A 57671-nucleotide genomic window follows, 5' to 3' on the forward strand; every position below is an offset into this window, starting at 1 on the left:
GGCTGTCGCGCGCGGTGCCGTCGGTACGCGTCGAGTCCGTGAGCGCGGCGGGCCATCTGACGAGCGACCCCGCGCTGCATGCGCGTGTCGCGCAGGTGCTCGCCGAGATGTTCATTCCCACCATCGACGAGGAGCGCAGCAGCATGCGTCACGCGGCATGAAGATCAAGGTACTCGGCTCGTCGGCGGGCGGCGGTTTTCCGCAGTGGAACTGCAATTGCCGCAATTGCGACGGCGTGCGTCGCGGCACGGTGAAGGCGACGCGCCGCACGCAGTCGTCGATCGCGGTCAGCGCGAACGGCGAGGACTGGCTGCTCGTCAATGCGTCGCCCGATCTGCTCGCGCAGATCGCCGCGCATCCCGAGCTTCAGCCAGCGCGGCGCGCGCGCGACAGCGGCATTGCCGCGGTGCTCGTGATCGACGCGCAGATCGACCACGTGACCGGCCTGCTGACGCTGCGCGAACGCGACACGCCGCTGCCGCTGTACGCGACCGATGCGGTCTGGCAAGACCTGCGCTCAGGCTTTCCGGTCGCGCCGATCCTGTCGCACTACTGCGGTGTCGAGCATCGCCGGATCGCGCTAGACGGCGCGCCGCTCGCCGTCGACGCATTGCCCGGCATCCGCATCGACGCGCTGCCGCTATCGAGCAAGGCGCCGCCGTACTCGCCGCATCGCGAGGCGCCCGAGCGCGGCGACAACATCGGGCTCGTGCTGACGAACCTGCAATCGGGCCAGCGCGTGTTCTACGCGCCGGGGCTCGGCGCGATCGAGCCGCACGTGCTCGCGGCGATGCGCGAGGCCGATCTGCTGCTCGTCGACGGCACGCTGTGGACCGGCGACGAAATGATCCGCCTCGGCCTGTCGAAGAAGACCTCGGCGGATATGGGCCATCTGCCGCAAAGCGGCGCGGGCGGCATGATCGAAACACTCGATTCGCTCGGTGCGAAGCGCAAAGTGCTGATCCATATCAACAACACGAATCCGATCCTGATCGAAGACGGCCCCGAGCGGCGCATGCTAGGCGAGCATGGAATCGAGGTCGCGTACGACGGAATGAGCTTCGAGCTTTGAAGTGCGCAGTAAAGAGTGCGGAGAGATGAGGTAGCCAGGCGCGGCTGTGAACGACGATAAAACGGAGACGGACGGCATGAACGCGAAAGACATTCAGGACACGACACCGACACGCGACGCAAGCGCAGCGGGAACCCAGGTCGTCGACCGACCCGCCTGGAGCCGTGAGGAATTCGAAGCGCAATTGCGCGCGAAGGGCACCGCCTATCACATCCACCATCCGTTCAACGTGAAGATGAATAGCGGCGGCTGCTCGCGCGAGCAGATTCGCGGCTGGGTCGCGAACCGCTTCTACTATCAGATCAACATTCCGCTCAAGGATGCGGCCGTGCTGTCGAACTGTCCGGACCGCGCGACGCGCCGCCGCTGGGTGCTGCGTATTCTCGATCACGACGGCTACGAAGGCGCGGAAGGCGGCATCGAAACCTGGGCGCGTCTCGCCGATGCGGTCGGTCTCACGCGCGACGAATTGTGGTCGCTCGAACACGTGACGCCGGGCGTGCGCTTCGCCGTCGATGCCTATGTGAATTTCGCGCGCCGTGCGCCGTGGCAGGAAGCGGTGTGCTCGTCGCTGACCGAGATGTTCGCGCCGCAGGTGCATCGCGACCGGCTCGCAAGCTGGCCCGAGCACTATCCGTGGATCGAGCCCGAGGGCCTCGCGTACTTCCGCTCGCGCATTTCGCTAGCGCAGCGTGACGTGCAGCACGGACTCGAAGTCACGCTCGCCCATTTCACGCGACGTGATCAGCAGGAACGCGCGCTCGAAATCCTGCAGTTCAAGCTCGACATTCTGTGGACCATGCTCGACTCGATCGAGAAGGCGTTTCCGCAATGAACGACACCACACGCGCCGACCCCGCCACGCCGCTCGCGATCGCGAAGCCATTCCGCCTGCAATGGGAGCCCGCGCAGAACGCGCACGTGCTGCTGTATCCGGAGGGCATGGTGAAACTCAACCAAAGCGCCGGAGAAATCCTCAAGCGCTGCGACGGCACACGCGACATCGATACGCTGATCGCCGAGCTCGAACAGGCGTTCAACGCGACCGGCATCGGCAACGAGGTGCGGGCTTTCATCGCCGACGCGCATGGGCGCGGCTGGCTGGAGTAGCGCGATGACCGATCTTTCTCAACCCGGTTCTCAACCCGGTTCTCAACCCGGCGCGCAACCGCAAAGCAGCGCGGCCGCCGCGGTACCGCCGCCGCTGTGGCTGCTCGCGGAGCTGACCTATCGCTGTCCGCTGCATTGCGCGTTCTGCTACAACCCGCTCGACTACACCGATCACAACCGCGAACTGACCACCGGCCAATGGCTCGACGTGCTGCGCGAGGCGCGCGCGCTCGGCGCGGTGCAGCTCGGCTTTTCCGGTGGCGAGCCGCTGGTGCGCGACGACGTCGAAGTGCTGGTCGAAGAAGCGCACAGGCTCGGCTTCTACACGAACCTGATCACGTCGGGCGTCGGTCTCACCGATCAGCGCCTCGGCGATCTGAAGGCGGCCGGGCTCGATCACATCCAGTTATCGTTCCAGGACTCGACGCAGCAGCTGAATGACTTCCTCAGCAGCACGCGCACGTTCGAGCTGAAGCAGCGTGTCGCCGCCGCGCTCAAACGGCACGGCTTTCCGATGGTGATGAACTGCGTGCTGCATCGCTACAACCTGCCGCACGTCGACAAGATCATCGAGATGGCGTTGGCTCTCGGCGCCGAATATCTGGAGCTGGCGAACACGCAGTACTACGGCTGGGCGCGCGAGAACCAGGCGCAACTGATGCCGACGCGCGAGCAGCTCGAAGAAGCCGAAGCGGTGGTCGCGCGCTATCGCCAGACTCATGGCGAGCGCTGCAAGATCTTCTTCGTCGTGCCCGACTACTTCGAGCGGCGCCCGAAGCGCTGCATGAACGGCTGGGGCGCGGTGTTCCTCGGCGTCGCGCCCGACGGCGCCGCGCTACCGTGTCACGCGGCGCGCGGCCTGCCCGGCCTGACGCTGCCGAACGTGAAGGACATGCCGTTGCGCGAGATCTGGTACGACAGCGACGCATTCAATCGCTTTCGCGGTTTGCAGTGGATGAAGGAGCCGTGCCGCAGCTGCGACGAAAAGGAACACGACCTCGGCGGCTGCCGCTGCCAGGCCTACCTGCTGACCGGCGATGCGGCCAACGCCGACCCTGTCTGCGACAAATCGCCGTTTCACGAGAACGTGGTCAAGATCGTGCGGCAGGCGGCGTCGGAATCCGCGGCGACAGCAGCCGCCCGCGAACAGCCGATCCTGTTTCGCAACGACGCCAACTCGCGCAAGCTCGCGGCGGCTGCCCGCGACCTCGACGCCGCCGGCGACAACCGAGCATCACCCGGAGCCCAATCATGAGTGCCGACACCATCTCCGTTCTGCTCGTCGACGATCATGCGGTCGTGCGCGAAGGCTACCGGCGTCTGCTCGAACTGAACGACGACGTCGAGGTGTGCGGCGAAGCGGCCGACGCCGCGCAGGCCTACCAGCGTTTTTGCGCGCTGCGGCCCGATGTGGTCGTGATGGACGTGTCGCTGCCGGGCGCGAGCGGCATCGAAGCGATGCGGCGCATGCTCGCGCGCGAGCCGGATGCGCGCGTGCTGATCTTCAGCGTGCACGAGGAATCGATTTTCGTGCGGCGCGCGCTCGACGCAGGCGCGCTCGGCTACGTGACCAAGGCGAGCGCGCCCGACGTGCTGGTCGAAGCGGTGCGCTCGATCGCCCGGCGCGCCGGCTATCTGAGCCCGGACATCTCGCAGGCGCTCGCGCTGCGCACCGCATTCAACGAAGGGCCGCCGGGGCGTCAGTTGTCCGCGCGCGAGTTCGAGGTGCTGCGGCTGCTCGTGCAGGGCTATACGCTGCCGAGCATCGCCGAAAAGCTCGGCTTGAGTCAGAAGACGGTGGCCAACCATCAATCGGTGATCCGGCAGAAGTTCGGCGCCGACAACGGCGTGCAGCTCGCGCAGATGGCAAGCCGCCTCGGGCTTCAGTTCACGGGCTCGGCCAGCCCCGCTTGAGCGGATACGCGCGCGCAGAACAGAAAACCGCGCTGCGGCTCGCTGGCGACGTGAAACTCGCCGCCGAGCGCCTCGACGCGCTCGCGCATGCCGATCAACCCGAGCCCGCTGCGCGGCTTCGTCAGATCGGTGCCGGGGCCGTCGTCGGCCATCGTGACGACGATCTCGTCGATCTGCGTGCCGTTGTCTTCGCGCGGCGCACGCACCAGGAACAGTTCGACGCGCGAGCGGCGCGCGAACTTCGACACGTTCGTGAGTCCTTCCTGCACGAGCCGGTACAGCGTGATCGTCAACGCATCGCTGAGGCCGCTGAAGTCCCCTTCGATCGTCACCGAGAACGACGCCTCGGGCAAACGCTCGCGCCAGCCGTCGACGCAATGTTCGAGCGCGGTCGGCAAGCCGAATTCGTCGAGGCCGATCGGCCGCAGGCGGCGAATCATGCCGCCGATCTCGCGGTACACATGCGTCGCGCTCTGTATCAGCCCGAGCGCGATGCGATGAATCTCCGGCTCGCGCTCGCCCGATAGATCGCGGATGCGCGCCGCGTCGAGCGACATCGCGTTCAGGTATTGACCCAGCTCGTCGTGCAGCTCGCGCGCCATATGGCGGCGCTCGCGTTCCTGCGCCTGCAGCGCCTGACTGGCGAGGCGCCGGTTGTCGGCGAGCAGTTGTTCGGCCTGTTCCTCGAGCATGCGGCGATGGCGCGCTTCGCGGCGCGCATCGCTATAGCGGCGCCACGCGAACCACGCGAGCGCGATCGACAGCACGAACAGCGTGCCCGGCAACTCGTCGAGCTGGAAGCGCTCCATGCCGCGCGTGAAGCGGTAGATCTTCTCGCTCAGATCGAAGGCGGCGCCGAGCGCCGCAGCTAGCGCGGTCACGGCGACGACCCAGCCGAGGTCGCGCCATATCGGTGACGATGGCGGCGGGCGGCCAGCAGAGGAGGAATGGATCGGTTCGCCTGACATGACGCTTGCATTCTACTCAGCGACGGCACGCGCAGCGGGTTTCGCGCGAGTTTGGGAACGCTTCCCCGGCAGATCGGGAAAAGCTCCCGCGCGGCTTACAGACGCGTATGCGAAGCTTTACACCAACGTCGAACAACGCGCGACACGCGCGCATAACAAGCCGGCAGGAGACAACAACGATGAGCATGCGATCTCAAGCACGCCGCAAACGCCGGCTTCAGCGGCGCGCCGGCATCACGTTCTGCATCGGCGGAGCGCTCGCCGGTTTGTCCACGAGTGTATGGGCGCAAGCGCAAGCCGAGCCGCCGGTCGCGGCGTCGGCGCCGGCTTCGGCGTCTTCCGCTGCCCCTTCCAAGGTGCCCGACGACAACGCCAACAACAACACGACGCCCACCACGACCCTCGCGCCGATCGTCGTCGTGGGCACCACGCCATTGCTCGGCATCGGCACGCCGCTTACGCAGGTGCCGGCCAACGTGCAGACCGTACACGCGGCCGATATTCAACGGCAGGGACGCCAGACGCTCACCGATTTCCTCGCGGCGAATCTGCCTAGCGTCACGATCTCCGACGCGCAGGGCAATCCGTATCAGATGAACCTGTTCTATCGCGGCTTCACCGCATCGCCGCTGCTGGGCACGCCGCAGGGCTTGTCGGTATTCGTCGACGGCGTGCGGGTGAACGAGCCGTTCGGCGACGTCGTGAACTGGGACCTGATACCGCAACAGGCGATCGACACGATGCAGCTGATCCCCGGCTCCAATCCGACCTTCGGCTTCAACACGCTCGGCGGCGCGCTAGCGATCACGACGAAAAACGGCAAGGACAATCCGGTCGGCGAAGCCGAAATCCAGGGCGGCTCGTGGGGACGCAAGGCCGCGCAGATCGAACAGGGCGGCACGATCGGCCAGAACCTCGACTACTACTTCACCGCCAACGCCGCGAACGATAACGGCTGGGCCGAGCAGAACGAAAGCCGCATCCGTCAGGCGTTCGGCAAGCTGCGCTATACCGACGCTGACACCACGCTGTCGTTGTCGGCCGGTGGCGCGGACAACGATCTGCACGGCGTGCAAACCCTTCCGCGCTCGTTCCTCAACAACCCGAAGCAACCGTATACGTATCCCGACCGGAATCAGAATAGCGTCGGCTACCTGACGCTGTCGGGCGATCATTACTTCAACGACAACGTCGAGCTGAGCGGCAACGCGTACTACCGGCACTTTCGCAATGCCAACACCAGCAGTAACGTCAACGAGAACTTCGGCGAGATCGGGGACGACGGCGCTGTCGATACGTTGCAGGCGACCAACCTGCAATCGACCGTGACGACCGACAGCTACGGTGCGAGCTTGCAACTGACGCTGCTCGGCAAACTCGGCGGCATGAAGAACCAGTTCATCGCGGGCATGGCCGTCGATGCCGCCAATTCGCACTTCACGCAGGCGTCGCAAGACGCGATGTTCACCGATTCGCGCGCGACGGTCGGCATCGGCAATTTCGAACCGCAGACCAACGCGAACACGCACAACACGAACTACGGCATCTACCTGACGGACACGCTGTCGCTGACGCCGCAGTGGTCGCTGACGCTGTCGGGCCGCTACAACTGGGCCGATGCGACGATCGGCGACGAATCCGGCACGCAGCCGCAGCTCAACGGCCACCATACGTTCTCGCGCTTCAATCCGGCGGTCGGCATCAATTGGAATCCGACGCCGGCCTTCACCGCCTATGCGACCTACAACGAGGGCATGCGCTCGCCGACCGCGATCGAGCTGGCCTGCGCCGATCCGAACGCGCCATGTTCTCTGCCGAACGACTTCGTCTCCGATCCGCCGTTGCAGCCGGTCATTTCGAAGACCTATGAAGTCGGGGCGCGCGGCAGGATCGGCGGCAACACGACATGGAGCGCCGCCGCTTACAGCACGACGCTCGACAACGACATCCAGTTCATCAGCAGCAACGGCGCGGGCAGTTCGCAGGGCTTCTTTCAGAACGTCGGGCGCACGCGCCGGCAAGGGGTCGAACTGGCCGGGCAGACGAAATACGGACCGCTCACCGTGACCGGCAGCTATAGCTACGTCAACGCGACCTATCAGTCGACATGGGTCGAAAGCAGCCGCAGCAATTCGAGCGCCGACGCGAACGGCAACATCACCGTGCATCCGGGCGACCACATCCCGAGCATTCCGGCGACGACCGTCAAACTGCGGCTCGATTACGCGGCCACCTCGAAATGGCGAATCGGCACGAACCTGACGTGGCGCGGCAGTATCTACGCGCATGGCGACGAAAACAACCAGGATGTGAACGGCAAGATCTCGGGCTATCTGCTGATCGATATGGACACCTCGTATCAGGTGACGAAACAGTTGCAGGTGTTCGCATCGGTGTCGAACCTGCTCGATAAGCGCTATGCGAGCTTCGGCGCGCTGGGGGCGAACTTCTTTACTGGGCCGGGGAATACGTTTAACGGCGCTAATCCGGTCAACGAGCAGTTCGTCGGGCCGGGGGCGCCGAGGGGGTTTTGGGTGGGGATGAGATATGGGTGGAAGTAGTGGTGACTGGCGTGGTGCGAAGGGGTGGCTTCGGTCTTGCGGTCGCCTGACGGTTCTGCACGAGCGCAATGCCGGCAAAGCGGCGCGGACCAGTCGTCTTCGCTATAAAGCAACCAGGTCGCCTGCGACATAATGAAAAGCAGAAAAAGCATACTAGTGTCGCGCATCATCAATTCCATTTCAAATAGCTTCGCCGAAACGGGACTGCTTTTTTAGTGAACACTCCAATCCTTCAGCAATTTAGCTAACTCGTTTGCGCGCGTTTGCGTAATGTCAGTCATACATCCCCAAAAATATATATCGCGCTCTGCCGCCTCGCCCATCATATATGTTTCTGCATAACATTGACTGTCACGAAACTTCGCCCACGAAACTTGCGCCGAAATGAAATATGGCATCGCCAATGGTTTCTCATCATAGGTTTTTAAAAAATTATCGCCCTGCTCAAATCGCGCCGTAACAACTTTAAGCTTCTCATCCAGCCGCACCTTTGCACGCTCAAATTCCCGGTGTTGGCATTGAGCTAGATCATCATTCGTCGCGTGCTCTCCGCTCTTGCACAAACGATCAATTTCCTTTTCCGAGTGGCCGGAGAAATAGGTCGCCGATGATTGGATCTGCCTGTAGTCGAACTCCCCCGAATAAACGGTGGCCGCTATCGAGAAGATCGGCCAGAATGCAATCGCCGCGATAAGTTTAGTGTGATGAGTCATAGATCCCTGCCTCGAACATTTCTGCCTCACGGTGACGACGCCTGAGCAAGCCCTTAACTAAGCGACCCTGATGGTCATGGCTGTAAGTTCTCATCTTGTCGCCAACCTTGTCATAATCACCAGTGTTCACGAAATCGAGGAGGTTGGCGCCATGACCTTGTAAATTGTATATAAAACACACTAGGGCGTCGTACTCGTACTGGTGCAAAGGGACCTTGATCGCGCTATTGACAATGCGTTCAGCCTTTTCGACATCAGCGCGGAGCATTTTATCGGCATCGGCCTCCGCAATTCCATGCAAAAATGGCTTCTCAGATATTGCTCCTGATATCGGCCCCATATGAACAAGGTGTCCATAACCGATAGTCGCATTGCCTTTTCCGCTTCCATCCTTGTCATATATGACCGCACTGAATTTCTCCCAGCCCTTCAGAAATTCAATACCCCCGGCCGATAACTTCCATGGCTTGCAGTAGCGTGTCACATAGACATTCACGTTTGAATTAGCGTTTGTATTGGTCACGCATTCGTGCAGCGGATAAGTCATTTTTACCCCGTTTTATGAGTTACCTTGATAGACAAATTGTTACGCTGACTGGCGATGTCCAAGATAGATTCGCACCGCTTGCGCGCCGTCTGTCTTGTGCCGCTGTGTACGTCCCGCGTGATCGGTAACCCCATGCTTCAACTCGCCCGAGGGAAATCGGACCGTATAGAGAGTATCGGAAAGCGCGCGCCCGTTCGGGTCCCGAAGCGTGAACTGTTCATCGAAACGCTTCTTTGATCGTTCGCGACAATTGCACGCCCATGCAACGCCCAGTGCTTCGGCCATGGCATAACCGGTTTTCAGCTTACGAACTCTCTCAAACGGAAAGAACTCCCCGGTTTCCATGTTCAAGGCCTGGGCGGACGGCATCGGCGGGAACTTGGAATAAATAGAAAAGATAATGCTGCAAACTCCGCATTCTTCCTCGGCATTCGTCCCACTGCTTTGCTGCATCTGTTGATCCACTGTACTCCTCATGAGTTCTCTAGCGTTGCTACGAGAATTAACCATCGAAACGGACCGCGGTCAACGGTTTTAATTCGGGATAAGCCCGCTTTTACAAGAATTGACGCTATTGGTTTCGGATAACTCATTTCTGTTGCATATTTCTGCTGGTGCGAAATCGGGATTAGGCTAGACGGAGACTTGCATCCCCGAGCTATTGAGCATGCTCGAACACACATAAAAAAGGCCGCCCTTGTCAGGCGGCCTTTTTGTGCTTCTTCTCGTACAGCGGTACAAGACGGGAAAAAGCTAACACCAACTCAGCAAAGCCAGCATGTCACTCAATGCGATTCGATCGACCCATCGCTATGCGGATACGTGACGATGCCCCACGCGAGCGGCAGTTCACCGATCTGCTTGAGCGGCTGATAGCTCTTCGCGTCGAGCACGTACACCGCGTCGGAGCGCCCACACGCGACCATCAGCTTCGAGCCGTCCGGCGTGAAGCTGAAATGCCAGCAGCGCTGGCCGACCGGCACATCGGCGACATGTTCGAAGGTGTGGCCGTCGAACACCTGCACGACCTTGTCGCGCGCGGCGGCCACGAAAAGCCGCTCACCGTTCGGTCCGAACGCGACCCCATAGGGACCAAGCTTCGTATCGACCGTCTTGACTACCTCGAATGTGTGCGCGTCGATCACGACGAGCTTGCTGAGCGACTCCAGCGTGACCACATAGTGCTTGCCATCGGGCGACAACCGGATGCCGCGCGGCCGGCCGCCCGCCGCGAGCTTCACGGTTCTGATCGGCGCGCCGGTTCGTGCGTGATAGATCGACACGGTATCGTCGCCTTCGTTGGTGACCAGCATCATCTGACCATCGCGCGAGAATTCGATGCCTTCAGTTTCGTGGCCGCTCGTGACCGAGCGGATCACCTGCCAGTTCTTCATATCGATGATCGCGATTTCAGCGGGCGGCTTGTTCGCGTCGTCGTCGTCCGCGCCGGGTTTGCCGCCCGCGTTCGCTTCGGGCTTGTTGTCCCCTTTCGCGTCGGGTTTGCCTTCCGGTTTGGCTCCCGGCGGCCCGCCGTCCTCGCCGGGCTCGTAGGTCACGTACGCGTAGCCGTTGCGCACCCGCACATATTCAGGGTTTTTGCCGATCTTCACGCGCTTGACGACCTTGCCGGTAGCGGTGTCGATCACCGCGAGATCGTTGGTGTTCTTGTTGGCGACCAACAGACGCGTGCCGTCGGCGTTCAGGCTCAGCCCGCGCGGGCCGTCCGCGCCGACCGGAAAGGTCTGCGCAAGCGTCATCTGGTCGAGATCGATCACGCCGACGCCGGCCTTCTCGCTCGTCACGTAGGCGAGCGGCGCGGCCGCGGCATGCGCGGCGCTCGCGGCCAGCACGAGCGCGCAAGCCAGCGCGAGGCAACGGCGTGGCGGTCGGGGGGAAATCCGTGTCTCCAGCATCGTTGTACTCCAGGTTGATATGGCAGCACCGCGATGGTTCGCGTCATCGTTTCAAGGTAGCCCACCGGGTGATTGTTTGACAACGCGGATCGGCGGGAGATTTTCCCGAATTGCTTCGCGCCGGCCGTCGCGGGTTTGAAAAGCGGGGCCCGCGGAGGACAATGACCGCGGAGGTGACGATGATGCTGCAAGTTGCCGTGGTGCACCCAGCAAGCTCTGCGAATCCCGCGGCCGGCTACCGTCGCGCGGCGATCGTGCTGGGCGCCGTGATCGTCGCGCATCTGCTGCTGCTCGTCATCGCGTTGAGCGCACGCAAGCCGATCGTCGAGCGTCCGGTCGAGCCACGCACGATCACCGCGTTGCTGCTGAGCCCCGAGCCTCCCGCTCCGGTTGTTTCACAACCCGCGCCGCCCCCGCCCGCCGCTGTCGTCCCCCCGGCGCCCACGCCGCCCGTCATGCATCCCGCCGTGCACGCCAAACCAGCGCCGCAGCCGCGCGCGCAGGTGCCGCACAGTGTGGAAAAGCCTGTGCCGGCACCGTCTCCGACACGCGAAAGCACCACGCAGCCCGTCACGCAAACCGCCGCGCCATCGGCGGCACCGCAGGCCGCCGTGCCCACCACGCCAACGGCCGCCGCGCCGTCGACCGCATCCGCTCCCGCCGCTCATCCGGCGGCGCCCGCGTCGACCGAGCCGCGCAACGTGTCGCATGTCGACTGCTCGATTCCGAAGCCCGACTATCCCGATGTCGCGAAGCGACGCGGCGAGCATGGCACGGCGATCGTGCGCTTCGTCGTCGGGCTGACTGGGCATATCGAAACGGCGCAGCTGCAAACCAGCAGCGGCTCCACCCGGCTCGACGACGCGGCGCTCGCGGCCGTGCATGCGGGCGCCTGCCAGCCGTACACCGAAAACGGCACGCCGATGCGCGCCGCGTACTCGCAGTCGTTCGTATTCGGACTGACCGAGTGACCGACCCGACGTAACCGAACCGCCAGACAGACCACCGACACCAACCGAAGGAACTCGCCATGCAACATTACGGACTCGCAAACGTATGGGATTCGGGTGATTTCGTCACGCGCGGCATTCTGTGCGTGCTCGTGATCATGTCGGTGCTGTCGTGGACGGTGATCATCGTGAAGCTGTGGCAGGTGGTCCGCCTCAGGCGCGTGACCAGCCAGAGCGACGCGCGCTTCTGGAGCGCGGACCGCTTCGACGACGGGCTGCACGCGCTCGGCTATCCGGATTCGCACGCGCACGACAACCCGCTGCTCGCGCTCGCGCTGGCGGGCCATGAAGCGGCGACGCATCATCGGCAGACGCAGCAGCAGTTGCACGACCGCATAGACGTGTCGGACTGGATCACACGGCGTCTGCAGGACACGATGGACGAAACGATCGCACGTCTGCAAAGCGGCCTCGCGATCCTTGCTTCGATCGGCAGCACCGCGCCTTTCGTCGGGCTGTTCGGCACCGTATGGGGCATCTACCATGCGCTGATCGTGATCGGCGAGACCGGTCAGACGTCGATCGATCATGTTGCCGGCCCGGTCGGCGAGTCGCTGATCATGACCGCGTTCGGACTCTTCGTCGCGATACCGGCCGTGCTCGGCTACAACGGCCTGACGCGCGCGAACCGCTCGATCGTCGCGCGCCTGAAGCGTTTCGCGCACGGCTTGCATGCGTACTTCGTGACCGGTGCGCAATTGCCGTCGAGCGCCGGGCCGCAGATGCGCGTGGTGCCGCGCGGCACCAACGCGACGAACGCAACCCGCGACGGAGACCTCGAATGGCAATGAGCCCCTTCTCCGACGACGACGATCAAGCTCTGATGAACGAGATCAACATGACGCCGCTCGTCGATGTAATGCTGGTCCTGCTGATCATTTTTCTCGTCACCATTCCGGCGCTGCAGCACGCGGTCAGGATCGATCTGCCGCATGCGAGCAGCCAGCCGGAAGCGGTCAAGCCCGCGCATGTGGATGTCGCGGTACAAGCGGACGGCACGGTTCTGTGGGACGGTCAGCCCGTGACCGACGACGGCCTGCGCGCGCGCATCGCGCAGGCCGCCGTCGCGACGCCGCAGCCGGAGCTGCATTTGCGCGCGGATCGCAAGGTGCCGTACGAGCGGGTCGCGATCGTGATGTCGGCGGCGCAAAGCGGCGGGTTGACGAAGCTCGGCTTCGTGACCGATCCGCAGTTGGGCAAATGACCTGTTGCTGCGCGCATGTTGCGGCGTGCTTGCCAGCACATAATGCAACGCTTATCGACGGCGAAAGAATCTCTGAATTTGAATCGGCGGATGGCTCGGCTATCGTGGTGCGTGTCTGAACGGCACCCCACCCTCGCGAGGACCGCACGATGCAAGCCCTTATCTTCGACGTCGACGGCACGCTCGCCGACACCGAGACCGCTCATCTGCAAGCGTTCAACGCCGCGTTTGCGGAAGCGGGCCTCGACTGGTTCTGGGACGAAGCGCTCTATTCTGGCCTGCTGAAAGTGGCGGGCGGCAAGGAGCGTCTGCTGCATTACTGGCGCACGGTCGAGTGCGAGGAAGCCGCAGGCCCGCGAGCGCGAGAGGCCGTCGACGCGCTGCACGCACTGAAGACGCGCCACTACACCGAGCGCATGCGCGAGCGCGGCCTGCCGCTGCGCCCCGGCATCGCGCGTCTGATCGACGAGGCGAACGAGGCCGGCCTGCGCGTGGCGATCGCGACGACCACGACGCCCGCCAACCTCGACGCGCTATTGCACGCGCATTTCGGCGCCACCTGGCGCCATCGCTTCGCGGCCATTGGCGACGCCGGCACCACGCCGGCGAAAAAGCCCGCCCCCGACGTCTATCGACACGTGCTCGACCAGCTCGGCTTGCAGCCCGCGGCCTGCCTCGCCTTCGAGGACTCGCGCAATGGTCTGCTGGCGGCGCGCGCCGCGCGCGTGCCGGTCGTTGTCACGCCGAGCACTTTTACCGCGCACGAGGACTTCGATGGCGCGCTGGCCGTGCTGCCTCATCTCGGCGATCCGCATGCGCCGATCGTTCCGATGGTGCGCGGCGAATGGCATCGCTGGGTGGATCTGGCGACACTGCGCCGCTGGCATGAAGACGCCACGCGGCGTCCCGATTCGGCCGCGCGCGGCGCACTGAACGCGGACCAGGCGACCGCGAGCGCGAGCGCGTCATGGCGATGAACCGCGGCTACCACGCCGTCCTGATCGATCTGGACGGCACGATGGTCGACACCGCGCCGGACATCGTCGCGGCCGCCGGACGAATGCTGAAGGACTTCGGCGCCACGCCGCTGCCGTACGACATGGTGACCGGCTTCATCGGCAACGGCGTGCGCAAGCTCGTGCAACGCTCGCTGAACGCGGCGGGCCTCGGTCAGCAAGTCGAACTGGAGCATGCGCAGCACATATTCGAGCGGCACTACGCGGTGACCAACGCGGAGCTGGGCCGGGTTTATCCCGGCGTGATGGCCGGGCTGCACGCGTTGCGGCAGCACGGGTACCGCTGTGCGTGCGTGACCAACAAGCCGCAGGCGCTGGCGGCGGCGCTGCTCGACAAAACGGGGCTCGCCGCTCATCTGGACGGGCTGGTCGCGGGCGACACGGTGCCGAGCATGAAGCCGTCGCCCGAACCGCTTTGGCACGCGTGCCGGCTGCTCGACGTCGAGCCCGAACGTTGCGTGCTGGTCGGCGATTCATCGGTCGATGTCGCGGCGGCGCGCGCGGCCGGTCTGCCGGTCTTTATCGTCAGCTACGGCTATGGCAGCGCGAGCGGCGCCGACATGCCGCGCTGCGACGCGCTGATCGATTCGTTCGAGGCATTGCCGGCGATCCTGGCGCAAACGCGGCCGGCATTGCGCGCGTGATTCCAGCCGCTAACTCGCCGACAACAACCCCGCGACCCGCGCCGACTTCGTCTGCACCGCGATATCTTTCGCCGTCATCCCCCGGTTGTCCTTCAACGACTGGTTCGCGCCACGCGCGAGCAACAGCTGGGCGGTCTCCGCGCGATCGTAGCCGGCCGCCCACATCAGCGCGGTCAGATCGTTCTTGTAGGTCCGGTTCACGTCGACGCCGGCATCGAGCAATTGACCCACGACCTTCGTTTGCCCCTCGCCCGCCGCGTATTCCATCGCGGTCTTGCCGACGCGATCGGTCGCGAGCGGATCGGCGCCATGCGCGAGCAGCAGCGCGACGATCTCGTCGAAGCCGCCGTAGGCGGCGGCCATCAGCGGCGTATCGCCGGGCGCGTTCGCGTGCTGCACGTTCGCGCCGCGTTCGATCAGCGTGCGCGCCATCGCCGTATCGCCCTTCTTGCACGCGGTGACGAGCGCGGTATCGCCGATCCGGTTCATCGCATCGACCGACGCGCCGCGCTGCAGCGCCGCGACGACCGACTGCTGATCGTCGTCCTTCGCGGCCGCGAGCAGTTGGCGGTTGATTTCCCCCTGGTCCTGCGCGAGCGCCGGCATGCAAGCGCCGGACGCGGCGGCGAATGCGGCGGCGAGCAGAACGGCGACCACAAGTGGCCGATTGAACATATCAGTCATGGTGTCTCCCCCGTGCTACTGCAGATTGTTGATATAGGCGGCCAGATGATGGATGTCGTCGTCGGTCAGATTACGCGTCACGCTCGTCATGTTGCCCGCATCGTTGGTGCGCGTGTGCGAGCGGAAGTCCTGCAACTGCTTGACGATGTACTGATAATGCTGGCCCGCGACGCGCGGAATCTCGTTCTGCCCGGAGAAGCCGCCCAGGTGGCACATCGTGCACAACACCTCGGCGGCCTTCTTGCTGCCCGCTTCGATGCTCGCGCCATCCGATTTGAACGGCACCGATATGGGCTTCTGCGCGGCAAAGTAGTCGGCGAGGTCCTGCATGTCCTCTGCCGACAGGTTCGCCGCCATCGGCGACATGCGCGGATCGCTGCGCCGTCCCTGCTTGAAGTCCTTCAGTTCCAGATATATATAGCGCGCGGTTTGGCCGGCCAGAATCGGATAGTCCGGATTGGTCGAATTGCCCATCGGCCCATGACAGGCCACGCACACCTGCGCTTTCGCCTTGCCCGCCTCGGCGTCGGCGCGCGCGCGCGACGGCAGCCACGCGGCGATCAATCCGCCGCACAGCAGCGCGATCCATGCAGCGCGCGCCCCACCCGGCGCTCCCCGCGGCGCCGACCCCCTCATGGCACCGCGAACACGATGACGCTATTGCCGCGCTTGTAGTCGAGCTGCGTATTGCCGCCCGCCGCGACCGCCACGTATTGCTTGCCGTCGAGCGTGTACGACACGGCCGGCGCGTTGACGCCCGCGCCGCACTGGAACTCCCACAGCTTCTTGCCGTTCGCGGCATCGAACGCGCGGAACAGGCCGTTGCCCTCGCCGTTGAACACGAGGCCGCCCGCCGTCGCGAGTACGCCGCCGATCAGCGGCTGGTCGGTCTTGTAGTCCCACGCGATCTTGCCGGTGTCGACGTTGACGGCCGACAGCTTGCCCCATTGCGCCTCGGACGGGATCACCTTGAACGCGCCGCCGAGCCACAGCTTGCTGCCGCCCGGATAGGCGGCGTCCTCGACCTGGTACGTCATCGGCTGATGCAAGTTGGCCGCGTAGACGAGACGCGTCTGCGGATCGAACGCGATCGGCGACCACTCGACGCCGCCGTTTGCGCCCGGCAACATGCGCGCGCCGGACGCGGTCGGCAGGGTCCACATGTTTTCCTGCGGAATCATCGCCTGCGAGAAGCGGATCAGACGGCCGGTCGCACGATCATGCACGTACACGTGACCGGTCTTGCCCGCATGCACGATGCCGGGGATCATCTTGCCGTCGTTGTCGCGCACGTCGATCAGCACCGGCGGGCTCACCGCGTCGAGGTCCCACACGTCGTGCGGCACATACTGGTAATGCCATTTGTACTTGCCGGTGTCGAGATCGATCGCGACGAGCGAGTCCGTATAGAGGTTGTCTCCCGGCCGGATCGCGCCGTACAGGTCCGGCGACGGATTGCCGACCATGAAGTACACCGTGTTCGTTTTCCGGTCGATCGCCGGCGTCATCCACACGCCGCCGCCGAGCGTCTTGTAGAAGTCGCCGCCCTTGTCGGCCAGCTGCTTCTTCTCTGCGTCGATGTCGCGCTTCTCGTCGCGGCCGGTCGCGTCTTTGGTCGCCCACACGCCTTCCTGGCCGGTTTCGGGAATCGTGTAGAAAGTCCACAGCAACTGTCCGGAATTCGCGTCGTACGCCTTCACGAAGCCGCGAATGCCGTACTCGCCGCCGTTCGTGCCGATCAGCACCTTGCCGTCGACGACCGCCGGCGCCATCGTTTCCGAGTAGCCCTGGTCGGGATCGGCGATCTGGGTTTGCCACAGCACGTTGCCGGTTTTGGCGTCGAGCGCGACGAGCTTGGAGTCGAGCGTGCCCATATAGAGCCGGTCACCCGAAATCGCGACGCCACGGTTGTTGGGCCCGCAACAGAACGTCGTGACCGGCCCCATCTTGTGCTTGTAATGCCAGTGCTCCTTGCCCGTCTTCGCATCGATCGCGTACACGTGATTGAACGACGTGGTCAGGAACATTACGCCGTCCTTCACGATCGGCGCCGTTTCCATCGATTCGTTGACGGCCGTCTGGAAGATGAACACCGGTTTGAGCTTCGCGACGTTCGTCCTGTTGATCTGCGAGCCCGGGTAATAGCGGGTCTGCGCATACGAGCCGTTCGAATGCAGCCAGACCGCCGTCATGCTGCCGGCGCGATCGAGCTGATCCTGGGTGACGGGCTGAAGCGTCGAGGGCACCGGCGCGGCGGTGGTGGTCGTGCTGTTCTGTACTTCGTCGGCGGCATGAGCCGCGGGCAAGCCGAACGCGATGGCGAGCAGTGGCAGGCCGACAATTCCCTGAATACGGTTGAATGGCATGAGCGTCTCCTAGCTTTTTATATCCCTATGAATTGCAGCGCAGGAGCGCGACATGGATCCACGCGGACGACAGCGTGAAAGAACACGATGGCGCAACCCTCGCAGACAACGAAAGCGTACGGCTTCGAATCGTTGTTTAGCTTTGTCAGGACGGGTCGGCTTCGCAGAGGGGAGAAGTGATGCACGGGTCCGCGGCAAACCGGCTCGATTAAGGGTAGGCGATGTGTTGTGGATTTTCTAGAGTAAAGCGTTAAGGAGTAGCAAGCGATTGACGCGCACCGTTGTCGCCAGTCACTGTCGCGCTGGTCATCGTTTTCACCTACGTTGCGGCGAGTGGACTACGCGTCGAAACCGAACAGCCGGCGTGGCGTTTCCCACTGGATCTGCCGCCGCAGTTTCGCGTCGGGCACGAGCGTCTCGAACATGCGCCCGCAGTGATCGACGACGATCGCGGCCGGCTGCCGCGCGAGCCAGGGGCCGAGCGCCGTCATCTGGTCGCCCGCGGCCTGGATCTGCGCGACCATGCCGAGGTCGGCCAGCATGCCGAATAGCGCGCCCGCTCCGAGCACCAGGTCGATGCCCTCCATCGCCGGATTGAACGCGACGCCGACCACCCCTGCCCGCCGTAACGCGGCGAGCTCTCCGCGGCCTATGCCGTCATCGACCACCGCAATACCGCGCAAACGTGCGTCGTATGTTTCGAGCGCATCGAGCAGGCAGCGGTTGTCGGTGCGATAGCCGCTCGTCGGGCCGACCAGCAGCGCGTGGCGCACGCCATACGCATCCATTACGCGCACGAACTGCGCGGCGGTGCCGACCTCCTGCTGCGCTGGCCGGTAAGCGGTGTCGTCCCGGTACGGAAAGCGCATCGGATCGAACACGTGGCAGTGGCAGTCGATCTTCTCTTCGTCGAACACGCTCATGAGTTTTTCCACTGAATAGACCGCTCATGGAGCTGATCAGAACCGCCCGTCGCGCCAATCGGCCCCTTGCAGATAGTTCCGGTTGGTCTGTTCCGGGTTGCGGTTTACCAGAGGTCGCGCGTAAAGCGGATGATGCAGGCTGCGCACTTCGTGCTCGAGCCTGAAGCAACGCTCTCCGGACGCCAGATCGACGACATCGGCAAACCGGTATTGATGCGGCTCCTCTCCATATACGAGGCCTTTTTCGGCGAGCCTTCTGAACGGCTCCGAAAAAGCCGCCGTGTAAATGGCGATGTGGTGTCCGTCGTATTCAGGAACGGGCCCGGTCGTTTCCGCATACAGCAGTTGCTGATGCGTGCCGATGTCGATGATCGCGCGGTGCAAGCCATGCTTCTCTTCGATGTCGACGGGCGCATCGAACATATCGCGGTAAAAGCGCGCGATAGGCAACGCGCTGCCGACCGGCACATCCATCTTCACGAACGCGATGCCCAGATCGATTTGCGACCACGGAGCCGACGCGGATCGATTGACGGGATCGAGGCACTGGTAGCGGTTGCCCCATGGACACGTCACTTCGACACTGCCCGCGCGCTCCGTCCAGCCGAACCCGGTGCCGGCGAGCAGCGGCTCGACCGAACGCAAACGCTTCACCAGCGCGTCGAGTTCGCCCACCACGAGTCCGACACTGCCGCGCAAACGTTGCGCCGCCCCGTGCGGCAAGTGAATCTGCGAGCGGCCGATGTTGATCCACATATTCTCGACCCCGGTCATCACGAACGGATCGCGCGTGAGCCCGAGGCCGGTGACGTAGAAGGCGGTCGCGAGAATCTGGTTGGGGATTTTCAGGTTGACGTGTTCGAGCAGGATCAGATTGCCGGTATCGTCGTTAGCGTATGAGTGTTCCATGTGTCTGCCTTGTGCATGAGCCGCGAAACGCTGGGCAAATTATGCATCAACAGCGCAAATGGTTCGTATCGAGCGACGCGCAGATGCTTATCTCTTCAGTACCTTCCATGGCCCATCGCCGGTCTTGCAGACGATCGGCGTCCAGGTTTGCGTCTGTCCTTTCGCAATCGCGGTCAGCGTCGCGGTCCGGCAGGTTCGATCGCCGTCCTTCGTCGTATCCTGCGGCGTCACCGTGCCCTTGATCGAAACGGAATTGCCGGTGCCCGCATTGCTCCACTCGTACGATTCGCCATCCTTTTTCGTATCGAGCGCCTTTTGCGCCGCATCGTTGAGCGCTTTACGGTCGGCTTCGTGCATGTAGGTGACGGGCGTGTCCTTCAGAAAGTTCAGGTTCGCTGCATGGCACAAGACGGGGCTGGCGAGCAGCGCCGCCGCCGTCAGCCACTGTGTGATCGTGAGGCTGTGGACGGCGTCGTGTGCGAGCGCGCACGCGCCGGGAAGCAATTGACGTGACATTTGGTTTTCTCCTCGAAATCATCCGCGACCCGCTTCGTCCGCGAAATCGCCGTTTTGCTGGAATGCGTCGACGAGGTCGGCGACCGAGCCGCGCCGGCTGATGTGGCCGACGCGAACCTCGAGCCCCTCGGCGCGCAACAAGTCGCGCACGTCCGCGTGAGCGCCGACGATCTTCATCTCCGTGCCCGCCGCCTGCAGCGCGACGTGCATCGCCTTGAGCATGCGCGCGCCCGCCAGATCGACGACCGGTGACGCCGACAGATCGCAGATCACGAGCCGCACCGGCTCGGGCGCGGCGCGGATCATGCGCCAGATCGTCTCGCGCACGTGCTCGACGTTGAAGTAAAGCAGCGACGCCTCGACCCGCACCGCCAGCACATGCGCAATCGTCTCGTTCTCGGCATGACGTTCGAGATCGGAGAAATAGCGCGTGCCTGGAATACGGCCGAGCATCGCGACATGCGGATGCGCGGCGCGGCGGATGATCAGCAGCATCGACACCAGCACCGCGACGATCACGCCCTTCAGGATGCCCAACAGCAGCACCGCCGCGAACGCCACCATCGAAATCGCGAATTCGAAGCGGCTCACGCGCCACATATGACGCAATTCGCGGACATCGACGAGGCCTTTCACGGCCACGAGCACGATCGCCGCCAGCACGACGTTGGGCAGATTCGCGAGCAGTCCGGTGAGGAACATCAGACAGAAGCCGATCGCCAGCGACGCGAAGACCAGCGCCAGCGGGCTTTTCGCGCCGGCCTTGTCGTTCACCGACGATTGCGACAGCCCGCCCGCGACCGGAAACGCCTGGAACAATCCCGCCGCCAGATTGGCCGCGCCGAGACCGAGCAATTCCTGGCGGGCGTCGATCTCGTCGCCATGTGCCTGCGCGAGCGCGCGCGCGGCCGAAACGCTCTCGACATAGGCGAGCAACAGGCACGCAAACGAGAGCGGGATGATGCCGTCGACATCGCTGATCCGCAGCCCCGGCAGACGGAATTCAGGCAAGCCCTGAGGGAGCGCGCCAACCAGCGTAAAGCCGCGGCTGCCCAGCGACGTGACGGACAACGCGACGATCGACGCAGCGACCACGGCGAGCGCCACCGGACGCCCCGGCAGAAACTTCTCGCCGAGCAGCAGCAACGCGATGCAAACGAGGCCGAAGGCGAACACGCTGACGTTGGTCAGCGGAAGCTGCCCCCACAGCACGGCGATCCGTTCGAAGAAAAATTCGCCGCCGCCTTTTACGCCGAACAGCTTCGGCAACTGGGTCATCGCGATCGTCAGCGCGGCGCCCGCCTTGAAGCCGAGCAGGATCGTCTCGCTGATGAAGCTGACGAGCGAACTCAGGCGCAGGAGCCAGCCGATCACGCACATGCACGCGATCAGCACCGACGTGAGCGCCGCGATCGACGCCCAGCGCGCCGGATCGCCGTCGGCCATCGTCGCGACCGTCACGCCGACCAGCATCGAGATCGCCGAGGTCGGGCCGACCGCGAGCTGGCGCGACGAACCGAACAGCGCGTAACAAAGGCCGCCGACCAGATAGCCGTAGATGCCGTATTGCGGCGGCAAGCCGGCGAGCGACGCATACGCGAGCGATACCGGAATGCCATAAGCCGCGAGCGTCACGCCGGCGACCGCGTCTTTCGCGAGCCAGCGCGGCTGATAGCTTCGCAGCCATTGCGCGGGAGGAAACGCGGAGCGCCACCCGCGCGCGGGTGGCGTGGCTGACGCGAGGCCGGTGACGCTGGGTGGGTGGTTCAACGTAGCGCCTCGAGTACGGAAGCGGAGCCGACGGAAGCACGGGTGCGCGGCGCCGGCATGGCCACCGCCGACCCTGAGCGGATCAGAGCGAACCCTTGACGCGCTGCCACGTGTGATCCGGGTTGAATTCGGTCACCGGCGGCGCATGCGGGCCACGGTCCTTCTGGTAGATCACGCCGTTGTTGCTGACCACGAAGGTCATCACGCCGCTCTTGCCGTACTGCGCCGGATAAGCGACCATCGCGAACCCCGCGATCATGTGGCCGTTGATCACGTAGCTGAACGCGCCGCCCGGCGCGTTCTTGCCCTGCCGCGTCAGGATGTGGAACTGGTAGCCCCGGTAAGGATCGCCCGCCGCGTGGCCTTTCAGGTATTCGGAGCTGGCCGCGACGAGCGGGCCGAACGGACTCTCCTCTTCGTCGCTGTTTTCGTCGGTATGCCAGTAGAGACCGTCCTGCTTGCCCGGCGTGCTGGCCAGCTTCTGCGCGTATTCGTGCAGGCCGTCGTGGTTCCGGTCGCGCGACGCATATTGGCGCTGCGCGTCGAGATAAGCCTCCAGCACCCTGATCGCTTCGAGTTCGTTGGAGCCGATCCGTCGATTGATCAGTTCTTCTTCGCCCTCTTCGGTCGCGAAGCGCCAGCTGCCGCCCTCCTTGACGATCGGTATCGGCATCGGCCACGCCTCGTCGCCGACCAGCAGAATCCGCCGGTTCGGTCCCCTGTCGTCGAGCACGTGATAGGCGTCGAGCTCCTTGCTCGCCTTGGCCCAGTTCGCCTCGTTCTCCGCCTGATCCGGCGACACCACGAGGCTCTTGTGCGTTTCGCCGAAGATCGCGACGAGCGACGCTTCGTCGTCGGTCTTCAGTGCGCTGGACAGCGCGGCGACTGCGTCTTCCGGGGTGGCGAAAGTGCGCTGCCCTGCGGCGAACGCCGCGAACGGAACCGACAGCGCGAGCACCATCGCGCACAGCCGCCGCGATGAGGCCACGCGTCGCCGCGAAACGTCGCGTGCGCGCTTTCCGGTGATGCTCTGCCCGCTCATGGCTGCTCCTTATCGCCGTCCGCCGCCGCGGCCGCCACCACCGGCCCGCGGCGAGAATCCGCCACCACCACGCCCGCCGCCCGAAAATCCGCCGCCGCCACCGCCGCCGAATCCACCGCCACCGGCGTATCCGCCTCCGCCGCCACGCGCCGCCGACTGGCGGCTCGCCGCGCCGCGCGCGCTATTGGCTTGCGCGTCGCGCGCCGAGCCGTAGCCGCTGAACGCATCGCCGCCGCGTGCGCCCGTCGACGCGGTCGGACGCTGGGACGGCTGCGGCCGCCCTTGCGCGCCAGCGCCGCCACCGGAGAAGTTGGCTCCGGCACCGCCGCCGGCACCGGCACCGCCGCCGGCAAAGTTCGCACCGGCAACGCCGCCCGCTCCACCGCGGTTGCCGCCTGCCAATCCACCGCCCGCGCCAGCACCCGCGCCGCCGCCGCGCGACGGCGGATCGCCGACCCGCTGCGTGCGCGCCGAGCGATCCGAGATACCGCTGACCTGGCCCGGCTTCTTGTCCGGGGTCCACGCGGAGGTACCGCCTCCCTGCCCGCGACCACCGCCGCGGTTGATGTCGCCGGTGTTGACATTGCCGCTGTTGATATTGCCGCGCTCGACGTTCCTGTCGCCCCGGTTAACAGTTCTATCGCCGCGCTCGACGTTTCTTTCGCGGTTGATGTTGATGTTGTTGTTGCCGCCGCCCCCGTAATGCGTTTCATAGTGCCCGCCGTTCCAGGCGGCGGTAATCGCCGCCCCCCAGATCAGCCCCGTCGCGAGCGCGGCGCCGGGCGCGTACGGATAGTAGTAGGCCGGATATGGCGTGGGCGCATACGCGTAGGTCACGGGTGCACTGGCCACCACGACGGTCTGCGGGTTGTACTGCGGCACGTAGATCACCTGCGGATCGGCCGGCTGGATCTTGATCACTTCCTTCTCGACGACCACGACCTGCTTGTCGTCGGATTTCAGATGCCCCGCCGATTGCGTTTGCCGCCGGAAGCGCTGAATCGCTTCGAGCACGGAGCCCTGATCGGCGACGACGGCTTCGCCGAGATCGATCGTCCAGTCGAGATCGGTGCTCATGTTCTTGACGATGTCGGGGTAATTCAGCAGCGCCTTCACCGGATCGTGCCACGCGTCGTTGAGTTTCAGCGACTTGTTGTTCTTGTACTGGTCGAGAAACCGGTCGGCCTGCACGATTTCCACCGGATAGGTAGACGCAGGCAGGATGATCGCGATCAGGTCGTCCGGATACAGCGCGATCGGCCCGACGAGCTTGTCGAGCGTCGCCGCGGGAATGGGCGCGTTGACCGCGTTCGCCGGGGCGTTCGCGGCCGGCGCCTGCGCCAGCGATACCGTAGTGGAGAACGCGCCACAGCACGCCAGAAGCGCGGCGCCCAGCACATGGCTGACGCGTCGCGCGCGCCTCGGCTCGTCGTCGAGCGCCGTTGCAAACGGGATGGTGCGTGCATGCGCACGCGAATCGCGGTCCATCGATGCTTCCCCTTGCGCTCCGTCAGCGGCCTCGGGCTGCATCGCTACGCGGCAGTCCACGGCCATAATCTTTGACAGACAGTTCTCCGAAGCAATGGAAACGACCTGCACCTGTTGCATGAATACAGTTTGGAAATCACAAGCGATCTTGCAAATACGACCTTGGTCCGATTGCGCGCGACAGGCCCGCGACAGCATGATGAAAGCGAACCTGCCATTGCTGCGCATCCATCGCGCGGCAACCGGTCCCATCAGAATTCCCATTCACGGGTGCCGGTTGCGCCCTCACGCCTGAACCAACAGGCAGCCGGCGACTCGCACCCGCGTGTGCCCACGCAAGGAGCTGTCGTGAACAAATCGACGAAATATGCCTTGATTGCCGCATTGACGGCGTCGCTATCGCTGGAAGGCATCGCGCAATCGAGGCCGATAGCGTATCCGGCCAGAGGGCAAAGCCCGCAGCAACAACAGCAGGACGAAGGGGCCTGCTATGGGTGGGCAAAGAACAACACCGGCATCGATCCGACCCAGGTCGCCAACGCCCCGCCTCCGCCTTCCGGCCCCGCGGTGGGAGGCGGCGAGCGCGTGCAGGGCGCCGCGCGCGGCGCGGCCGGCGGCGCGATCATCGGCGCGATCGCGGGCGATGCCGGCAAGGGCGCGGCGATCGGCGCCGCGACCGGCACGATGGTCGGCGGATCGCGCGCGCGGCAGAACCGGCGCGCGGCCGCGGCAAATTCGCAGGCGCAAACGCAGGGCGCGATGGACACGTTCAATCGCGCTTTCGCCGCATGCATGTCGGGCCGGGGTTACACCGTCAATTGATCACGCTAGGGGAACAGAATGATTAACCGCAAATTGATGATCGCGGCGGCGCTCGTGTGCGTCGCGAATACGGGGTTCGCTCAGACGGAGACACCGGTCACGGTCAAGAGCGAGCCCAGCAGAGTCACCGTGTCGGGCACGGTCAAAACCACTTCGACGGTCGTCGGCATCGAGCCGGAAACGCGCACCGTCCTGCTCAAGGACCCGAAGGGCAAGGTCGTGCAGGTCGTGGTCGGCGAGGAAGCGCGCAATTTCGATCAGATCAAGGTCGGCGACGTGGTCAAGGCCGAGTATTCGCAGGCACTGACCCTCATGCTGAAAAAAGGCAACGCCCCGCTGACGGCGAACGAAACCCAGACGCTCGATCGCGCACCGGCGGGCGCGAAACCCGGCGGCTCGGCCTCACGCCAGGTCACGATCATGGCTAACGTGATCGCGGTCGATCGCCAGAGCGGCGTGGTCACGCTGAAAGGCCCGCAAGGAAACATGGTGGATCTGGTCGTGCAGGACCCTGAACAACTGAAGCGGATCAAGAAAGGCGACCAGATGCAGGCGGTCTATACCGAGGCCGTGGCCATCGCCGTGGAGCCGGTCGCCGGCAAATAGCGGGCATCGCTCGCGTCAGATCAGGCGGTGCGCTTGCGCGAGGTCGCTGAGGGGCGGCGAAAAATCAGCGCGTCGGAAACGCACCGTCGAGAACACCCGCATCGCATTGGGGCTTGCTGGTAGATGCGCAAGGCGAAACTCGATTTCGTGCGCGGGCCGCGTATCGCCGTCTTCCACGACGACGTTCATCCGGTCGAGCCGGTATTTGCTCTTGCGCACGTAGAAATGCGCATCCGGCGCCCGCAGTACGCCGCACATCACGTCGAGATGCCGCTCCAGCGCCTCGGTCTTCAGGCCCAACTCAGCCAGCGCCTGATCGTTCTCTTCGATCTGTGCCTGCAGCTTCGCCACCTCCGCGTAGTTCGACGACGCGTCGCTGCCCAGCAACGAGCGCACGCCCGCCCCTTGCCGTTCGAGAATCGTCAGACGCGTTTTCAGCAGCGCCTTTTCGCGTTGCAATTCGTCCTGCCGCGAGGTCTCGGCCTCGATCTTGGCGAGGCCCTCGAGCACGAGCTGATCGACGATCCGCAACACGATTTCACGCCGCAACGCGGCTTCGGACTCGCCGCATACGCGCACCTGGTGATCGCTGAAGTTGAGGGTCGTCTGCGCGAGGTCGGTCTGAGTCGTCTCGCCTTGCTGGCCGACGCCGAAAACGCGCCGCTCGTCGAAGGCCATGCCGAGCACCGCGAATACCGGATCCGCAACGGGATGGTCGTTGAAGAACTGATTCAGCTCGTGGGAGCGGTTGAAGACCGGGCAGACGTCGTCGGGTGTGGCGAAAAAGGCGTGGATGTACGGGTCGGTCGCCCACGCCGCCGCGCTCGCTTCGCGCGCGGGCGGCACCTCATCGGCGAGCCGGTCCAGATAGGCGAGCGTGTGTTGCGCGGCGGGACGCAGGCGCGACGCATAGTTGCGCGCGAGCCGCAACGACGGACAGAGCCCGACGATCCGCTCGACGATTTCGTTCGCCTGCTGATCGTCGCTCTCCTGGGCAGCGCTGCGCTTCGTCAGCCACGACAACAGACCCATCTCCGGCTCCCGTCGCCCGTTACGACTCGTCGCGCTCCGGCAGCAACTGCGCGACGATCGTGTGGTTCTTCCAGAACAGGTTATGCACGCGGCTTTGCAATATGCGCAGCCCGTCCGTGGGCACGTCGTCGAAGACGACCACCGCACCCGGACGCGAACCCGTGCCGGGCACCCGCTGGATCGAGCTGAAGCGCGGGAATCCGTAGCGAATCAGGAACTCGCCGATCTCTTCGTCGGAGACGCTTTCCTCGACGTTTCCAAGAAACAGTTCAGCCATGATGCTTACTCCTCCAGACCCTAAGCAACGATGTTCAATCCGCCGTCGATATACAAGGTGGAACCGGACACGCGCCGCGCATACGGCGTGGCCAGAAACGCACAGGTATAGCCGACGTCCATGATGTCGACCAGTTCGCCGAGCGGCGCGCGCTGCACCGCTTCGTTGAGCAGCAGCTCGAAATCCTTCAGGCCCGAAGCGGCGCGAGTCTGCAGCGGTCCGGGAGAAATCGCGTGCACGCGGATACCTCTCGGTCCGAGCTCGAACGCCAGATAGCGCGCGCAGGCTTCGAGCGCCGCTTTGACCGGGCCCATCAGGTTGTAGTTCGGCACCACCTTGTTCGCGCCGTAGTAGCTCATCGTCAGCATGGTGCCGCCGTCTTTCATCAGCGGCGCGGCGAGGCGCGCCATCCGCACGAACGAATGGCAGGAGATGTCGATCGCACTCAGGAAGCCCTCGCGCGACGATTGCAGCAAGCCGCCCTGCAGATCCGCTTTGGGCGCCCATGCAACGGCGTGAACGAGAATGTCGAGCTCCCCCCATGTTTTCTCGATCCGCTCGAATACGGCCTCCATTTCGTTCTCGCCCGTTACGTCGAGCGGCATGAAGATCTCGGCATCGAGCGCTTTGGCGATCGGTTCCACATAAGGGCGCGCCTTGTCGTTCGCATAGGTGAGCGCGACGCTCGCGCCGAGGTCGCGAAACGCCTTCGCGCATCCATAGGCAATCGAATGCTCGTTGGCGACGCCGGTCACGAGGGCCTTCGCTCCTTCGAGAATCAAACGCGGTTGCTCGACAGACATGGTGAAACTCCTCTATGGGGCGATCGCGCGCGTATGACGGGCAATCATCAGTTCCTCGTTGGTGGGCACGACCCACACCGCCAGCTTGCTCGAAGGTGTAGTGATCAGCGACCCGTTCGCCCGATTCGCCGCGTCGTCGAGTTCGGCGCCGAGCCACGCGGCGTCGCGCACGATGCGCTCGCGAATCTCGACCGCGTGCTCGCCGATGCCGGCCGTCAGCACCAGCGCGTCGATACCTTGCATCGCCGCGGCGAGACTGCCGAGTTCGCGCGCGATGCGGTAGGTGTAGACGTCGATCGCAAAGCGCGCGCGCGGGTCGTCGCTGTCGAGCAGCACGCGCATGTCGCCCCCGATGCCCGACAGGCCGAGCAGCCCCGATCCCTTGTAAAGCAGGTCCGCGATCGCCTGCGAATCCATTTTCAGCTCGTCGAGCAGATAGAGAATCACGCCGGGGTCGAGGCTGCCGCACCGCGTGCCCATCGGCAGGCCTTCCACCGCCGTGAAGCCCATCGTGCTGGCCACGCTCTTGCCCGCGACCATCCCGCACATGCTCGCGCCGTTGCCCAGATGCGCGACCACGGTGCGCCCCGCCGCCGCGTCCGGTGCGATCTCCGGCAGCACGCTCGCGATGTATTCGTACGAAAGCCCGTGAAAGCCGTAGCGCCGCACGCCGTGGTCGGTAATCGACGGGGGCAGCGCATAGGCCTGCGCGGTCTCGGTCTGCGTGCGATGAAACGTGGTGTCGAAGCACGCGACCTGTGGAAGGTCGGGACGCAGTTGCGCAAGGATGCGGATCGGCGCGAGGTTATGCGGCTGATGCAGCGGCGCGAGCGGGCTCAGGCTGTCCAGCTGGTCGATGACCTCGGGGGTCACGAGGACGGGGCCGGAAAAGCGCTGTCCGCCATGCACGACACGATGCCCGACCGCCTTCAGTTGATTGCCGCTGCCGTGCTCGCGCAAGAAGCCGCCCAGATATTCGATCGCGCCCTGATGGCCGAGGCGATGGCCGTCGCCCCAATCGTGCGAGCTGACATTGCCGTCGCGATCGGTCGCGCGAAAACGCGGGTTCGTGTAAAGCGCTTCGATCTGGCCGCGCAGAATCAGCTCGAGTTGCGCATGTTGCGCGTCGAAGGCCCGGAACTTGAGGCTCGACGAGCCTGCGTTCAATACGAGGATCACATCCGACATGGCATCACCCGACCACCTTGGCGGCCTCGCGCCTTGCCTTCGCCACAAGTGCGGCGACCGCGCACGACGCGAGACGCGTCGACAGCGAATCCGCGCGGCTCGTCAGAATGATCGGCACGCGCGCGCCTAGCACGATGCCCGCCGCGTCAGCGCCGGCCAAAAACGACAGGCTTTTCGCCAGCATGTTGCCCGCTTCGAGGTCCGGCACCACCAGTACATTGGCGCGTCCCGCCACCCGCGATTCAATGTTCTTGATGCGCATGGCTTCGAGGCTGATCGCGTTGTCGAGTGCAAGCGGACCGTCGACGAGACCGCCGGTGATCTGCCCGCGGTCCACCATCTTGCACAGCGCCGCCGCTTCCACTGTCGATGGAATCTTTGGATTGACGCTCTCGGTCGCGGACAGGATCGCGACGCGGACTTCTTCAAATTTCAGCGCGTGGCCGAGATCGATCGCGTTCTGCAGGATGTCGACCTTCTCTTCGAGCGTCGGCGCGATGTTGATCGCGGCGTCGGTGATGATCAGCGCGTTCTCGTACGCGGGCACGTCCATCACGAAGCAATGGCTGATGCGCCGCTCGGTGCGCAGGCCGGTGTCACGGCGAATCACCTCGGCCATCAGCTCGTCCGTGTGCAGGCTGCCCTTCATCATGGCCTCGGCCTTGCCTTCGCGCACCAGTTGCACGGCTGCGGCGGCAGCGGCATGGCTATGCGGTGCATCGACGATCGTGAAGTCCGAGATGTCGATGCCGTGCTCGGCGGCGATCGCTTCGATACGGACGCGCGGCCCGACCAGAACCGGCTCGATCAGGCCCATGCTCGCCGCTTCGACCGCGCCCTGCAGCGAACTCTGGTCGCACGGGTGCGCGACCGCTGTCGGCATCGCCGGCAGCGTCTGGCAGAACTCGATCAGGCGCTGATACTTCGCGTGCTTTTCCATCGGCTTATTCCTCGTGTGTACAACGCGTTAGATTCGCGACGCGCGATGCGCCCGGCTTACGGGCACCGTGCTTACCGTTGCGTCACGCTTGCGTCCGGCTGCGCATCGCGCCGCTCGCTCACATGCGCGTGGGGTCAGGCAAACGGGCGTCGCGCTTGCGGTTCACCCGCGAACCCAGCACCGCGCGGATGCGTTCGAACGCGTCCTTTTGCGCGGCGTCGGGCGAGGCGTTCAGCACGCGCTCGTCACTCGCCAGCTTGTCGAGCAGTTGCAGAAAGCGCTCGCGGTCCTCGCTATGGGAAAGCAGCTTCGGCAGCGTCGCAATCGCCTTGTCCGGTTCGAGGCTGACGATGATTTCCTGCTCGCCCCGGATGCGCCGCCAGTGATCGCTGCTGATGTCCGGCAGATACTCCGCGTAGCTTTCGGCGATCTCCTTGCGCAGCTCGTAGCGCGCGAGCGGCAACGACTCGCCCCTTCGCGACAACAGGAAGGCCGCGCGCGCGAGCGCCTCCGTGTAGCCGCCGTCGCCGATCGCCTCCAACGCGGTGCGCACGAACGGCAGCTCGCGCGGATCGATCGCGCCGGCCTGCGCGGGCGCGCCATCGGCGGCCGGCTTGCTCAGGTACGTCGCATACAGATTCGCATACACGCTGAAGAAGCCGGCCTCGGTCGCCGCGTCGCGCATCGCGCGGTAATAGTCGAGCGACGCGCTGATCATTTGCGAGCCGTTGCGTTCGAGCTTGCTCCATGGGTTATCCGCGCCGGTCCGCTGACGATTCTCACGCACCGACTGCGCCGCCGCCGGCAGCCAGCCGAGCCACGGGTTCATCGCGGAAACGGCCCAGCGCTGCCAGCGCAGCGGATGGAACTGGCGCAGCATGCGGGCGCTCGTTTCGTTCGACATCGCCTGCACGAACGGCTGCGCGAACAGTTCGTACATGCGCTGATTCACATCGGACACCGCGGCGACCGCTTCGAACGGCTTTTCGTCGATGCGGCCGAAGCGGTTGTACCGCGCGGCAATCTCTTCGAGCCGCCGCTCATGAAATTCCACTTCGTACTCGATCTCTCCGGCCGCATTGCGGGTCTCGTTGATGGTCATGCCGTAGAGTCCCGGCGGAAACGTTTCGATGGTCTCTAGCACGGAGACGATCTGCTTGTGCTCTTTCTTCGCGACTTTGCCGGACACGAAAATGCCCAGATGCCCGATATTCTGGTGCGTCAGACCGACGATCACCTGGCCGCGCGCCTTGATCTCCTCGGTGCTGCCGTACAGGTCCGCGACCCAGTTGAACGCCTGTTGAGGCGGCGTGATGTTGTCGCCCATCGACGCGAACAGGACGATCGGCGAGCGGATTTCACGCAGATCGAACGCCTGGCCGCTGCTGTTCGTCACACCGCCCGACCACAGCTTGTTGCCGACGAACAGGTTGCGCGTGATCCATTCGATCTCCTCGCGATTCATCAGGTAGTAGCTGCCCCACCAGCGCTCGAATTCCAGAAAGCGCGGCGGTTCGGTATCGACGTTCGAATACAGGTGGTAGTACTTGTCCCAGAACGTGTTGGCCGGGTTCAGGTTCTCGAAGTTCTGCACCAGATACGCGCCGTCGAACTTGCCGTTGCCGAGATCCGCCGCGTACGACGCGAGCCAGGCGCCGCCCAGCATGCCGCCCGAGTAGCGCATCGGGTTGTCGCCCTCGCCTTCGCTCCAGGCCGCGCTCCAGTACGACATCGGCGCACCGTTGATGACGATCGGGCCGGTCTCCTCGGGGTCGGAGCTGGCGAGCATCATCGCCGCCCAGCCGCCCTGGCAATTGCCGATGATCGCGGGCTTCGGACTGTCCGGATGCAGCGCGCGCACCTTGCGCACGAAGCGCTGCTCGGCGTTGCACACGTCGAGCAGAGTTTGACCGGGTTCGGGGTCGCGAAAGAACACCACGAAGTAGACGGGATAGCCCGCGCGCAGCGCGATGCCCGCCTGCGAATCGTCCTTGAAGCCGCCGATGCCGGGGCCGTGCCCCGCGCGCGGATCGATGATCAGATACGGGCGCTTGCGCACGTCGACGCCCACGCCTTCGAGCGGACGAAGTTGCAGCAGCGCATAGTTGACCGGCCGCTCGAACGTGCGCCCGTCGAGCAGCATGTCGTACTCGAAATGCAGCACCGGCGTCGGACCGCTGACGCTGCGTTCGACGAATTCGTTGCCGCGCCGGTACAGCGTGTCCCAGAACAGCAGCGAACGCTGCGCGGCATCCACCGTGTATTGCCATGCGCTGAGCGGATCGAATGGCGCGGGCATCGCGCTTGCAGTCGGCGCGCCATCGTGATCGAGGCCCAGCGTTTCGGTGACCCGTTGGTTCAGATGCTGCTGGGCGATTTGCGTGCGCTTTTGCAGCACGCGGGTGATTTTCGAGGCAATGTCCTGGCTTTGTGACAACAGCGTTTCAGCGTCCATCGGAAGACTCCTGAAAGGTGCGCGTCACGATCGCTGCGGACGCACGCGCCGTGCATCGATTGAATCGTGGAGTTGGCCCTGACCGGTGGCAATCGGACCAAGGTCTTATTATGCGCGCGACCCGACGCGGCACCCGGGGTCGGGCGCCGTACGCGTCGATGTGACGCGGCGCGACGCGTCATTGAACGGGGTTCGCCTGCACTGCGGCGGCGATATCGCGGCTCACCGAGGCGAGCGCGCGATCATGAGCGGCGATGATCGGCTCGAAGCCGGGACCGGACACGCTCTCACGAGCGACCGAGCGGCCGGTGACCGCGCGGACCTTGCCGGGCGGGCGCACGGCCCACAGCACGTCGACGGTGACGTCGCGCCCCGGCACGGACTCGAAGCGCATCACGTCGATCCGCACGCGCCAGACGACGGACGGATCGCGTACCGCATCGAACACCGAAATCTGCTGCGAGTTCAGCAGTGCGCCGAGGTCGGCCGCGATCACCCGGCCGATGTCGCCACCGAGCGGCTGCGCCCAGCGGTCGAATTCGTTGACCTCGACCTCGTTGTTGCCGATCCGCGTGACGATCTGCGGCCGGTCCACGATCTCGGGAATCGTGACCGGTCCGACCACGGCCGCGATCGGCCGGCCCGCGCCGGTGCTGCTCAGCGATTCGTCGGGGCTCAGCGTGTAGAAGTTCGTCGCCGGCGACTTGCAGGCGCCGAGCAGAGCAGCGGCGAGCGCGAGCATCACGCAGGTCGTGAGGCGGGCCGAAAAGCGGGGCAATGAGCGGACGGTCGCATCTGTCATGGCTTCTTGTCCTCCGACTTGCCGCGCACGAGCGATTCCGGATGCTGCGCCAGATAGTCGGCCAAGGTGCGTAGCGACGCCGCGGTGCGGGTCAGTTCACGCATCGCGTCCTCCGTCGACTGCTGCAGCGACGAGTCCGGCTGCAGCGCGGCATTCGCCGAATCGAGCGTGGATTGCGCCGACAGCAGCGTGTCGAACGCTTTCGGCACGACCTGGGTGTGGAGCTGCCCAAGCATCGCGTTGGTGGTGCGCAGCGTCGAGCGCGCGTCTTTGCCGATATCCTCGAACGGTATGTTGTTGATCTTGGTCAGCAGTCGCGAGACCGAGTCTTGCAGCGATTGCAGCGTGCGCGGAGTCGCGGGCATTTCGGGCGGCGTCTTGCTCCAGTCGATCGACGCCTTCGGCGCGTCGGGGAAAAAATCCACCGCGAGATAGAGCTGGCCCGTCAGCGGATTGCCGCTTCTCAACTGGAAGCGCAAGCCGCGCTCGACGAGGAAGTTCGCAAGCGCGCGCGGGTTCTCGACTAGCCGTCCGCCGTCGCCGTCGCCGTCGTTCTGATAGCGCGACGTGAACCGCTCCGGATAGAGATTGATCTCGACCGGAATGCTGAACTGGCGCGTCTTAGGATCAAAGCGCGTGTAGATCGCCGTCACTTCGCCGATCACGACGCCGCGGAAATCAACGGGCGCGCCGACCGTCAGACCGCGTACCGAATCGGTGAAATTCACCACGTACTTGTCGACGATGCGATCGTGCTTCTCCATCGCGTCGGCGCGCCTGGGGTACAGCTCGAACCGCGTGCCGCTATCGGCGCTCGTCTCTACCTGCGATCCTGGCGGCGATTCGAACGCGATCCCGCCGATGATGATCGAGACGATCGACTGCGTTTCGAGGCGCAAGCCATTGCTGTCGAACGACATGTCGACACCGCTCGCGTGCCAGAAACGCGTGTCGGTTCTCACGAACCGGTCGTAGGGCGCGTTGACGAACACCTTCACCGTGACGCCACGGCCGTCCGGGTCCAGGTGGAACGACGAGACCTGGCCCACCTGGATTCTGCGGAAAAACACCGGCGTGCCCACGTCGAGCGAGCCGAGCCCGACTCCGTGCAACGTGTACTCGCGCCCCGGCACGTCGCTCGCGATCGCGGGCGGTTCCTCCAGGCCGACGAAACTGCGGCGCGCTTTCGGCGAATTGCCGACGTCGACGTCGATATACGAGCCCGACAGCAGCGTGCCGAGCCCCGACACCGTGCCGCCCGAAATGCGCGGACGCACGACCCAGAAGCGCGTGTTGTCGACGAGCAGGTCCGACACGTCACGCGTCACCTCGGCCTTGGCCACCACGCGCTTGTGGTCCGGCGTCAGCGATACCGCTTCGACCACGCCGATGTCGACGTCCTTGAACTTGAGTTTCGTCTTGCCTGCTTCGAGACCGTCGCCGGTCTTGAAGCTGATGCTGATCTGCTCGCCGCGCTCCATCACCGCCTTCACCGCGAGCCAACCGCCGATCAGGATCGCGACGATCGGCACGAGCCAGACCAGCTGCATCCGCCAGCGCGAGCGCGGCACCGGCTCAGCGTCGGGCAGCTCGGGCTCTTCAGTCGGAGTGGACACGTTCGGTCTCCATGGCGTCCCACATCAGGCGCGGATCGAACGCCATCGCGGCGAGCAGGGTAAGCACGACGACCGCGCCGAACGCGATCGCCGCGGGCCCGGCCTTGATCGTCGCCAGCGCCTGGAACTGCACCAGCGCGACCAGCATCGTGATCACGTAGATGTCGAGCATCGACCAGCGCCCGATCAGCTCGATCAGCCGATAGATCCGCGTGCGCTGCCCGGGCAGCCATTGCCAACGAAGCTGCGTCGACAACGCGAGATAGCCGATGCCGAGAATCTTCAGCATCGGCACGGCGATGCTCGCGATGAATACGAGCACCGCGAGCGGCCACGAGCCCGATACCCACAGGTAGACCACGCCGCTCAGGATCGTGTCTTTCTGCGAGCCGAACAGCGAACTCGTGTCCATCACGGGCAGCACGTTGGCCGGAATGTAGAGCACCATCGCGGCCAGCAGATACGCCCACGTGCGTGACAGGCTCGCGGGCTTGCGCAGGTGCAACGGCGCCTTGCAGCGCGGACAGACATGCTTGCCGGCACCGCCGGGCTGCTTGAGCAGCAGGCCGCATTCTTCGCACAGCACGAGCCCGTAGGCAGCCGCCGTGATGGCGTTGCGGCGCACGCGGATCGGCGGCAATTGCCATGCTTGCGCGCCGCGCGCCGCCGTGATGCGCGCCCACACCTCGCGAGGATCGAACGTCGCGGCCGCGGCCGCGAGCAGCAGCATCAGCGCGATGAAAGACCACAGCGCGGTGCCCGGCACCACCTTGGCGATATGCGCGAGCTTGACCAGCGCGACCAGCAGACCGAGGATCAGCACCTCGGTCATGCCCCACGGCCGCGCGAGCTGAAACAGGCGAAAGAACTCGACCGGGCGCCACGGCGCGCGCCCGAAGTGCAGCGGCACCAGCAGCCACAGCATCGCCGCGGTTTGCAGCACCGGCGTGACGATCGTCGTGAGGCCGACCAGCAACGCGAGCGGCCACGCGCCATGGGTGTACAGCATGCGCACCGACCCCGCGAGCGTCGTCTGTACGATATTGCCGTTCAGCGACAGACCGACGATCGGAAACGCGTTCGAGATCACCAGCAGCACCGCCGACGCGCACGAGAATGCGAGCGCATACTCGGGCCCGTTCGAGCGTCCGCGCCTGAGCTCCGCGCGGCAACGCTGGCAGCGCAACGCATTGCCGGCGGCGGGCGGCGCGCCGAGCTGAAGCAGGTCGCACTCTTCGCACGCGATCAGCTCGTTGCCCGTCATCTCGCCTCCACTGCACCCGACGTTCCACCCGGCACGGTCGAGTTCTGCGAGACCGGCGCCATCGCCGGCGACGCTTGCGGCGCCGCCGGCGGTGCAGTCAGTTTTTCCGCCTCGGCCACCCAGCCGCCGCCCGTCGCCTTGTAGAGCGTGACGTACGAGGTCAGCACCGCGCCTTGAGTCTGCGCATAGCTCAGTTGCGCGTTGAACAGGCTGCGCTCCGCATCGAGCACTTCGATATAGCTCGTATAGCCGCCTTCGTAACGCTGCCGCGCGAGGCGCGCATACGTGACCAGCGCTTCGACCTGGAGGTTTTGCGCATCGAGTGCCTGATGTGTCTTCTGCACGGAGATCAGCGAGTCCTCGACCTCCTGGAACGCCACCTGAATCGCCTTTTCATACGAGTACAGCGCTTCCTGCTGGCGCGCTTCGGCCTGATGCACCTGGCCGGTGATATTGCCCGCCGTGAAGATCGGCTGCGTGACGCTGCCCGCAAACGACCACACGCGCGCCGGTCCGGTGAACAGATTCGAGAACTGCGCGCTGACCGAACCGAACAGCCCGGTCAGCGAAATCGACGGGAAGTACAGCGCGCGCGCCGCGCCGATCAGCGCGTTTTGCGCGACCAGCGTCTGCTCGGCCTCCAGCAGATCCGGACGGCGTTCGAGCAGTTCGGACGGCAGCCCCTCGGGAATCGGCGGCGTGCCCATCTGCGACAGCTCACGGCCGCGCAGAATCGCGCCGGGATTCCTGCCGATCAGCACCGACAACGCGTCTTCCTGCTGGCCGATCTGCGCTTCGAGCTGCGGCACCGTGACCTGCGCGGCTTGATACTCCGACTGGCTTTGCGCGAGTTCCATCTGCGAGACCTCGCCGTAGCGGAAACGCGCCTCGAACACGCGCACCGATTCCGCGCGGCTTTGCACGGTCTCCTTCGCGATCTCGAGCTGCCGGTCCAGACTGCGCAGATTGATATAGGCCGACGCGACCGAGCTGACCAGCGTCAGAATCGTCGCGCGGCGGCCCTCTTCGCTGGCGAGCAGATTCGCGCGCGCCGCCTCGGTTTCGCGGCGCACCTTGCCGAACAGATCGAGTTCCCAGGACACCGCCAAGGTCGCGTCGAACTGGTTGTAGACGGGGCTCACGCCCTTCGGCACCGTTACGGCTTCGACCTGCGAGACGCGTTGGCGCGACGCGTCGGCGCCTGCCGAGACTTGCGGGAACAGCCCGGAACGCGTGGTCACGAACATCCCGCGAAACTCGTCGACCCGAGCGGCCGCGACCTTCACGTCGCGGTTGTCCTGCAGCGCGGTGGCGATCAGCTGATTGAGCACCGGGTCCTGAAACTGCTCCCACCATACGGCGTTGGCGATGCCCGCGGCCTCGCCCTGGGCGAACCGATAGGTGGCCGGCACGTCGACCGCCGGGCGTTGGTAATTGGGGCCTAGCAGGCATCCGCTCAGCGCGAGCAGCATGACGGATGCGAGCAGACGCGTCGGTGCCGTGCCGCGCATGTCATTCACCTTCCCGCGGCGCGGACGGCGCCTCGCTCGACGCACCGGGCCCGGCCACCGCCGAGGGCTCCCGTCCCGCGCCGCCACTGTGCTGCGCGTCCGGCTTCGACTTTTTGCCTCCCTTCGAGCGCGACGACATCGATTCGAGCAGGTAATAGAACATCGGAATGAAGAACACCGCGATCGCCGTCGCGCCCAGCATCCCGCCGATCACACCCGTGCCGATCGAATGGCGGCTGTTGGCCGATGCGCCGGTCGCGATCGCGAGCGGCACGCAGCCGAGAATGAACGCGAGCGAAGTCATCACGATCGGGCGCAGCCGTTCTTCCGCCGCGGTCATCGTCGCGTCGAGGACCGATGCGCCGCCCTCGCGGTTGAGCACCGCGAATTCGAAGATCAGGATCGCGTTTTTCGCGGCGAGCGCGACCAGCATCGTCAGGCCGATCTGGAAGTAGACGTCGTTGGACAGCCCGCGCAGCATGATCGCGAGCAGCGCGCCAAACAGCGCGAACGGCACCGCCATCAGCACGCCGAACGGCAGCGTCCATTTCTCGTACTGCGCGGCGAGGATCAGGAACACCATCACGAGACCGAACACGAACACGAGCCCGGAGGTGCCGCCCGACTGCCGCTCTTCGAACGCTTCGCCGCTCCACGCGACGTCGTAACCGTCGGGCATCTGCGCGGCGAGCTCTTCGAGCGTGGAGATCACCTGCCCGGAGCTATAGCCCGGCGCGGCATTCGCGGTGACCTTGACGGCCGGGAAGTTATTGAAGCGGGTGACGAGGTCGGGGCCCGTCACATAGCGGTAGGTCGCCAACGCCTTGATCGGCACCATCGTACCGTTGGTGCTGCGCACGAAGATCTGATCGAGATCGGTCGGCTTCAGGCGATACGACGGCTCCGCCTGCAGGATCACCTGCCACAGCCGGGCCGAGCGGTTGAACTGCGACACGTACAGCGAGCCGAACATCGTCTGCATCGCGCTATAGACGTCTTCCACCGGCACGCCGAGCGTCTCCGACTTGTCGCGATCGACGTTGACCATCAGTTGTTGCGACGACGCATTGAACGTCGAGGTCACGCGAGTCAGTTCCTTGCGCGCCCGCGCTCTCTGCAAAAACTGGTCAACCACGCCCGCGAGCTGTGAGATGTTCCCGTCACCCTTGCTCTGGATCCACACCTCCGTGCCGCCCGTCGTGCCGAGCCCAGGAATCGACGGCGGATTGACCGGCAGCACGATCCCCTCCTGCACGTTCGAGAAGTACTTATACGCGTCGAGCAGAAGCGCGCGCGCATTCTGCGTCCTGATGTTGTCCCGCGTGTAGCGTTCGTCGAAGCTCTTCAGACCGACGAAGAATGTGCCGGCATTGTTCTTGTTCTGACTGTCGAGCAGGCTGAACCCATCGATCGTGGTGATGCTGCCGACCCCCTCCCGCTCCTTGAAGTAGTCGGTGATGCGTTGCGATACCTGGCCGGTGCGGTCGAGGCTCGCGGCATCCGGCATGATGACCGCGCCGAGCAGATAGCCCTGGTCCTCGGGCGGCAGGAACGCGGACGGAATCGAGCGCACCATCAGCACCGAGAGCGCGATCAACGCCACGAAGAACACGAGCCCCATGATGCAGCGCTTGATGACAACTTTGACCGCGCGCGTATAGCCCGCCGTCATGCGGGCGAACTGATTGTCGAACCAGCGGAAAAAGCCCTTCTTCTCGTGGTGCGCGCTCTTCAGCAGCAATGCGGCGAGCGCCGGCGACAAGGTCAGCGCGACGATGCCGGACAGCACCACCGAAATCGCGATCGTGATCGCGAACTGCTTGTACAACTGCCCGGTGATGCCACCGAGAAACGCAACGGGCACGAACACCGCGCACAGCACCAGCACGATCGCCACCACCGGCCCGGCGACTTCGTCCATGGCCATTTTCGAGGCTTCTTTCGGCGACAGCTTGTGCACCGTCATGTTGCGCTCGACGTTCTCGATCACCACGATCGCATCGTCGACGACGATACCGATCGCGAGCACCATGCCGAACAGGGTCAGCATGTTGATCGAAAAGCCGACCAGCAGCATGAACATGCAGGTGCCGACGATCGACACAGGCACCGCGACGATCGGAATCAGCGTGGCACGCAGGCTTTGCAGGAACACGAACACAACGATCACGACGAGCACCAGCGCTTCGAAGAACGTGTGGATCACGTCCGAGATCGACGCCCGCGTGAACTCGGTCGTGTCCATCGCGATCTCGTAGGTCATGCCTTCCGGAAACGACTTTTTCAGCTCCGCGAGCGTCTTGCGCACCTGCTTCGACACTTCGAGCGCATTGGCGCCCGGCTGCTGATACACGGCCAGCACCGTGGCCGGCTTGCCCTGGAAGCGGCTGCGAATCGAGTAGTCCTTCTGGCCCAGCTCGGCGCGGCCGATGTCCTTCAGGCGCACGATCGCCGCGCCGCCGCTCGCCGCGCGCACGATGATGTTGTCGAACTGCGACGGCTCCGCGAGGCGCCCCGTGGTCGTGACCGCGAACGACTGCTGCACCGCGGAGCCCGTTGGCGACTGTCCGATGCTGCCGACCGCGAACTGCTGGTTCTGGTTCGAGACGACCTTCTGCACGTCGGCGGCCGTCACGCCCAGCTGCGCCATTCGGTCTGGCTTCAACCATATTCGCATCGCGTAGTCTGGATTACCGAATATGGACGACTGGTTCGCGCCGGGAATCCGCTTGATCGCGTCGAGTACGTAGATGTTCGTGAAGTTCGCGATATAGGTCGCGTCGTAGCGGTCGGTGGGCGAATAGACCGCGATCACCATCATGAACGCCGACGACTTCTTCTGGACCTGAACGCCCTGCGACTGCACCGAGCTCGGCAGTTGAGGCAGCGCGAGATTCACGCGGTTCTGCACGTCGACCTGGGCCAGTTCGGGATTCGTGCCGATGTTGAAGAACACGTTGAGCGTAAAACTGCCGGTCGACGAACTGGACGAGTTCATGTAGATCATGTTGTCCGCGCCGTTGACCTGCTGCTCGATCGGCGCGGCGACGTTGTTCGCGACGACCTCGGCGCTCGCGCCCGGGTAAGTCGCGGACACGGTGATCTGCGGCGGCGTGACATCCGGGTATTGCGCGACCGGCAGCGCGAACATCGCAATCGCGCCGCCGAGCGTGATGACGATCGAGATGACCGACGCGAAAATCGGCCGGTCGATGCAGTAGCGCGAGATATTCATGTGGGCGCCCCGTCACTCGGCGGCGGGCGCCGCTGCCGCGCCGCTCTGCGATGCAGCCGTCGCCACCGCCGCCGAGTCCTTGGCCGCTGGCAGCTCCTTGACGATCTTCAGCTGCGAATCCGCGGTGACGCGCAGCGCGCCATCCACGACGATGCGCTCGCCCGCCTTCAGTCCATCGGACACGAACCAGTTGTCGCCCTGCCACTCGCCGACTTCGACGACCCGCTGATGCGCCTTCGCATCGTTACCCACGACCCACACGAAGTGACTCTTCGCGCCCTGCAACACCGCGCGCTGCGGCACCAGCGTCGCGTTGGGCCGGATCGCACCGCCGACGCGGGCCTTCACGAACTGCCCCGGACGCAAGTTGTTTTTCGGGTTGGCGAAGGTCGCGCGCACGAGGAAGGTTCCCGTTTCGGTGTTGAACGCCGGGTTCGCGAAGTCGATCTGGCCTTGCTCGGCATAGAGCGTGCCATCGGCAAGAATCAGATGCACGGAGAAATCGTTGTTCGGCGGAAAGCGCAGCCGTCCGGCCGCGATTTCGTCGCGGTACTTCAGCATCTCGTTCTCGGAGATGCTGAAGTTCACCCACATCGGGTCGAGCTGGTACACGTAGGTCAGCAAGCTGCTGTTGCCGGTTGCCGTCACGTAGCTGCCATCCTGCTGACGCGCGAAGCTCGACAGCCCGTTCAGCGGAGACTTGATCGTCGTGTAGCCGAGGTTCAGCTGCGCGGTATCGACTTCGCCCTGCGCGGCGAACACCGCCGCGGCGCTTTGCTTCTCGTTGCCGACAGCGTCGTCGAGATCCTTCTTGCTCAACGCGTTCTGCGCCGCCAATGGCTGCACGCGCGCGAGATTGGCCTTGGCGACTTCGAGACGCGCCTGCTGCTGGGCGAGCTGCCCTTTCGCGGTCTGCAGCGCGGCCTCGAACGGCTTGCGGTCCATCTGGAACAGCGTCTGTCCCGTCTTGACCAACGTGCCTTCGGTGTACATGCGCTTGTCGAGGAAGCCGTCCACCCGCGAGCGGATCTCGACTTCGCGCGAACTCTGGGTCTGCGCGGTGAATTCGAAGTCGACCGGCGTGTCCTGCTGGACGACCGTCATCACCGTCACTTCCGGCAAGGCTGCGACCGGCGGTGGCGCTTCCTTCTTGCACGACGCGAGCAGCGTGAGCAGCATCAGTGCCGCGACGACGGCGAGCAACGGGAGAGGGCCGCGAGAATCCGGCCGCGGCGAGGCCAAACACACGGGTACGGTTTTCATCGCGCACTCCGCCTGATTACAAAGGCGTGCAGTTGCCGAACAGCACGAAGGCATCGTTTCTGTTCGCGATCATCAGCGTCATCTCGCCGTCCGTCGAATCGACGGCCAGCGTCCAGCCGAAGCCCATCTCATTGCCAAGCATCACGATCTGATCCGCCTCTTTGGTGACCGAGACCATCGGCGTCGTGTGCGCGGGGCCGACGACCGCGCGTTTGTCGAAGTCGAGCGTCAGGAATTTCGGCAGACCGAGATCCGCGGGTAGCGCGCGCGTGCAGGCGATCCCCGGATCGCAGGCGTGCGCGTCGATCGTCGCGCACATCAGCCGCTTGCTGCCGTCGAAGTCCGCCGCGCCCACCTGCATCGCAGCGGTACCGAGAAGAATCGCGAGACAAACCGAAATTGATTTCATCACTTGCGCTCCCGCTTTTATCGTTGAACGCTGCCGCGTTACGCGCGGCGCAGCCGGCGTTCGGTTCGACGCTTGGACTGAGTTCAGTTTGGTGGTCCGAAGAAACGGCGGCAATCGGACCTTGGTCTCATATCTTCCGGTGCGAAGGCGCGCGTTCAGGGTGTCGGCGGCGGACCGCCGATGGCCACCTCGACGGCCTTGAACAGAATCGCGCTGGTGAAAGGCTTGCGCAGATATGCGGCCGCGCCGGCCGCGAGCGCGGCCTGGCGGACGGAGAGATCTTCATAGGCGGTAATCATGATCACCGGCACGCCCATTTGCGCGAGCTGACGCTGGACTTCCAGACCGTTGGTTCCCGGCATCTGGACGTCCAGAATCACGCAGGCAGGCCGATACGACGGAATTGCCGCAAGCGCATTCAAGAACTCGTCACCGCTGCAAAACGTCTCCGCCCTGATACCTTCGGAATGCAGCAAACGCTTGATAGCTCGGCACACCGACTCGTCATCGTCGACCACCGCAACGAATTGGTTAGGGTTGACCATATGACAGCGCGAACGCGCGGCCGCTCCGGAAAGGGGACCTCTGATGCCTTAGCGTACTGGTTGAAACCCCGATGAGATATAAGACTTTGGTCCACTAGCGGTGTCGGCCAGCGCCGCCGAAAGTGGCGGCGCAACGCGGGAGCTGGGCGATTATTCTTCGTCGGCCGTACAAAGGCCGCCCTTTCGCACCAGATGAACGAGTTCGACGATCGATCGGGCCTTCATCTTCTCCATCACGCGGGCCCGATGAATCTTGATCGTTTTTTCGGCCGCGCCCAGATCGCTCGCAACCTGCTTGTTCAGACGGCCGGTCACGACGAGCTCCATCACTTCGCGCTCGCGCCGGGTCAGATGCCGCATTCGCTCTTCTATTTCCTCGCGTTCGTGACGCCGCCTGCTTTCCACACATGCGCGCGCGAGCGCGCGATCCACCGCGGCGAGCAACAGTGAGTCGCGCACCGGTTTGGGCAGAAAGTCGACGGCTCCGCCTTTCATCGCGTCGACGCTCGAGCCGATGTCGCCGTGGCCGGTCAGAAAGACGATCGGCAGCAGCTGATCGAGCTTGCGCTGCACTTCGAGTCCCGTCATGCCCGGCATCTGCAGATCGAGAACGAGGCAGGCCGGCATGCTCGTCAAATCGGCCCGTTCGAGAAAGGCCTCGGGACTGTCGAAGCATTCGACCTGGTAGCCGGAGGCGCGCAGCAAGCGGGCGAGCGCGCTGCGCACGCTGCCGTCGTCGTCGACGATGAAGACGCGAGTGTTGGTCTGGTTCATGATGATCAGGGCACGAGTCTCTGTCGGATATCGGTCGCGACGGGAAGCGTGACGTGAAACGATGCCCCTTTGCCCTCGTTGTTTTCCGCCCACAGCCGGCCGCGGTGCGCCGTGACGATCGTGCGGCTGATCGACAGACCGAGCCCGAGCCCCTGCGGTTTGGTGGTGAAAAATGGCCGGAAAATCCTTTCCATGCTGTCGACGTCGAGGCCCTGGCCCCGATCTTTTACCGTTATCCGTATCATCCCGCCCGCTTCCTCGCGCACCGTCGTTTCGACGAGGCGGTCCGCGGCAGGGCAAGCCTTGACCGCGTCGAACGCATTCAGCAGCAGGTTCAGGATCACCTGCTGAAGCTGAACCTTGTCGCCGCAAATCAGCGCCAGATTCTCCGGGATGTCGAAGCTCGTCTGCACGCCGCGTGTCAACGCATCGCTATGCACGAGAATCGCGGTGTCGCGCACGACATTGCCGGCGTCCAGCAACTGCAACTCGACATCGCCTTTGCGCACCAACGCGCGGATCTTCTGCAGCACGTCGTTCGCGCGGCAATTGTCGGCCACGATGTCTTCGAGCGCTTCGCGCAGCTCCACGACGTTGGTGGTCTCCGAATCCAGGAATTTGCGTGCGGCCTGCGCGTTGAAGAGGATCGCGGTAAGCGGCTGCTTCAACTCGTGCGCGAGCGATCCGGCGAGTTCGCCCAATGAAGAAACGCGCGCGAGGTGCGCGAGATCTCTCGTATTTCCATCGACTTCGCCGCACGCACTGCAATCCGATATCGCGGTGATCCGCAATTCCTGATCGTGCACGCGGCATCGGGTGGTTTCCGCTTCCGCATGAAAGCCGCCGCCATCACGCCGCCGTGCGATCAGACTCTGCGTGGTCGTGGCGCCGAGTTGCATCTTCGCGCCACGATTGCCCGGACCCGACCGATCGTCGTTAAACCCGTCGATCGGAAACAGCCTGGCGCTCGGCGCGCCGATCAGCTCTTCCGTCGTGTAGCCGAACAGTTGCGCCGCCCGCGCATTCGCGAAGATGATCTGGTCCCGCTGATCGATCGTGACGATCGGGATCGGCAACATTTCGAGCGTCTCGGACAGCGGCACTCTCGCGTTGAGCATGCGCCGCGTGCCGCTATCGCCTGCGCCTCGCAACCACCAAGAGCAAGCGGCGACATAGCGCCGCCATGCCGGCAACCCGTACGGCGGCGCGTGGGTATCGTGGGTACTCTGCCGGCTCGACACGCCGGTGATACCGCGAGCGCGCTGAAACCGGTGATGCCTGGGTGAAGACTGTCTGGAACGGTCTTGCCCGAATAGTGGGGGACCGTCGTTGCGCGCATTGTCGATCTGCGACGGGCTGCTTTGGCCCATGTGGCGCGGTTGCGCGTACAGCGCCGTGAGGATTCCCGCTACCCCGATCGCCAGGTGTCTGCCATGCACGATCAGATTAATCATTGGCACCTCCGGGTCCAGTGCGAACGGATTCCGTACAACTGCGACGTCTTTATCGTTGGGCTTCGAACCACATAATTGACTTCACAATCGTTACTTCGCACGTCTGGTGGCTGGATGTCAGTATAGGCCATCCAGAATCAGTTACCGATAGGTGACCGTAATTTATGCCGCTTACTCGGGAAACTACTCAATCCTTTTCTGCGTTGTCCGCCAGCAACCGGCAAATAGCGACGGAATTTGTTAGGCAGTTAATTATTGCTCGGCGAGGCAGTCGCAGTGTCGCCTGTTCGCACGCGCGCAAAAGTTAGCAATCCAGGAACATCGCCTGGTTTGGCGCCGCAATGCTCGCTCTGCGCGATAGCGCTTTCAAATGGAAACTTCGACGGTAAAGTTCTCATGCATTACGAATCACCGAGCCAGCGAGTTTGCCCATCTTCAATTTAATTAATTTCCCGGAGATATGTTTTTGACGCAGGTCAACCTTTTATCGCCGCTATTCCTGCTGCGAATCATTCTCTTTTACCAACCGCGAAATAAATCTATGCCAGGCAGATGACTAAACGCAGCGCGGCGAGAAGCCGGATTTCGATTTCGTCTCTTCTACCGGTATTGAATAAACAGGATCGTCAGTGCCGATCAGACGCAGCGTCGCCGCGAGGCGAGAGCGCTTCTGGCCCGCAGCGTTTGGTGAGAACAACGGGAGGGATGATAGCGAGACCAGCGAGGTGGCTCCGCCAAAAGCCATGCTCGGCGCGTCGCCATGCCAAGGCATGCGACGCGCCGCCGGGTGACAGCGTCATGACGATCGATCGAATGCCGCTGCTTGCCGCGTCCGGTTACAAATTCAGCCGCGTAACCTTGGTGCCAGCCACCGACACGTCGGCCATCAAACCCGTATTGGTCAAGACCATCGCCACGACCTCGGCGGTCGCCGACGAGGTATCGATTGCGCCGTTCGCCCCGACTTTCAGCAGTGAAACCGACGCATCGGCGCCCGCAGACCAGCCCTTCGAGTTGCGGAATTTGTCGAGCGAAGCCTGCGTCATGAACAGGAAGAACACGGCGGTCGACTGCGCGCCAGCCTGCAATCCGAACGAAGCCGCGGCGGTACTGAAATAGCCGACCGTCGCTCCGCCGACGCGCAATGCGCCTTCACCGTACTCGCCACCGACGATGAACGCCGCCTTCTTCACCGAAGGAAACACCAGCACGCCCTGCGCCTTCGATACGAGCTCGTGCGAGCCTTGCACCGTATCGAACAATTTCGACAGCGCACCGTTCACGGCCGCGTCGATCTCCTGCCGTTTGGCGGCGTCGGTAGTGGCACTTTCGCCACTGCCTCCGGTCGTCGTGCAACCCGCCAAAGCCAGACTCGCGGCCATGGATGTCAGCGCGAGCGTGTGCACAAAGTTCCGTCTGTTCACTTTCGACTCCGTTCTGGTTACGATCCGAGTCGCCAGTCGTGATGTCTGGAAGCCTCGATCTTTTTTCTCTGCCGTGATGCGGCATAGCCGCCCAAGGAACCATCAATGCCACCGCCGCGCGTCGATCTTCCGGCCGCACGTAGCGAGCATTGGAAGCGTCGCTCTCAAGTAACCGGAGCGACGACTACAACGCTTGCAGATACATGATGTCACGCTGAAACCGCTGCGGAATCGGACCTTGGTCTTACAGGTAGCGCAATGTGGATGCTGAGCGAAACGCGAAGCCAGAGCTCACCGATCATCCGCCGAGCGCGATGATCGCCATCGTCAGCAGCACGCCGACCGCCGCCATCGCAAGGCCGGCGTGCCAGCCGCGAAATCCGGCGTAATGGCCGAGCGCCACGCCGCTGCCGAATAACATCACGATGGTCAATACGCGGGAGACGATCAGCGCCGTCGGCACGTGCGTGAACAGCACGAAGGGCAACGCGACCGGGAACGTCGCGGCAACCACTAGCACGAAGATAGCCGCGGCGCCGATGAAATCGTCGCGCACGAATACTGCGCGCTGCGGCAAATCCGGACGCGCGGCAACACGCCTGCGGATCGACTCGAGCTCCGTGTCACCGATCAACGGCTTGAGCCATGACGACATCGCGTCGCGAAGCGCCCGAACTCCCGCGGCCGCATCCGGCTCGCTTCGCACGGAATGCGCAACCGTCATACGTCTGCCGCGAGACACCAACGTACGCACGAGGTACATCACAGCGTCCGCGAGACCCCACGCAAGATTGCAGCCGAGCGCGGTGTAGAACATCTTGTGCCCCGCGTCCGCACTCGCGCCGACGGCCGAGACGGTGCCGACGAACGTCAGCGCCATGAAGAGGCCGAAACATAACTCGCACACTCGATCGACGACATCGAGGACCGGCTCTCTATCGCCGACGTTTTCCCGTTCCGTGTGACCGGCGGCATCCATGAGGCCTCCCGTGGCGATGGCGTCGAACTATCCCGCGCGCTTTGCCGGCATATCGACGAGGTACCGCGAGGACAGTCGGATCGGGCACGCGCGAACAAACGCCCAGAGCATACAGCGCACTCTGTACCGACGATATTGGACCAAGGTCGTATGGCCCTGCTGCGCGCCGCGCTCTACCTTGGGAATGGATCATTGCGCAGTACCCTGGAACAGTCCGCGCTGGGGAGAAAAGAATGGCCAAAACGAAATCGGAAAACGGGCAGCCTGTGCAAGACAGGTCGCTGTCGTACAAGGAGTATCGCAAGGCGTTGTTCGACCTGCATGTCGAGCTCGTCAAGCTACAGGAATGGGTCGTGCAAACGGGAGCGAAGATCTGCATCGTCTTCGAGGGTCGTGACGGCGCGGGTAAAGGCGGCACGATCAAAGCGATGACCGAGCGCGTCAGTCCGCGCGTGTTCCGCGTGGTCGCGCTTCCGGCGCCGAGTGAACGCGAAAAAAGCCAGATGTATATGCAGCGCTACGTGCCGCACTTGCCGGCCGCGGGCGAGGTCGTCATCTTCGACCGTAGCTGGTACAACCGCGCGGGCGTGGAGCGCGTGATGGGCTTTTGCTCCGAGGATGACGTGCAGGGCTTCTTCAAGGCGGTGCCGCTCGTCGAGCGGGCGATCGTTCATTCCGGGATCATCCTGCTCAAATACTGGCTGGAGGTCAGCCCCGAGGAACAGACCCGCCGGCTCGAAGCACGCATCAACGACGGCCGCAAGCTCTGGAAACTGACCGACATGGACCTGAAATCCTATAGCCGCTGGTATGACTACTCGCGCGCCCGCGATGAGATGCTCGCGGCGTCGGACACCGACTTCGCCTCGTGGTACCTGGCGAACTCGAACGACAAGCGGCGCGCGCGGCTGAACATCATCAGCGACATGCTGCAGAGGATTCCGTATAAGCAGCCTGCCCGCAAGAAGGTCACGCTGCCGAAACGGCAAAAGCCGGACGGCTATAAGGAACCAGACTATCCGTTTAAATACGTGGCCGAGCGGTATTGATCAGGCGGATGTTGCTCGCCTCACCTCGCTAGAACGACTCGTTGAACGGGCGCAGGTCGATTTCCTGCGACCACGCGCTGCGTCCCTGCCGATGCAGGTGCCAGTATGCTTCGGCGATGTCGTCGGGGTTCAGCAGGCCGTCCGGGCCGCGTTCGGCCACGTATTGCGGCGCGGACGTGCGCAGACGTTCGCCGTCGATGCCGCCATCCACCACCACGTGCGCCACGTGAATATTGCGCGGCCCGAACTCGCGCGCGAGGCTCTGCGTGAGCGAGCGCAAGCCGGCTTTGGCCGAGGCGAATGCGGCGAACGGCGGCCGCCCGCGCAGCGACGCGGTGGCGCCCGTGAACAGCAGCGAGCCTTGTCCCGCTGCGAGTAACGCCGGCAACGACGCCCGCGCGAACAGAAAACCACCAAGGGTGATTACACGCCATGCCGCCTCGAACTGCTCGGCGCTCAGTTCGAGCGTCGGTCCACGCGTTGCGCCGGCAGCGTTGAAAATCGCGACTTCCAGCGTGCCGTGGCCGGCGAGCTGACGCGCAATGGCGGCGAGTTCGCTTTCGCTCGTCACGTCGCCGGGCAACGCATCGGCTTGCCCTCCGGCACGCCGGATTTCGTCGACGATCGTATCGAGCCGATCGCGCGAGCGGCCCGTCACCGCGACGCGCAGACCCTCGCGAGCAAAACGGCGCGCGAGCGCGGCCCCTAGCCCGGCGCTCGCGCCCACTCCGGCAATCCACGCGACACGCGCGTTCGCCGTGTTTCCGACAGCCTCAGTCATCGCACTCTCCTTTTCGTGGCAGCCGCGGCACGACATGTGTGACGGCGCCAGGTACATGATTGAATGACGTCATCAGCTTAGGCGAACTTTGCGAGGTCGGCCGGCGAATCGAATCGTCAGAGTTCTCGAGCTGCCGCTGACTCTCAAACGTGGGGCAGCGTTGCCTCGCAACCGGCTTCAACGAGGCTGCGGCGATAATCGAAGGACGCGAGCGGGTAGTCGAAGAAGAAGCGGCCCGTGTCGCGCTTCTCCACGTAGAACGCTTCGGCCTCGCATTGCGGCGTCGCAATTCGCAGCGTGCGCGCCCACGCGAACGCCAGCAGCATCCAGCCAAGCATCGCGAGATAGTCGTCCGCGACACGGTAGGCCGTCTCCGGGTCTTGCGCATGGCGTGCCTTGATCGCCTGCGTCGTGTTCCCGACTATCTCCGCGAGCTCTTCGAGCTTCGCGCCCGCGGAACGAACCAGCGGATCGGACTCCTGGCACAACCGCGCTTCGGCGCGCACGTGACGAAGCAGCACATCGAGGGCCCCCGCCCCGTCCGGCAGCACCTTCCGAACCAGCAGATCGATCGCCTGAATCTCGTTGGTGCCTTCGTACAACATCGACACGCGGCTATCGCGCAACGTCTGTTCGATGCCGTACTCGTGGATGTATCCGTAGCCGCCGAACACCTGCAACGCCTTCGATGCGGCGTCGAAACCATTGGCCGTAAAGAACGCCTTCGCAACCGGCGTGAGCAGCGATGCGAGCTGTGCCGCGCGTTCCCGCTCGGTCGCATCGGCATGATGCGCGGCGATGTCGAGCCAATGCGCGGTCCAGTAGCCGATCGCGCGCTCGCCTTCGACGATCGCTCGCAGCTCCAGCAGAATCCGCCGCATGGCCGGATGAAACGCAATCGGCGCAGCCTGCCCCGCCGCGACGCTCGCGCCGGGCGGCACGCTGACCGTGCGCATCTGCGCGCGTTCCTGCGCGTAAGCATGCGCGCGTTGCCATGCGGTATGCGCATGCCCGAGGCCTTGCATCGCAACCTGCAGGCGTGCCGCATTCATCATCACGAACAGGCAGGCGAGGCCGCGATGCGGCTCACCGACGAGCCAGCCGAATGCGCGCTCGAAGCGCATCGTGCAAGTCGGGCTGCCCTTCAGGCCCATTTTCTTTTCGATGCCTTCGCAATGGACACCATTGCGCGAGCGCCCACCACCGGCGTCGTCAAGCCATTCCGGCACGACGAACAGCGACAACCCTTTGGTACCGGATGGCGCATCGGGCAAACGGGCGAGCACCAGATGAACGATGTTCTCCGTCAGATCGTGCGCGCCGCCGCTGATGAAGATCTTGCTGCCGTCGATGAAATATCCGTCGGTGCCCGGCGCTTCTGCCGCGCGCGAACGGATCAGGCCGACATCGCTGCCGGCCTGGGGCTCGGTCAGACACATCGTCGATAGCCACTCGCCACTCGCGACTTTCGGCAGCAATTCCGCTTTCACGCGTTCGCTGCCATGCGTCTGCAAGCATGCCGTCGCGCCGTGCGTGAGCCCAGGCGACATCAGCCACGCATGATTGGCGCCCGCGAGCATCTCCTGAAGTGCGACGTCGAGAAGCTGCGGCAGGCCCTGTCCGCCGTGCCCGGTGTCGAGCGACAGCGTCGGCCAACCCGCTTCGACGAACTCCGCGTAGGACTCGCGAAAGCCCGCGGGCGTCGTGACCCTGCCTGCGTCGAAACGACATCCTTCAAGATCCGCGCTCGCGTTCAGTGGCGCGATGCGCTCCTCGACGAAGCGCGCCGCTTCTTCCAGCACCTGCTGCGCCGTCTGCGAGTCGAGATCCTGCCAGTCGGGCACTTCACGCCACCACGACCCGGCATCGAGCCACTCGTCCATTACGAAGCGCATGTCGCGCAGCGGCGCCTGATAAGTCAACGTCATTTCTTCCCGTCCCCGGACTAGCTGCCTTTGCGCGCATGGATCACCGTCGCGTCGGCTGCGTCGGCTTCGTGCATGGCTTCGACGAGCGCCGCGCGGTGCTGGAGCACGGCGCGCTGATTGATCGAGCCTTTGTCGGTGATCTCGCCGAGGTCGAGCGACGGCGGCACGCTCAGCAGGTGCATGCGGGCAATGAACGACGCACTGCCCGTCGCACTCCGATTCAGCCGCGCAATGAGTTCGCTGAAGAAATCGCGCACGGCGGCCGTGTTGAGCACCTCCTCCGCGCTCGCATCCGCGGGCGAACCCGCCAATGCGCGACACGCGTCGAGGCGCGGAAAAATCATCACGCCGACTTCGTCACGATTCATCCCCGTGATGACGGCATCCTGAACGTAGGGCGCTCCTTCGCTGATGATGCGCGCGCGCATCGGCCCAACGCTGACGAAGGTTCCCGAGGCCAGCTTGAAGTCTTCCGCGATGCGGCCATCGAACATCAGGCCCAGTTCGGGACGTTGCGGGTCGACGAAACGCACGGCGTCGCCGGTACGGTAGTAGCCTTCGTCGTCGAACACGCTGCTTTGCAGCGCGGGCGACGCGCGCCAGTAACCGCTCATCACGTGAGGGCCGCGAAAGCGCGCTTCGAACTTGCCATCGACGGGCGCGATCTTGGCCTGGCACCCCGGCGGCGGCAAGCCGATATAGCCGGCGCACGATATCGGTCCCGTCGTGAACAGACACGACGGCGCGGTCTCGGTCATGCCGAGCCCGGCCATGATGCGGATGCGTTCTCCGCAATGTTCGAGCGTCACGCGCTCGAGACGCTCCCACGCCGCCTGCGACAGACCGGCGCCCGCGAAGAAATACATCTTCACGCGCGAGAAAAACCGCTCGCGCAGCACCGCATCCTTTTCCAGCGCGATGGTCAGTTCTTCCCAACCCTTCGGCACGTTGAAGTAGATGGTCGGCGCGATCTCACGCAGATTGCGCAGCGTCTCGTCAAACTTGCCGGCCACGGGTTTGCCGTCGTCGATATAGAGGGTGCCCCCGTTGTACAGAACGATGCCGACGTTGTGGCTGCCGCCGAACGTGTGATTCCACGGCAGCCAGTCGACGAGGACCGGCGGCTCGATGCCGAACTGCGGAAAGGTTTCGAGCAACATCTGCTGGTTTGCGCCCAGCATGCGATGCGTGGTCGGCACGGCTTTCGGCAGGTTCGTCGAGCCGGACGTGAACAGGAACTTCGCAATCGTGTCGCCATTCACGCGCGCATTGGCCGCGTCGACGTCGCGCGGGACCGTGTCGAGCAATGCGTCGAAGCGCGTCGCGTTTGGCGCGGGCGCCGCGCTGACACGTTCGACTTCGCTACCCAGCGCGGCATCGAGCGCCGTCGTATATGCGCCGATATCGTCCGCGTAGACCAGACCCGGTTTGAGCAGTTCCAGGACATGGCGCAGCTTTCCGTAATCGCCCGACATCAGCGAATAGGCCGGCGACACCGGTGCATAAGCGATACCCGCCCACATCGCGCCGAGTGCGAGCTGCATATGTTCGACGCTGTTGCCCGACAGGATCACCAACGGGCGGTCCGCGCTGAGATCGCGGTCGAGCAGCGCCTGCCCGATCGCACGCGCGCGCTCGAGCATTTGCGCATAGGTGATGCCTTGCCACGCGCCATTGGCATCGCGTCGTGCGACGAGCAGCCGGTCGGGATGCGCGCGTGCGCCGCTCAGCAAGCGGTCGGTAAAACGCTCCGGAAACGGGCCCAGAGGTTCAAGTGACTCGAGGTACCAGCAGTCGCCGCGTTTCTCGATCCGCGAGGAAGGCGCTCCGATGGCGACGCTCCGGTATCCGGTCGCCAGAGAGCTTGCGTGGCTGTGCTCCGATTCCAAAACCTGTCTCCTATGTCGACCAGAGTTAGCGCTTTAGCGCTTACTCTGGTCCCATGCGATCTATCGCGGTCGACCAGAGTTAGCGCTTTAACGCTTACTCTGGTCCCATGTTGGTTGTATCGCTTTTCCTATCCGTAGGGCATTGCGGCCGTGATCCGACGCCTAGATCGGATAGTGACGCGGGCTCGTCTGCACCGTGATCCAGCGCAACTCGGTGAACTCCGGGATCGACGCCTTGCTGCCGAAGCGCCCATAACCGCTTGCCTTCACGCCGCCGAACGGCATCTGCGCCTCGTCGTGCACGGTCGGGCCGTTGATGTGGCAGATGCCCGATTCGATGCGTTTCGCGACGTTCATCGCGCGTCCGATATCGCGGCTGAACACGGCCGCCGACAATCCATACTCGCTGTCGTTGGCGACCGTCAGCGCCTCTTTGTCGCCGTCCACGCGCTGCACCGTCACCACCGGGCCGAACGATTCGTCGGCATAGAGCTTCATCTCGCGAGTGACGTTCTCGACGATCACCGGCTGCATGATCGCGCCGTTCACCTCGCAACCGAGCGGCAGCTTCGCGCCCTTTTCGCGGGCATCTTCGACGAGCGCGCGAATGCGCCGCGCGGCCGCTTCGCTCTCCAGCGTGCCGAGAATCGAGCCCGGTTGGGTCGGATCGCCTGCCTTCAGCGTGCGCGCTTTCGCGACGAGCTTCTCGACGAACGCATCGGCAACCTTGCGATCGACGATCACGCGTTCCGTCGACATGCAGATCTGCCCTTGATTGAAGAACGCGCCGAACGCGATACCCTCGACGGCAGCGTCGAGGTCCGCGTCGTCTAGCACGAGCACCGGCGCTTTGCCGCCCAGTTCGAGCAGCGCGGGTTTCAGATGGCGCGCCGACAGCTCCGCGACGATGCGCCCGACTCGCGTCGACCCGGTGAAATTCACGCGCTTCACGGCGGGATTCGCGACCAGTCGCTCGACGATCACGGGTGCATCTTCCGGCGCATGCGTGAGCACGTTGACGACGCCTTCGCCGAGACCCGCGTCGTTCAGCACTTCGCCGATCAGCGCATGCACGCCGGGACAGCCTTCCGACGCCTTCAGCACGACCGTATTGCCACACGCGAGCGGCATCGCGAGTGCACGCGTCGCGAGAATCACGGGCGCGTTCCACGGCGCCATGCCGAGCACGACGCCGCACGGCTGACGCACGGCCATCGCGAGGCTGCCAGGCACGTCCGAAGGAATCACCGCGCCGTCGATCTGCGTCGTCATCGCCGCGGCTTCGCGCAGCATGTTGGCCGCGAGCATCACGTTAAAGCCGTACCAGTTGGCCATCGCACCCGTTTCGGCCGCGCCGATCGCGATGAACTCGGGCGTGCGCGCGTCCATGCGGTCGGCGGCGGCGAGCAGGCGTTTGCGGCGCTCAGTAGGCGTGAGCGCCGCCCATGCCGGGAACGCGCGCGCCGCGGCGGCGACGGCCGCATCGGCGTCCTCGACGGTGGCCGCCGCGGCGCGGGTGGCCACTGCGCCCGTCGCGGGATTGATACGCTCGAAAGTCTTGCCGTTCGACGCGGCACGTTTCGCGCCGCCAATCAACAGGTTCGTTTGATGCATATGTTCGTCTCCTCAGTCGTAGCGCTGAAGTGCGCCGCTTAGCGCTTGTAGCTCTGCAAGCCCGGCTTGATGCTCTTGTCGTCGAGGAACTGCTTCAGGCCCTGTTCGCGGCCGCCTTCCGGATCGCGATAATTCGCCTGGTCGAGCTTCGCGTACAGGTAGTCTTCGTTCTGCTCCCACGTGAGTTCGCGCGAGCGCTTGAAGCCATGCTTGGCGTTGCGCAGCACGACCGGGTTCTTGTTCAGCAGTTTCGCCGCGAGCGCGATCGTTTCGTCACGCAGTTGCGCGAGCGGCACGCTCTTGTTGACGAGACCCATCTTCGCGGCTTGCGGACCCGTGAAGGTGTCGCCCGTCATGATGTAGTACAGCGCTTCACGATGCCCGACAGTATCGGCCATCGCCTTGCTCACGAGGTTGCCCGGCGGAATGCCCCAGTTGATTTCGGACAGGCCGAACACGGCTTCGTCCGCGGCGATCGCCAGATCGCAGGCGACCAGCGGCGAGAAACCGCCGCCGAAGCACCAGCCGTTGACCATCGCGATGGTCGGCTTCGAGTACATGCGCAGCAATTGCCATTGCCAGCGGCTCGCGTCGCGGCGAATCCGCTCCTGCAGCACGTCCGGACCCGCGTCCACTTCGCGGAAATATTCCTTCAGGTCCATGCCGGCCGTCCACGCGCTGCCTTCGCCCGTCAGCACGAGAACCTGGGCTTCGGCGTCGAGTTCGAGCGTTTCGAGAACGTCGATCATTTCCTTGTTCAGCGTCGGGCTCATCGCATTGCGCTTTTCCGGACGATTGAACGTGACCCAGGCGATTCCGCCTTCCACCGCGACCTTGACCGTTTTCCAGCGTCCTTCGTAACTCATCTGCATCTCCGTATCAATGCCGCCCTCGCGGCCTGAGTGCAATTTAATATCAGGCGACCTGATAAGTAAAGTACAATGTAGAGGTCTTGGTAAAAACCCCTAACCGCCTATGCCGACGATCAAGAGAAAGCCGTCAGGGTCCGAAATCACGCCAGGCGCCACGGCGCGGCGCAGCGTGCGCGATCGAAGACATGCTGCCGCTCCGGTGCGTCTGACCTACCTGGCCGGGCAGCTCGACAAGATCCTCACGCGGCAGCTTTCCGAAGCGCTTGCGTCGCATGGTCTGACGTTGCCGCAATACACGGCGCTGTCGGTGCTGCGGGCGCGCGCGCGTTCATCGAACGCGCAGCTCGCGCAGCGCTCGTTGATCACGCCGCAAGCGGCCAGCGCGGTCGTCAAATCGATGGAAGCGAACGGATTGGTCACGCGTGTCGCCGATCCGTTCAACCGTCGAGTCGGGCTGCTGTCGCTGACGCGGGCCGGCGAAATATTGCTGGCTCAGTGCGACGGTGCCGCCGACAGGATCGAGCAATCGATGCTAGGCGAAATCGATGAACACGGTTCACAGATGCTGAAACACCTGCTGTTGACGTGCGTGCGCAATCTTCGCGCAGCCTGACGCATCAGCCTTGATTACACATAGGAGACGCCATTGAACATCGATCAACTGAAGGCCATCGACACTCACGTGCATGCCGAGGTGTCGTGCTGCCAACCGCCAGACCTGTTTGCAAAAGAATTCGACGAAGCCGCCGACAAGTACTTCGGCACCGTGCTCAAACAAGGGCGCCGCCCGACCATTCCCGAAACGATCGAGCACTATCGGGAGCGCAAGATCGGCTTCGTGATGTTTACCGTCGACTGCGAATCGAACATCGGGCGCCGTCGCATTTCGAACGAAGAGGTCGCGGAGTTCGCGCAGAACAACTCCGACATCATGATCGCGTTCGCCAGCATCGATCCGCATAAAGGCAAGTTCGGCGCGCGAGAAGCACGGCGGCTCATCGACGAGCACGGCGTGCGCGGTTTCAAGTTTCACCCTACGATGCAGGGCTTCTTCGCCAACGACCGCATGGCGTACCCGCTATACGAAGTGATCGCCGAGTACGGGCTGCCGGCGGTTTTTCACAGCGGACATTCGGGCATGGGCTCGGGCATGCGCGGCGGCGGCGGCTTGCGTCTCAAGTATTCGGAGCCGATCTACCTCGACGATGTCGCCGCCGATTTTCCCGACATGAAGATCGTGATCGCGCATCCGTCCTGGCCGTGGCAGGAGCAGGCGCTGTCGATCGCGCTGCATAAGCCGAACGTGTATATCGATCTGTCGGGCTGGTCGCCGAAGTACTTTTCGCCCGAGCTGGTCAAGTATGCGAATACGCTGTTGCGCAACAAGGTGCTGTTCGCGTCCGACTTCCCGCTGATCCGCCCCGACCGCTGGCTGGAGGACTTCGACACGCTCGACATCAAGCCCGAAGTGAAGCCGCTCGTTCTGAAAGAGAATGCGGTCAGCTTGCTCGGCTTGCGGGCCGACGCATTACGAATCGCGAATGACGCATGAAAAATGGCCCGGCGCGAAAGCGCCGGGCCATCTCGGTCCATCAACGAATACTTAGCGTTTCGCAGTGTTGGAGCGAATGACGAGCAATGCCGTAATCGCCGCGATGATGGTCACCGGCACGCTCGCGCCGATAACGAGGGCCGAGCTCTTTCCCATCGACAGCAATTGCCCTGCGGCAGCGGGGCCGACGATCGAACCGACGCGTCCCACCGCCACC

General features: G+C 64.2%; 54 protein-coding genes (1 of these 54 running past the window's edge). 16 read left to right on the forward strand and 38 right to left on the reverse strand.

What is annotated here, in order from left to right:
• The first annotated feature begins 157 nt into the window (after positions 1–157).
• From pqqB to AB3X89_RS04165, 5 genes are all read left to right on the forward strand, one after another.
• A complete protein-coding gene (pqqB, locus tag AB3X89_RS04145; protein WP_368581966.1) occupies positions 158–1072 on the forward strand; it encodes a pyrroloquinoline quinone biosynthesis protein PqqB in 915 nt (304 codons plus the stop codon).
• A 76-nt stretch (positions 1073–1148) separates the two neighbouring features.
• A complete protein-coding gene (pqqC, locus tag AB3X89_RS04150; protein WP_368582216.1) occupies positions 1149–1907 on the forward strand; it encodes a pyrroloquinoline-quinone synthase PqqC in 759 nt (252 codons plus the stop codon).
• Positions 1904–2182 (forward strand): pyrroloquinoline quinone biosynthesis peptide chaperone PqqD, encoded by a 279-nt coding sequence (gene pqqD, locus AB3X89_RS04155; RefSeq protein WP_368581967.1) that lies wholly within the window; start codon positions 1904–1906, stop codon positions 2180–2182. Before pqqC ends, pqqD begins: the two co-directional genes overlap by 4 nt.
• 4 nt (positions 2183–2186) lie before the next feature.
• Positions 2187–3437: a pyrroloquinoline quinone biosynthesis protein PqqE gene (gene pqqE / locus AB3X89_RS04160; protein WP_368581968.1), complete on the forward strand. Its 1251-nt coding sequence runs from the start codon at positions 2187–2189 to the stop codon at positions 3435–3437.
• On the forward strand, positions 3434–4096 hold the full coding sequence (locus tag AB3X89_RS04165) for a response regulator transcription factor (protein ID WP_013091038.1): 663 nt from the start codon (positions 3434–3436) through the stop codon (positions 4094–4096). Before pqqE ends, AB3X89_RS04165 begins: the two co-directional genes overlap by 4 nt.
• Here the strand turns inward: AB3X89_RS04165 and AB3X89_RS04170 are convergent.
• The gene (locus AB3X89_RS04170; protein WP_368581969.1) at positions 4066–5064 is read right to left on the reverse strand and encodes a histidine kinase; all 999 of its coding nucleotides are present in this window, start codon (positions 5062–5064) and stop codon (positions 4066–4068) included. The two genes, AB3X89_RS04165 and AB3X89_RS04170, sit on opposite strands and share 31 nt — an antisense overlap.
• A gap of 179 nt (positions 5065–5243) precedes the next feature.
• Here AB3X89_RS04170 and AB3X89_RS04175 point away from each other — a divergent pair, with 179 nt between their 5' ends.
• Positions 5244–7625, forward strand: coding sequence for a TonB-dependent receptor (locus AB3X89_RS04175; RefSeq protein ID WP_368581970.1), 2382 nt, complete (start codon positions 5244–5246; stop codon positions 7623–7625).
• 212 nt (positions 7626–7837) lie between these two features.
• Here AB3X89_RS04175 and AB3X89_RS04180 read toward each other — a convergent pair whose 3' ends face one another.
• From AB3X89_RS04180 to AB3X89_RS04195, 4 genes are all read right to left on the reverse strand, one after another.
• Positions 7838–8338 carry a lysozyme inhibitor LprI family protein gene (locus tag AB3X89_RS04180; RefSeq protein WP_368581971.1) on the reverse strand — a complete coding sequence of 167 codons (501 nt, stop codon included), beginning with the start codon at positions 8336–8338 and terminating at the stop codon, positions 7838–7840.
• The gene (locus tag AB3X89_RS04185; RefSeq protein ID WP_368581972.1) at positions 8322–8885 is read right to left on the reverse strand and encodes a lysozyme; all 564 of its coding nucleotides are present in this window, start codon (positions 8883–8885) and stop codon (positions 8322–8324) included. Before AB3X89_RS04185 ends, AB3X89_RS04180 begins: the two co-directional genes overlap by 17 nt.
• 39 nt (positions 8886–8924) lie before the next feature.
• The gene (locus tag AB3X89_RS04190) at positions 8925–9350 is read right to left on the reverse strand and encodes a hypothetical protein (protein ID WP_368581973.1); all 426 of its coding nucleotides are present in this window, start codon (positions 9348–9350) and stop codon (positions 8925–8927) included.
• Between the two features lie 320 nt (positions 9351–9670).
• The gene (locus AB3X89_RS04195; protein ID WP_368581974.1) at positions 9671–10798 is read right to left on the reverse strand and encodes a beta-propeller fold lactonase family protein; all 1128 of its coding nucleotides are present in this window, start codon (positions 10796–10798) and stop codon (positions 9671–9673) included.
• Between the two features lie 179 nt (positions 10799–10977).
• Here AB3X89_RS04195 and AB3X89_RS04200 point away from each other — a divergent pair, with 179 nt between their 5' ends.
• The 5 genes from AB3X89_RS04200 (at position 10978) to gph (ending at position 14672) form a co-directional block, all read left to right on the forward strand.
• Positions 10978–11769, forward strand: coding sequence for an energy transducer TonB (locus AB3X89_RS04200; RefSeq protein ID WP_368581975.1), 792 nt, complete (start codon positions 10978–10980; stop codon positions 11767–11769).
• A gap of 59 nt (positions 11770–11828) precedes the next feature.
• Complete coding sequence (locus AB3X89_RS04205; protein WP_368581976.1) at positions 11829–12599, forward strand: MotA/TolQ/ExbB proton channel family protein; 771 nt, start codon at positions 11829–11831, stop codon at positions 12597–12599.
• A complete protein-coding gene (locus AB3X89_RS04210; protein ID WP_368581977.1) occupies positions 12590–13012 on the forward strand; it encodes an ExbD/TolR family protein in 423 nt (140 codons plus the stop codon). The genes AB3X89_RS04205 and AB3X89_RS04210 overlap by 10 nt, the downstream gene beginning before the upstream one ends.
• Before the next feature lie 149 nt (positions 13013–13161).
• Positions 13162–13989, forward strand: a complete 828-nt coding sequence (locus tag AB3X89_RS04215) for an HAD family hydrolase (protein WP_368581978.1) — start codon at positions 13162–13164, stop codon at positions 13987–13989.
• Complete coding sequence (gene gph / locus AB3X89_RS04220) at positions 13980–14672, forward strand: phosphoglycolate phosphatase (protein WP_368581979.1); 693 nt, start codon at positions 13980–13982, stop codon at positions 14670–14672. Before AB3X89_RS04215 ends, gph begins: the two co-directional genes overlap by 10 nt.
• Positions 14673–14681: 9 nt before the next feature.
• Here gph and AB3X89_RS04225 read toward each other — a convergent pair whose 3' ends face one another.
• From AB3X89_RS04225 to AB3X89_RS04265, 9 genes are all read right to left on the reverse strand, one after another.
• Complete coding sequence (locus AB3X89_RS04225) at positions 14682–15347, reverse strand: ankyrin repeat domain-containing protein (protein ID WP_368582217.1); 666 nt, start codon at positions 15345–15347, stop codon at positions 14682–14684.
• A gap of 24 nt (positions 15348–15371) precedes the next feature.
• The gene (locus AB3X89_RS04230; protein ID WP_368581980.1) at positions 15372–15992 is read right to left on the reverse strand and encodes a cytochrome c; all 621 of its coding nucleotides are present in this window, start codon (positions 15990–15992) and stop codon (positions 15372–15374) included.
• Positions 15989–17722, reverse strand: a complete 1734-nt coding sequence (locus tag AB3X89_RS04235) for a pyrroloquinoline quinone-dependent dehydrogenase (RefSeq protein WP_368581981.1) — start codon at positions 17720–17722, stop codon at positions 15989–15991. Before AB3X89_RS04235 ends, AB3X89_RS04230 begins: the two co-directional genes overlap by 4 nt.
• 338 nt (positions 17723–18060) lie before the next feature.
• Positions 18061–18645, reverse strand: coding sequence for an amidohydrolase (locus tag AB3X89_RS04240; protein WP_368581982.1), 585 nt, complete (start codon positions 18643–18645; stop codon positions 18061–18063).
• A 36-nt stretch (positions 18646–18681) separates the two neighbouring features.
• Positions 18682–19554 (reverse strand): VOC family protein, encoded by an 873-nt coding sequence (locus AB3X89_RS04245; RefSeq protein WP_368581983.1) that lies wholly within the window; start codon positions 19552–19554, stop codon positions 18682–18684.
• An 87-nt stretch (positions 19555–19641) separates the two neighbouring features.
• Positions 19642–20070 carry an RT0821/Lpp0805 family surface protein gene (locus AB3X89_RS04250; protein ID WP_368581984.1) on the reverse strand — a complete coding sequence of 143 codons (429 nt, stop codon included), beginning with the start codon at positions 20068–20070 and terminating at the stop codon, positions 19642–19644.
• Positions 20071–20088: 18 nt separating this feature from the next.
• On the reverse strand, positions 20089–21840 hold the full coding sequence (locus AB3X89_RS04255; protein WP_368581985.1) for a SulP family inorganic anion transporter: 1752 nt from the start codon (positions 21838–21840) through the stop codon (positions 20089–20091).
• 82 nt (positions 21841–21922) lie between these two features.
• Positions 21923–22882 (reverse strand): DUF2950 domain-containing protein, encoded by a 960-nt coding sequence (locus AB3X89_RS04260; protein ID WP_368581986.1) that lies wholly within the window; start codon positions 22880–22882, stop codon positions 21923–21925.
• A 9-nt stretch (positions 22883–22891) separates the two neighbouring features.
• Positions 22892–24370: a DUF3300 domain-containing protein gene (locus AB3X89_RS04265; RefSeq protein ID WP_368581987.1), complete on the reverse strand. Its 1479-nt coding sequence runs from the start codon at positions 24368–24370 to the stop codon at positions 22892–22894.
• A gap of 348 nt (positions 24371–24718) precedes the next feature.
• On the opposite strand from AB3X89_RS04265, the gene AB3X89_RS04270 reads away from it, so the two are divergent.
• The gene (locus tag AB3X89_RS04270; protein WP_368581988.1) at positions 24719–25192 is read left to right on the forward strand and encodes a glycine zipper family protein; all 474 of its coding nucleotides are present in this window, start codon (positions 24719–24721) and stop codon (positions 25190–25192) included.
• An 18-nt stretch (positions 25193–25210) separates the two neighbouring features.
• A complete protein-coding gene (locus AB3X89_RS04275) occupies positions 25211–25798 on the forward strand; it encodes a hypothetical protein (protein ID WP_368581989.1) in 588 nt (195 codons plus the stop codon).
• A 15-nt stretch (positions 25799–25813) separates the two neighbouring features.
• Here AB3X89_RS04275 and AB3X89_RS04280 read toward each other — a convergent pair whose 3' ends face one another.
• From AB3X89_RS04280 to AB3X89_RS04365, 18 genes are all read right to left on the reverse strand, one after another.
• Positions 25814–26830, reverse strand: a complete 1017-nt coding sequence (locus AB3X89_RS04280; protein WP_368581990.1) for a hypothetical protein — start codon at positions 26828–26830, stop codon at positions 25814–25816.
• A 19-nt stretch (positions 26831–26849) separates the two neighbouring features.
• Positions 26850–27107 (reverse strand): RNA-binding protein, encoded by a 258-nt coding sequence (locus AB3X89_RS04285; RefSeq protein ID WP_176107432.1) that lies wholly within the window; start codon positions 27105–27107, stop codon positions 26850–26852.
• A gap of 20 nt (positions 27108–27127) precedes the next feature.
• Positions 27128–27910, reverse strand: coding sequence for an enoyl-ACP reductase FabI (fabI, locus tag AB3X89_RS04290; RefSeq protein WP_368581991.1), 783 nt, complete (start codon positions 27908–27910; stop codon positions 27128–27130).
• Positions 27911–27922: 12 nt separating this feature from the next.
• Complete coding sequence (locus tag AB3X89_RS04295) at positions 27923–29098, reverse strand: acetate/propionate family kinase (RefSeq protein ID WP_368581992.1); 1176 nt, start codon at positions 29096–29098, stop codon at positions 27923–27925.
• Positions 29099–29102: 4 nt separating this feature from the next.
• Positions 29103–30038: a phosphate acetyltransferase gene (locus AB3X89_RS04300; RefSeq protein WP_368581993.1), complete on the reverse strand. Its 936-nt coding sequence runs from the start codon at positions 30036–30038 to the stop codon at positions 29103–29105.
• Positions 30039–30156: 118 nt separating this feature from the next.
• Entirely contained in the window at positions 30157–32493 is a 2337-nt protein-coding gene (locus tag AB3X89_RS04305; protein WP_368581994.1) for a DUF3141 domain-containing protein, read from the reverse strand.
• 178 nt (positions 32494–32671) lie between these two features.
• Positions 32672–33295: a membrane integrity-associated transporter subunit PqiC gene (locus AB3X89_RS04310; protein WP_368581995.1), complete on the reverse strand. Its 624-nt coding sequence runs from the start codon at positions 33293–33295 to the stop codon at positions 32672–32674.
• Positions 33292–34911, reverse strand: a complete 1620-nt coding sequence (locus tag AB3X89_RS04315) for an intermembrane transport protein PqiB (RefSeq protein WP_368581996.1) — start codon at positions 34909–34911, stop codon at positions 33292–33294. The genes AB3X89_RS04310 and AB3X89_RS04315 overlap by 4 nt, the downstream gene beginning before the upstream one ends.
• A complete protein-coding gene (locus tag AB3X89_RS04320; RefSeq protein WP_368581997.1) occupies positions 34895–36175 on the reverse strand; it encodes a paraquat-inducible protein A in 1281 nt (426 codons plus the stop codon). The genes AB3X89_RS04315 and AB3X89_RS04320 overlap by 17 nt, the downstream gene beginning before the upstream one ends.
• Positions 36172–37686 carry an efflux transporter outer membrane subunit gene (locus tag AB3X89_RS04325; protein ID WP_368581998.1) on the reverse strand — a complete coding sequence of 505 codons (1515 nt, stop codon included), beginning with the start codon at positions 37684–37686 and terminating at the stop codon, positions 36172–36174. The genes AB3X89_RS04320 and AB3X89_RS04325 overlap by 4 nt, the downstream gene beginning before the upstream one ends.
• A gap of 1 nt (position 37687) precedes the next feature.
• Positions 37688–40921, reverse strand: a complete 3234-nt coding sequence (locus AB3X89_RS04330; protein ID WP_368581999.1) for an efflux RND transporter permease subunit — start codon at positions 40919–40921, stop codon at positions 37688–37690.
• A gap of 12 nt (positions 40922–40933) precedes the next feature.
• On the reverse strand, positions 40934–42184 hold the full coding sequence (locus AB3X89_RS04335) for an efflux RND transporter periplasmic adaptor subunit (RefSeq protein WP_368582001.1): 1251 nt from the start codon (positions 42182–42184) through the stop codon (positions 40934–40936).
• Positions 42185–42200: 16 nt separating this feature from the next.
• On the reverse strand, positions 42201–42593 hold the full coding sequence (locus tag AB3X89_RS04340; RefSeq protein ID WP_368582002.1) for a hypothetical protein: 393 nt from the start codon (positions 42591–42593) through the stop codon (positions 42201–42203).
• Between the two features lie 155 nt (positions 42594–42748).
• A complete protein-coding gene (locus AB3X89_RS04345; protein ID WP_018437393.1) occupies positions 42749–43138 on the reverse strand; it encodes a response regulator transcription factor in 390 nt (129 codons plus the stop codon).
• A 150-nt stretch (positions 43139–43288) separates the two neighbouring features.
• A complete protein-coding gene (locus AB3X89_RS04350) occupies positions 43289–43912 on the reverse strand; it encodes a response regulator transcription factor (protein ID WP_176120520.1) in 624 nt (207 codons plus the stop codon).
• 5 nt (positions 43913–43917) lie between these two features.
• Positions 43918–45366 (reverse strand): ATP-binding protein, encoded by a 1449-nt coding sequence (locus AB3X89_RS04355; protein WP_368582003.1) that lies wholly within the window; start codon positions 45364–45366, stop codon positions 43918–43920.
• Positions 45367–46202: 836 nt separating this feature from the next.
• A complete protein-coding gene (locus AB3X89_RS04360) occupies positions 46203–46748 on the reverse strand; it encodes a YSC84-related protein (protein WP_368582218.1) in 546 nt (181 codons plus the stop codon).
• Between the two features lie 340 nt (positions 46749–47088).
• The gene (locus AB3X89_RS04365; protein ID WP_368582004.1) at positions 47089–47769 is read right to left on the reverse strand and encodes a hypothetical protein; all 681 of its coding nucleotides are present in this window, start codon (positions 47767–47769) and stop codon (positions 47089–47091) included.
• Positions 47770–48002: 233 nt separating this feature from the next.
• Between AB3X89_RS04365 and ppk2 the strand changes: the two genes are divergently transcribed.
• Positions 48003–48818, forward strand: a complete 816-nt coding sequence (ppk2, locus tag AB3X89_RS04370; RefSeq protein WP_368582005.1) for a polyphosphate kinase 2 — start codon at positions 48003–48005, stop codon at positions 48816–48818.
• Positions 48819–48846: 28 nt separating this feature from the next.
• Here the strand turns inward: ppk2 and AB3X89_RS04375 are convergent, their stop codons facing one another.
• From AB3X89_RS04375 to AB3X89_RS04395, 5 genes are all read right to left on the reverse strand, one after another.
• Positions 48847–49599 carry an SDR family NAD(P)-dependent oxidoreductase gene (locus tag AB3X89_RS04375; RefSeq protein ID WP_368582006.1) on the reverse strand — a complete coding sequence of 251 codons (753 nt, stop codon included), beginning with the start codon at positions 49597–49599 and terminating at the stop codon, positions 48847–48849.
• A 143-nt stretch (positions 49600–49742) separates the two neighbouring features.
• Positions 49743–51527: an acyl-CoA dehydrogenase family protein gene (locus AB3X89_RS04380; protein ID WP_368582007.1), complete on the reverse strand. Its 1785-nt coding sequence runs from the start codon at positions 51525–51527 to the stop codon at positions 49743–49745.
• A 17-nt stretch (positions 51528–51544) separates the two neighbouring features.
• The gene (locus AB3X89_RS04385) at positions 51545–53416 is read right to left on the reverse strand and encodes a feruloyl-CoA synthase (RefSeq protein ID WP_368582008.1); all 1872 of its coding nucleotides are present in this window, start codon (positions 53414–53416) and stop codon (positions 51545–51547) included.
• 162 nt (positions 53417–53578) lie between these two features.
• Positions 53579–55030 carry an aldehyde dehydrogenase gene (locus tag AB3X89_RS04390; protein ID WP_368582009.1) on the reverse strand — a complete coding sequence of 484 codons (1452 nt, stop codon included), beginning with the start codon at positions 55028–55030 and terminating at the stop codon, positions 53579–53581.
• Between the two features lie 38 nt (positions 55031–55068).
• Positions 55069–55896, reverse strand: a complete 828-nt coding sequence (locus AB3X89_RS04395; protein ID WP_368582010.1) for a p-hydroxycinnamoyl CoA hydratase/lyase — start codon at positions 55894–55896, stop codon at positions 55069–55071.
• Positions 55897–56071: 175 nt separating this feature from the next.
• On the opposite strand from AB3X89_RS04395, the gene AB3X89_RS04400 reads away from it, so the two are divergent.
• Positions 56072–56515, forward strand: a complete 444-nt coding sequence (locus AB3X89_RS04400) for a MarR family winged helix-turn-helix transcriptional regulator (protein WP_368582011.1) — start codon at positions 56072–56074, stop codon at positions 56513–56515.
• 33 nt (positions 56516–56548) lie between these two features.
• Positions 56549–57454, forward strand: coding sequence for an amidohydrolase family protein (locus tag AB3X89_RS04405; RefSeq protein ID WP_368582012.1), 906 nt, complete (start codon positions 56549–56551; stop codon positions 57452–57454).
• A 51-nt stretch (positions 57455–57505) separates the two neighbouring features.
• On the opposite strand, the gene mhpT is transcribed toward AB3X89_RS04405, so the two are convergent.
• Positions 57506–57671: the end of a 3-(3-hydroxy-phenyl)propionate transporter MhpT gene (mhpT, locus tag AB3X89_RS04410; protein WP_368582013.1), read on the reverse strand. 1064 nt of this gene lie beyond the right edge of the window; the window shows 166 of its 1230 coding nt (coding positions 1065–1230); the start codon falls outside the window, past its right edge; its stop codon occupies positions 57506–57508.

The sequence above is a fragment of the Paraburkholderia sp. BR14320 genome (genome assembly GCF_040948665.1).
In the GTDB taxonomy this organism is placed as follows: domain Bacteria; phylum Pseudomonadota; class Gammaproteobacteria; order Burkholderiales; family Burkholderiaceae; genus Paraburkholderia; species Paraburkholderia youngii.

Bases quoted from the DNA above. Each gene is read 5' to 3' on its own strand.
- pqqB (WP_368581966.1), top strand. From the start codon at position 158: ATGAAGATCAAGGTACTCGGCTCGTCGGCGGGCGGCGGTTTTCCGCAG.
- pqqC (WP_368582216.1), top strand. From the start codon at position 1,149: ATGAACGCGAAAGACATTCAGGACACGACACCGACACGCGACGCAAGC.
- pqqD (WP_368581967.1), top strand. From the start codon at position 1,904: ATGAACGACACCACACGCGCCGACCCCGCCACGCCGCTCGCGATCGCG.
- pqqE (WP_368581968.1), top strand. From the start codon at position 2,187: ATGACCGATCTTTCTCAACCCGGTTCTCAACCCGGTTCTCAACCCGGC.
- AB3X89_RS04165 (WP_013091038.1), top strand. From the start codon at position 3,434: ATGAGTGCCGACACCATCTCCGTTCTGCTCGTCGACGATCATGCGGTC.
- AB3X89_RS04170 (WP_368581969.1), bottom strand. From the start codon at position 5,064: ATGTCAGGCGAACCGATCCATTCCTCCTCTGCTGGCCGCCCGCCGCCA.
- AB3X89_RS04175 (WP_368581970.1), top strand. From the start codon at position 5,244: ATGAGCATGCGATCTCAAGCACGCCGCAAACGCCGGCTTCAGCGGCGC.
- AB3X89_RS04180 (WP_368581971.1), bottom strand. From the start codon at position 8,338: ATGACTCATCACACTAAACTTATCGCGGCGATTGCATTCTGGCCGATC.
- AB3X89_RS04185 (WP_368581972.1), bottom strand. From the start codon at position 8,885: ATGACTTATCCGCTGCACGAATGCGTGACCAATACAAACGCTAATTCA.
- AB3X89_RS04195 (WP_368581974.1), bottom strand. From the start codon at position 10,798: ATGCTGGAGACACGGATTTCCCCCCGACCGCCACGCCGTTGCCTCGCG.
- AB3X89_RS04200 (WP_368581975.1), top strand. From the start codon at position 10,978: ATGATGCTGCAAGTTGCCGTGGTGCACCCAGCAAGCTCTGCGAATCCC.
- AB3X89_RS04205 (WP_368581976.1), top strand. From the start codon at position 11,829: ATGCAACATTACGGACTCGCAAACGTATGGGATTCGGGTGATTTCGTC.
- AB3X89_RS04210 (WP_368581977.1), top strand. From the start codon at position 12,590: ATGGCAATGAGCCCCTTCTCCGACGACGACGATCAAGCTCTGATGAAC.
- AB3X89_RS04215 (WP_368581978.1), top strand. From the start codon at position 13,162: ATGCAAGCCCTTATCTTCGACGTCGACGGCACGCTCGCCGACACCGAG.
- gph (WP_368581979.1), top strand. From the start codon at position 13,980: ATGGCGATGAACCGCGGCTACCACGCCGTCCTGATCGATCTGGACGGC.
- AB3X89_RS04225 (WP_368582217.1), bottom strand. From the start codon at position 15,347: ATGTTCAATCGGCCACTTGTGGTCGCCGTTCTGCTCGCCGCCGCATTC.
- AB3X89_RS04230 (WP_368581980.1), bottom strand. From the start codon at position 15,992: ATGAGGGGGTCGGCGCCGCGGGGAGCGCCGGGTGGGGCGCGCGCTGCA.
- AB3X89_RS04235 (WP_368581981.1), bottom strand. From the start codon at position 17,722: ATGCCATTCAACCGTATTCAGGGAATTGTCGGCCTGCCACTGCTCGCC.
- AB3X89_RS04240 (WP_368581982.1), bottom strand. From the start codon at position 18,645: ATGAGCGTGTTCGACGAAGAGAAGATCGACTGCCACTGCCACGTGTTC.
- AB3X89_RS04245 (WP_368581983.1), bottom strand. From the start codon at position 19,554: ATGGAACACTCATACGCTAACGACGATACCGGCAATCTGATCCTGCTC.
- AB3X89_RS04250 (WP_368581984.1), bottom strand. From the start codon at position 20,070: ATGTCACGTCAATTGCTTCCCGGCGCGTGCGCGCTCGCACACGACGCC.
- AB3X89_RS04260 (WP_368581986.1), bottom strand. From the start codon at position 22,882: ATGAGCGGGCAGAGCATCACCGGAAAGCGCGCACGCGACGTTTCGCGG.
- AB3X89_RS04265 (WP_368581987.1), bottom strand. From the start codon at position 24,370: ATGGACCGCGATTCGCGTGCGCATGCACGCACCATCCCGTTTGCAACG.
- AB3X89_RS04275 (WP_368581989.1), top strand. From the start codon at position 25,211: ATGATTAACCGCAAATTGATGATCGCGGCGGCGCTCGTGTGCGTCGCG.
- AB3X89_RS04280 (WP_368581990.1), bottom strand. From the start codon at position 26,830: ATGGGTCTGTTGTCGTGGCTGACGAAGCGCAGCGCTGCCCAGGAGAGC.
- AB3X89_RS04285 (WP_176107432.1), bottom strand. From the start codon at position 27,107: ATGGCTGAACTGTTTCTTGGAAACGTCGAGGAAAGCGTCTCCGACGAA.
- fabI (WP_368581991.1), bottom strand. From the start codon at position 27,910: ATGTCTGTCGAGCAACCGCGTTTGATTCTCGAAGGAGCGAAGGCCCTC.
- AB3X89_RS04295 (WP_368581992.1), bottom strand. From the start codon at position 29,098: ATGTCGGATGTGATCCTCGTATTGAACGCAGGCTCGTCGAGCCTCAAG.
- AB3X89_RS04300 (WP_368581993.1), bottom strand. From the start codon at position 30,038: ATGGAAAAGCACGCGAAGTATCAGCGCCTGATCGAGTTCTGCCAGACG.
- AB3X89_RS04305 (WP_368581994.1), bottom strand. From the start codon at position 32,493: ATGGACGCTGAAACGCTGTTGTCACAAAGCCAGGACATTGCCTCGAAA.
- AB3X89_RS04310 (WP_368581995.1), bottom strand. From the start codon at position 33,295: ATGACAGATGCGACCGTCCGCTCATTGCCCCGCTTTTCGGCCCGCCTC.
- AB3X89_RS04320 (WP_368581997.1), bottom strand. From the start codon at position 36,175: ATGACGGGCAACGAGCTGATCGCGTGCGAAGAGTGCGACCTGCTTCAG.
- AB3X89_RS04325 (WP_368581998.1), bottom strand. From the start codon at position 37,686: ATGCGCGGCACGGCACCGACGCGTCTGCTCGCATCCGTCATGCTGCTC.
- AB3X89_RS04330 (WP_368581999.1), bottom strand. From the start codon at position 40,921: ATGAATATCTCGCGCTACTGCATCGACCGGCCGATTTTCGCGTCGGTC.
- AB3X89_RS04335 (WP_368582001.1), bottom strand. From the start codon at position 42,184: ATGAAAACCGTACCCGTGTGTTTGGCCTCGCCGCGGCCGGATTCTCGC.
- AB3X89_RS04340 (WP_368582002.1), bottom strand. From the start codon at position 42,593: ATGAAATCAATTTCGGTTTGTCTCGCGATTCTTCTCGGTACCGCTGCG.
- AB3X89_RS04345 (WP_018437393.1), bottom strand. From the start codon at position 43,138: ATGGTCAACCCTAACCAATTCGTTGCGGTGGTCGACGATGACGAGTCG.
- AB3X89_RS04350 (WP_176120520.1), bottom strand. From the start codon at position 43,912: ATGAACCAGACCAACACTCGCGTCTTCATCGTCGACGACGACGGCAGC.
- AB3X89_RS04355 (WP_368582003.1), bottom strand. From the start codon at position 45,366: ATGATTAATCTGATCGTGCATGGCAGACACCTGGCGATCGGGGTAGCG.
- AB3X89_RS04360 (WP_368582218.1), bottom strand. From the start codon at position 46,748: ATGGCCGCGAGTCTGGCTTTGGCGGGTTGCACGACGACCGGAGGCAGT.
- AB3X89_RS04365 (WP_368582004.1), bottom strand. From the start codon at position 47,769: ATGGATGCCGCCGGTCACACGGAACGGGAAAACGTCGGCGATAGAGAG.
- ppk2 (WP_368582005.1), top strand. From the start codon at position 48,003: ATGGCCAAAACGAAATCGGAAAACGGGCAGCCTGTGCAAGACAGGTCG.
- AB3X89_RS04375 (WP_368582006.1), bottom strand. From the start codon at position 49,599: ATGACTGAGGCTGTCGGAAACACGGCGAACGCGCGTGTCGCGTGGATT.
- AB3X89_RS04380 (WP_368582007.1), bottom strand. From the start codon at position 51,527: ATGACGTTGACTTATCAGGCGCCGCTGCGCGACATGCGCTTCGTAATG.
- AB3X89_RS04390 (WP_368582009.1), bottom strand. From the start codon at position 55,030: ATGCATCAAACGAACCTGTTGATTGGCGGCGCGAAACGTGCCGCGTCG.
- AB3X89_RS04395 (WP_368582010.1), bottom strand. From the start codon at position 55,896: ATGAGTTACGAAGGACGCTGGAAAACGGTCAAGGTCGCGGTGGAAGGC.